Raw genomic sequence first — 56,513 nt, forward strand, 5'->3', positions numbered from 1 at the left:
GACGCGCTCGGCATCCGCATCCGCTGGGTCGGCCGCATGCCGAAGCTGTGGAAGTCCGTCGTCCAGGAGCTCCAGGTCGCCCAGGAGCAGACCAAGGACAACGACAGGATGACGCTGTACTTCTGCGTCAACTACGGCGGCCGGGCCGAGATCGCCGACGCGGCGCAGCGCATCGCCGAGGACGTCGCGGCGGGGAAGCTCGACCCCTCGAAGGTCAACGAGAAGACGTTCGCGAAGTACATCTACTACCCGGACATGCCGGACGTGGACCTCTTCGTGCGCCCCAGCGGCGAGCAGCGGACGTCCAACTACCTGATCTGGCAGAGCGCGTACGCCGAGATGGTCTTCCAGGACGTCCTGTGGCCGGACTTCGACCGCCGTGACCTCTGGAACGCCTGCCTGGAGTTCGCCCGCCGGGACCGGCGTTTCGGCGGCGCCGAGGAGATCACCAAGGACGCCGGGGGGACCACCGAGGGCTGAGCGGGACGGAGGGGCCCCGGTGGGGCCCCTCCGTACGTCAGCTCCGCTCGGCCGCGCAGTCCGCGCAGGTCCCGAAGATCTCCACCGTGTGGGCCACGTTCACGTAGCCGTGCTGCGAGGCGACGGTCTCCGCCCACTGCTCCACGGCGGGACCCTCGACCTCGACGGCCTTGCCGCAGACACGGCAGACCAGGTGGTGATGGTGGTCGCCGGTCGAGCAGCGCCGGTAGACCGCTTCGCCGTCCGTCGTGCGCAGGACGTCCACCTCGCCGGCGTCGGCGAGGGACTGGAGCGTGCGGTAGACCGTGGTCAGCCCGACCGAGTCGCCCCGGTGCTTGAGCACGTCGTGCAGGTCCTGGGCGCTGCGGAACTCGTCGACCTCGTCGAGCGCCGCCGCGACCGCCGCCCGCTGCCGGGTGGACCGGCCGCGTACCGGTGCCGCGTTCGTGCCACTGATCGGCGCCGTCGCCACAGCTGCCTCCTCGTGTCGCCCGTACGTCTGTCGGGCCATTGTGCCAGCCCGGCCCGCCGGCACGGTCACACGCGCACGTCGTCCTGCGCCGGGCGGGCCGCCGGTACCTCAAGGGTGCACCGGTCGTCCTCGCCCGTACGCTCCCTGGCGCGCCTGCGGGCCAGCGGCGCGGCGAGCGCGGTCAGCAGGACGAACGCGGCGATGGCCAGCAGCACGATCGTCGCGCCGGGCGGCACGTCCTGGTAGTACGAGGTCACGGTGCCGGCCAGGGTGACGGCCGTACCGATGACGACGGCCAGGACGAACGTCACCCTGAAGGACTTCGAGATCTGCTGGGCGGCGGCGACGGGCACCACCATCAGCGCGCTGACCAGCAGCAGGCCCACGACCCGCATCGCCACGGTGACCGTGATCGCGGCCGTGACGGCGACCAGCAGGTTGAGCACGCGCACCGGCAGCCCGGTGACCCGGGCGAACTCCTCGTCCTGGCTGACCGCGAACAGCTGCCGCCGCAGCCCCACGGTGACCAGTACGACGAAGGCGGCCAGCGCGACGATCGCGACGACGTCCTCCTCGGAGACCGTCGAGAGGGAGCCGAAGAGGTACGAGGTCAGGTTGGCGTTGGAGCCGGTGTCCGAGAGGTTGATCAGCATCACCCCGCCCGCCATGCCGCCGTAGAAGAGCATGGCCAGGGCGATGTCGCCGCGGGTGCGGCCGTACCAGCGGATGAGCTCCATCACGACCGAGCCGGCGACGGCGACGAGCGTCGCCATCCAGACGGGGCTGGTGGAGAGCAGGAAGCCGAGGCCGACACCGGTCATGGCCACATGGCCGATGCCGTCGCCCATCAGGGCCTGGCGGCGCTGGACCAGGTAGATGCCGATGGCGGGGGCGGTGATGCCGACCAGTACGGCCGCGATCAGGGCCCGCTGCATGAAGGGGGGATTCAGGAATTCCAGCATGATCAGGTCAGCAGTCCCGTCCGGACGGGCTCGGTGGCCGCGTGGGGGTGTACATGGTCGTGGCCGGGAAGTGCGTGCTGTCCCACGGCCTCGGGGGGCGGCCCGTCGTGCATGACGCAGCCGTCGCGCAGGACGATCGCCCGGTCGATCAGGGGCTCCAGGGCGCCGAGCTCATGCAGGACGAGCAGCACCGTCGCCCCGCCCGCGACCTGCTCGCGCAGCGTCGTGGCGAGGATCTCCTGGCTGGCCAGGTCGACGCCCGCCATGGGCTCGTCCATGATCAGCACCTCGGGCTCGGCGACGAGCGCGCGGGCGATCAGCACCCGCTGGTGCTGGCCGCCGGAGAGGGCGCTCACGGAGTCCCTGGCGCGGTCGGAGAGGCCGACGAGCTCGATCGCCCGGTCCACGGCCGCCCGGTCCGCCCTGCCCGGCAGCCTGAACTTCGTACGTGAGAGCCGCCCGGACGCGACGACCTCGCGGATCGTGGCGGGGACGCCTCCGGCCGCCGTGGTGCGCTGCGGCACGTAACCGACGCGGGACCACGTGCGGAAGCGGCGCAGCGGGGTGCCGAAGAGTTCGACGGTGCCGCCGGTGAGGGGCACCTGGCCGATGACGGAGCGTACGGCGGTGGACTTGCCGGAGCCGTTGGCCCCGAGCAGGGCCACGACCTCGCCGCGGTGGACGGTGAGGTCGACGCCGCGCAGCACCGGGCGCGAGCCGAGCGTCGCCGTGGCTCCGCGCATGCTGATCACGGGTTCTGGCGTACTGGGCTCGGGCATGATCGCCTCCGGTGCTGCGACGGGTTCGGGTGTTGCTCGGGTCACTTCGCGCCGAGGGCCTTCTTCAGCGCGGTCAGGTTGGACTCCATGACCTCGAGGTAGTCAGCGCCCGCGGACTTGCCGGTGATTCCCTCCAGCGGGTCCAGGACGGCGGTCTTCAGACCGAGGTCCTTCGCCAGGGTCCTGGCGGTCCTGTCGCTGGCGAGCGTCTCGAAGAACACCGTGGTGGCCCCGGACTCCTCGGCGACGTGGTGGATCTCGTCGATCCGGGCGGGGCTGGGCTCGGCCTCGGGGTCGATGCCGGCGATGCCCTCCTGGGTGAGGCCGTAGCGCTCGGCGAGGTATCCGAAGGCGGAGTGGGTGGTGATGAACGTCTTCGTCGCCGTGTCCTTCAGGCCGCTCTCGTAGGCCTTGTCCAGCTCGTTCAGCCGGGCGACGAGGTTCTCCGTGTTCGTGCGGTAGTCCGCGGCGTTGTCGGGGTCGGCCTTCTCCAGCGACTTCCCGACGCCCGCGGCGACCTCGGCGTACTTCACCGGGTCCAGCCAGATGTGGGGGTCGAGGCCGGCCTCCTCGCCCTCGTGCTCGTGCTCGTGCTCCCCGCCCTCGTCCTCGCCGTGGTCGTGGCCGACCTCGGAGCCGTGGTTCTCCAGGGTGGTCAGCGTGGCCGCGTCCACGGTGTTCTCGACTCCGGCCTGCGCGACGGCGTCGTCGACGGCGGGCTGGACGTTCTTGAGGTAGAGGATGTAGTCGGCGTCGCTCAGGCCGCCGATCTGCCGGGGGGACAGCTCCAGGTCGTGGGGCTCCGCCCCCGGCTTCGTCAGCGAGGTCACGGAGACGTGGGAGCCGCCGATCTCCTCGGCGAGGAACTGCATGGGGTAGAAGGACGCCACCACGGCCAGCTTGCCGTCGCCGCCGCCCTCGCCCGCGTCGGAGGAGGAGCAGGCGGAGAGCGCGGTGAGGCCGAGGGCGACTGCTCCGGCGACGGCGGCGGTGGGTATGAGGCGGCGTACGTTCATGACAGTCATTTTCAACAAAAGTGGAAACGATTGTCAACAAGGCTGATGAGATGCCCGGATCGCAGCGTCGGGCCCGCTATGTGTCCCACCGATTTGATCCGGAGGGTGCGCCCGCCGGTAATCTGAGGTATTCGCCCGCCCGTCTCCTGATCACCACCCCCACCGAGGCGCCGCGCGCCGTCCCTGTCCCGTTTCGCCGTCGTAATGAAGAGAGCACCGTGGCCGCCGACAAGATCGACACCATCGTCAGCCTGAGCAAGCGCCGTGGCTTCGTCTATCCCTGCAGTGAGATCTACGGCGGCCAGCGCGCCGCCTGGGACTACGGGCCGCTGGGCGTCGAGCTGAAGGAGAACCTCAAGCGCCAGTGGTGGCGTTACATGGTCACCGCGCGCGAGGACGTGGTCGGTCTCGACTCGTCGGTCATCCTTGCCCCCGAGGTCTGGGTCGCCTCCGGCCACGTCGCCACTTTCTCGGACCCGCTCACCGAGTGCACCTCCTGTCACAAGCGCTACCGCGCCGACCACCTGGAGGAGGCGTACGAGGAGAAGCACGGCAAGCCGCCCGTGAACGGCCTGGCCGACCTCAACTGCCCCAACTGCGGCAACAAGGGCACCTTCACCGAGCCCAAGGCGTTCTCGGGGCTCCTCTCCACCCACCTCGGCCCGACGCAGGACTCCGGCTCGGTCGCCTACCTGCGCCCCGAGACCGCCCAGGGCATCTTCACCAACTTCGGCCAGGTACTGCAGACCTCGCGCAAGAAGCCGCCGTTCGGCATCGCGCAGATGGGCAAGTCCTTCCGGAACGAGATCACTCCGGGCAACTTCATCTTCCGCACGCGCGAGTTCGAGCAGATGGAGATGGAGTTCTTCGTCAAGCCGGGCGAGGACGAGCAGTGGCAGGAGTACTGGATGGAGCAGCGCTGGAACTGGTACACCGGTCTCGGCATGCGCGAGGAGAACATGCGGTGGTTCGAGCACCCGCAGGAGAAGCTCTCCCACTACTCCAAGCGCACCGCTGACATCGAGTACCGCTTCCGCTTCGGCGGCAGCGAGTGGGGCGAGCTGGAGGGCGTCGCCAACCGCACCGACTACGACCTCAAGGCGCACTCCAAGGCCTCCGGCACGGACCTCGTCTACTTCGACCAGGAGAAGAACGAGCGCTACACGCCGTACGTCATCGAGCCCGCGGCCGGCGTCGGCCGCTCGATGCTGGCGTTCCTCCTCGACGCGTACAGCGAGGACGAGGCCCCCAACGCCAAGGGTGTCATGGAGAAGCGCGCCGTGATGCGCCTCGACCCGCGCCTGGCGCCCGTCAAGGTCGCGGTCCTGCCGCTGTCCCGCAACGCCCAGCTGTCGCCGAAGGCCAAGGGCCTTGCCGCCGACCTGCGGCAGAACTGGAACATCGAGTTCGACGACGCGGGCGCCATCGGCCGCCGCTACCGCCGCCAGGACGAGATCGGTACGCCGTTCTGCGTCACCGTCGACTTCGACACCCTGGACGACAACGCGGTGACCGTGCGCGAGCGCGACACCATGAAGCAGGAGCGCGTCTCGCTGGACCAGATCCAGAGCTACCTCGGCTCCCGCCTGCTGGGCTGCTGACCGCACCCCGTCTTCATAACGAAGCCCCCACGAAGCCCCCGGTTCCGGCACACGGAGCCGGGGGCCTCGTGCAGACTGGCCCCACTCGTCCACAGGGAGGCCCGGGATGCCGTCCATGACCACGAGCAAGGTCAGCAGATGGGACCAGCACGGCCGTGAACACGTCGTCCACGTACGGAAGTCGGGGATGCAGCGGCAGCTGACCTGCGACACCTGCGGATGGCGCAAGGGGGCGCAGTTCCTGCCCTGGCTCAAGGCCGAGGAGCACCTGACCGAGGCGCACCAGGCCACGGTCGACCCGACTGCCTGAGCCCGGAGCGGAGCACGGCCGGAAAAAACCGGATGAGGCGCCCCTCGGACCGGGGTACCTTCTGTGGCATGTATTCGTTCTTCCAGATCTACGAGTGAGCGCGTGACGGGCCCGAACGCCCGTCACCCATCGGATCGATCGACGACACGTCATCCCCACCTCCGCAACTCAGCACCGGGAGAACTCCGTGGCCAAGAGCCGCAACAACCTCCTCGGCGTGGGCGGACAGCGCAAGAAGCTGTCCCGCGCCGAACAGCAGGGCGCCGGCCCGGCGCGCAACGCCGACCGCAAGGCCGCCGAGGACAAGAAGCAGGAGCTGGTGCGCAAGATGCGTGAGCGCGCCGCCGCCGAGGCCGCGCCGGCGCAGGACGCACCGGCCGAGAGCTGACCTCCTCGCACCACCCGTACGACCGCGGGCCCGGATCACCTCGGTGATCCGGGCCCGCGTCCGTCGCGCTCACCGCACCGTGCGGGGGAGCCGCAGGCTCAGCAGGACCGTCAGGACGACGGCCGCCAGCTGCACCAGCAGCGTTACGATCAGCGCGTCCCGCATCCCGTCCGCGGCCAGTGCGAGGAACAGCGTCCCCAGCGTGGCCACGCCGAGGGCCAGGGCGGCCTGCTGTGTCGTCGTCATCACCCCGCCGCCCACGCCGGCCCGGTCGGCCGGCACGTCGGACAGCACGATGCGGAACAGCACGGGCAGTTGCAGCCCCTGCCCCAGCCCGGCGAGCGCGACGCCCGGGAGCAGGCCCGGCAGTCCGAGGTCCGGCCAGCCGCCCCACACGGTCAGCACCAGCACGGTGATGCCCACGCCCTGGATCAGCCCGCCGGCCGTCACGACCCGGCTGCCGAAGCGGCGCACCAGCCGGGGGCCGGCCAGTGAGGCCGCGAAGAAGGCGGCGGCCATCGGGGCCAGCGACAGCCCCGCCGCGGCCGGACCCATCCCCAGGCCCTGCTGGAGGGCGACGGCGATCACGAACATGAAGCCGCCGAAGCCGATGGAGAAGGGCACCACCAGCGCCAGTCCGCGCCGCAGGGAGTCCAGCCGCAGCAGGCTCGGCGGCACCAGCGGTGTCCGCCCCCGGGCGTCGGCCCGCCGCTCAACCCGGTAGAAGGCCACCGCGGCGAACGGGAACAGGCCCAGGGACACCCACGTCCACAGCGGCCAGCCCGCTGCCCGGCCCTCGGTCAGCGGGGCCAGCAGCGTCACCAGGGAGAGGGCCAGCAACAGCGTGCCCGGTACGTCGACGGGGGCCGGCCGGTCCGAGCGGCTCTCCGGCACCGTGCGGGTGGCCAGGAAGAGGCCCACCACCGCCACCGGGACGTTCACGAGGAAGACCGACCGCCAGCCCGCGCTCTCGCCGAACACGGAGGACAGCGGCGCCGCGGAGACCAGGACACCTCCGAGGATCTGGCCGGCGACCATCGAGAGCCCGGCCGTCGCCCCGTACAGGCTCATGGCCCGGGCCCGGCGGTGTCCGGCCGTGGCCGCCTGGATGGTGGCGAGCACCTGCGGCAGCATCAGCGCCGCGGCGGCTCCCTGAGCCACCCTGGCCCCCACGAGGGTCCAGGCGTCGGGGGCCAGTCCGCAGGCGAGGGAGGTGAGGCCGAACCCGGCCATCCCGATGAGGAAGAGCCTGCGCCGTCCGGCCATGTCCCCGAGGCGGCCGCCGAGCACGAGCAGTACGGCGTAAGCGAGGCCGTAGCCCGCCACGACGAGTTCGAGCAGGGCGGGGCCCGCGGCCAGGTCGTGGTCGATGGTGGGCAGCGCGACGTTGACGATGAAGAAGTCGATGAGGGGCAGTGCCGCGCCGAGCAGCACCGTGAACAGCCCGAGCGGGCCGAGCACCGGCGCGGGGTGGTCGTGGCGGGCCACCGGGGTGCCGGTGGCGGGCGTGTTCGTCAGTACGGAGGAATCACTCACGCTTCGACGATGGACCGTCGGCCAGCCTGGTACCAGAGTGTCTTTATCCTGGTACCGGAAGCACCTGGAAACACCTCCCATCCTTCGGCATGCTGGGAGCATGACGACCGTGGCGACAGAGGTATCCGAGCCGGACGTCCGGCGGCACGAGCTCGCCGGCTTCCTCCGCAGCCGTCGCGAGCGGATCACCCCGGAGCAGGTCGGCCTGGCCCGTGGCCGCCGCAGGCGGACCCCCGGCCTGCGGCGCGAGGAGGTCGCCCAGCTCTCGGCCGTCGGTGTCACCTGGTACACGTGGCTGGAGCAGGCCCGTGACATCCACGTCTCGCCCCAGGTCCTCGACTCGCTGGCCCGTGCCCTGCTGCTCGACCCCAGCGAGCGCACCCACCTCTTCGCCCTCGCCGGTTCCGTGGACCCGGCGCCGGGCTCCGACTGCGCGGGCATCACCCCGGCCTTCCAGGAGATGCTCACGCGCCTTGAGCCCTTCCCGGCCTGCGTGCAGAACAGCCGGTACGACATCCTCGCCCACAACCGCACCTACGGGCGGCTGCTGTGCGACCTGGACGCGGTGGCCCCCGAGGACCGCAACTGCATGCTGCTCGCCTACACGAACGAGGACTGGCGCTCCTCCGTCGTCGACCTGCCCGGCGCGCAGCGGCTGATGGCCGCCAAGTTCCGCGCCGCGATGGCGGGGCACCTGGCCGAGCCGGCCTGGAAGGCCCTGCTGGCGCGGCTGGAGGCGGCCTCGCCCGAGTTCGCGGAGATCTGGGCCCGCCACGAGGTCGTCGGCCCCTCCAACCGGACCAAGATCTTCCGTAACTCCCGGGTGGGACTCCTCCGGCTCGACCACACCGATCTCTGGCTGGGGCCCTCGGTGGGCCCGCGCCTGGTGACGTACGTCCCCTCGGACGAGGAGTCCCGGCAGGGTCTGGAGCGACTGCTGGACTCGGCCCTCGCCGAGGAGCCCTCCCGGGCGAAGGAGCCCTCCCGGGCCTGAGGAGCCCTCCCGGGCCTGAGTGCGCGGCTCGGCGAGGCGGTGCGCGTACGGGGCCGGGCGGGCGGCTCCCGCGCCGGGGCGCGCGTACGGGACAATGGGTGCCATGACCATGCTCGCCCCCTCCCTCCCGCTGCTCCGGATCGGCCCGCACACCGTGCAGCCGCCGGTCGTTCTCGCCCCCATGGCCGGCATCACCAACGCGCCCTTCCGCACCCTGTGCCGTGAGTTCTCGGGCGGCAAGGGGCTGTTCGTCAGCGAGATGATCACCACCCGGGCGCTGGTCGAGCGCAACGAGAAGACCATGCAGCTCATCCACTTCGACGCGAGCGAGACTCCGCGCTCCATCCAGCTGTACGGGGTGGATCCGGTGACCGTCGGCAAGGCGGTCCGCATGATCGTGGACGAGGACCTCGCCGACCACATCGACCTCAACTTCGGCTGCCCGGTCCCCAAGGTCACCCGCAAGGGGGGCGGCTCCGCGCTCCCGTACAAGCGGCCCCTGCTCCGCGCGATCCTCCGCGAGACCGTCGCGCAGGCGGGCGACCTCCCGGTCACCATCAAGATGCGCAAGGGTATCGACGACGACCACACCACCTACCTCGACGCGGGCCGCATCGCCGTCGAGGAGGGGATCACGGCCGTCGCCCTGCACGGCAGGACCACCGCCCAGCACTACGGCGGAACGGCGGACTGGGACGCCATCGCGCGCCTCAAGGAGCACGTCCCGGAGATCCCCGTCCTCGGCAACGGCGACATCTGGAGCGCCGACGACGCCCTGCGGATGATGCGGGAGACGGGATGCGACGGCGTCGTCGTCGGACGTGGCTGCCTGGGCCGCCCCTGGCTCTTCGGCGACCTGGTCAGCGCCTTCGAGGGCACGGGTGCGAGGCAGGCGCCCGCCCTGCGGCAGGTCGCGGACGTGATGCTGCGCCACGCGACGCTGCTGGGGGAGTGGATCGGCGACGAGAGCCGCGGCGTGATCGACTTCCGCAAGCACGTGGCCTGGTACCTCAAGGGCTTCGCGGTCGGCTCGGACATGCGCAGGAGGCTCGCGGTCACCTCGTCGCTGGAGGAGCTGGGCGGGCAGCTCCAGGAGCTCGACCTGGACCAGCCCTGGCCGGACGGCGCGGACGGGCCCCGGGGGCGTACCTCCGGGAACAACCGGGTGGCGCTGCCCGACGGCTGGCTCAAGGACCCGTACGACTGCGCGGGTGTGAGCGCCGACGCCGAGCTGGACACGTCGGGCGGCTGAGCGTCGTCCGCCGCGTCGGGGCACCGGGTGCCCCAAAAGAGAGCCCGCTCATCCGAGCGGGATTTTCTTCTGGGATCCGGTGCGAATCGGTGGCTGCGCGTGGCACCGCCCTCCTTGCGGGCGGCAGGCGTCACGATGAGTGACGCATTCGTGGCTCTGTGGTGACCGGGGATCGACCTCCGGAGGTCCGGATGGTGACATCTGAGCGCGAGTGGGGGCGTGATTCTCGCCACGCCTGAGGCGTGCATGGCTCAGATGAGCGCTCTTGAGGATGCTGTACTTCTCAAATGGCGGCACTGGGTGCCAGGCGGGTTTACTTTGATCGATCAAAGCATCCCCTACCCTCCGTGCATGAAGTCGGCCATTCCGTGCACGCTTCGTGGTGATGTCTTCGAGAGGTGAACGAACTGCTTCTCCGCATGTCGTCCGCGGGTCACTTTCGATCTGCTGGCGGACGGGTGGTTGAGACCTCATGACGCGCACGTGGCCGTACCCAGACACCTTCGATCTGGGTATGTTCCTCGCCGTCAGGGCAGCCACCGCGTCCTCGAGGAGTCGAGACCCGTGTCGGAAAACAAAGATCCCCAGAAGTTCGTCTACGACTTCACCGAGGGCAACAAGGATCTGAAAGATCTTCTGGGCGGCAAGGGTGCCAACCTCGCCGAGATGACCAACCTCGGGCTGCCCGTCCCTCCGGGCTTCACCATCACCACCGAGGCCTGCAAGGTCTACCTCGACAGCGGTGACTCGCCGGCCGAGCTGCGTGACGAGGTCAGCGCGCACCTCACCGCGCTCGAGCGGCGCATGGGCAAGGACCTCGGCCAGGCGGACGACCCGCTGCTGGTCTCCGTCCGTTCCGGTGCGAAGTTCTCGATGCCCGGCATGATGGACACGGTCCTCAACATCGGTCTCTCCGACGCCTCGGTCGTCGGCCTCGCCGCGCAGGCCGGTGACGAGCGCTTCGCGTGGGACTCCTACCGCCGTCTCATCCAGATGTTCGGCAAGACGGTGCTCGGAGTCGACGGCGACCTCTTCGAGGAGGCGCTGGAGGCCGCGAAGGAGGCCAAGGGCGTCACGGTCGACGTGGACCTCGACGCGGCCGACCTGAAGAAGCTGGTCAAGCAGTTCAAGAAGATCGTGACCCGGGACGCCGGGCGGGACTTCCCGCAGGACCCGCGCGAGCAGATGGACCTGGCCATAAACGCGGTCTTCGACTCGTGGAACACCGACCGCGCCAAGCTCTACCGCCGCCAGGAGCGCATCCCCGGCGACCTCGGCACGGCCGTCAACATCTGCTCGATGGTCTTCGGCAACCTCGGCCCGGACTCCGGTACGGGCGTCGCGTTCACCCGTGACCCGGCCAGCGGCCACCAGGGCGTGTACGGCGACTACCTCCAGAACGCGCAGGGCGAGGACGTCGTCGCGGGCATCCGCAACACCGTGCCGCTCGCCGAGCTGGAGTCGATCGACAAGACGTCGTACGACCAGCTGATGAAGATCATGGAGACGCTGGAGACCCACTACAAGGATCTCTGCGACATCGAGTTCACCATCGAGCGCGGTCAGCTCTGGATGCTCCAGACCCGGGTCGGCAAGCGCACCGCCGGTGCCGCCTTCCGCATCGCCACCCAGCTCGTCGACCAGGGGCTCATCGACGAGGCCGAGGCGCTCCAGCGGGTCAACGGCGCCCAGCTCGCGCAGCTGATGTTCCCGCGCTTCGACCACGGCGCCGCCAGCGTGCTGCTGGGCCGGGGCATCGCCGCCTCCCCGGGCGCGGCCGTGGGCAAGGCCGTCTTCGACTCGTACACCGCCGTCAAGTGGTCGCGTTCGGGCGAGAAGGTCATCCTCATCCGCCGGGAGACCAACCCCGACGACCTCGACGGCATGATCGCCGCCGAGGGCATCCTGACCTCGCGCGGCGGCAAGACCTCGCACGCCGCCGTCGTCGCCCGCGGCATGGGCAAGACCTGCGTCTGCGGTGCCGAGGAGATCGAGGTCGACACCAAGCGCCGCCGGCTCACGGTCGGCGACACCGTCGTGGAGGAGGGCGACCTCGTCTCCGTCGACGGCTCCACGGGCAAGGTGTACCTCGGCGAGGTGCCCGTCGTCCCGTCCCCGGTCGTCGAGTACTTCGAGGGCCGGATGCACGCGGGCGCCGACGACGCCGACGAGCTCGTCGCCGCCGTGCACCGCATCATGGCGTACGCCGACCGGGTACGCCGGCTGCGCGTACGGGCGAACGCGGACAACGCCGAGGACGCCTCGCGGGCCCGTCGCTTCGGCGCCCAGGGCATCGGGCTGTGCCGCACCGAGCACATGTTCCTCGGCGAGCGCCGCGAGATGGTCGAGAAGCTGATCCTCGCGGACACCGACGACGAGCGTGAGGCGGCGCTGGACGCGCTGCTTCCGCTCCAGAAGGCCGACTTCATCGAGCTGTTCGAGTCGATGGACGGGCTGCCCGTCACCGTACGGCTGCTCGACCCGCCGCTCCACGAGTTCCTGCCCGACATCACCGAGCTCTCCGTGCGGGTGGCGCTCGCCGAGTCCCGCAAGGACGCCAACGAGAACGACCTGCGCCTGCTGCAGGCCGTGCACAAGCTCCACGAGCAGAACCCGATGCTGGGGCTGCGCGGGGTCCGTCTGGGCCTGGTCATCCCGGGTCTGTTCGCCATGCAGGTCCGCGCCATCGCGGAGGCGGCGGCGCAGCGCAAGAACGCCAAGGGCGACCCGCGCGCCGAGATCATGATCCCGCTCGTCGGCACGGTCCAGGAGCTGGAGATCGTCCGCGAGGAGGCCGACCGCGTCATCGCGGAGGTCGAGGCGGCCACGGGCACCGAGCTGAAGCTGTCCATCGGCACGATGATCGAGCTGCCCCGCGCCGCGCTGACCGCCGGTCAGATCGCGGAGGCAGCACAGTTCTTCTCCTTCGGCACCAACGACCTCACGCAGACGGTGTGGGGCTTCTCCCGCGACGACGTGGAGGCCTCGTTCTTCACCGCGTACCTGGAGAAGGGCATCTTCGGGGTGTCGCCGTTCGAGACGATCGACAAGGACGGCGTCGGCGCCCTCGTGCGCAGTGCGGTGGAGGCGGGCCGGGCCACCCGTCCGGACCTCAAGCTCGGCATCTGCGGCGAGCACGGCGGGGACCCGGAGTCGGTGCACTTCTTCCACGAGGTGGGGCTGGACTACGTCTCCTGCTCGCCGTTCCGCATTCCGGTCGCACGACTGGAAGCGGGCCGGGCCGCGGCCGAATCGCGGGGCAGCGACAGCCGCTGACCCGGCGGCCTTCCCGACTCCGGACACCGCCGGCGGATCACCGACCCTCATCGGTCCGACGGCGGATCCGGATTACCAGGAAGCGGCGGCACCCTGTGCGGGGGTGCCGCCGCTTCGTCAATTGAACGGCGAACCATTTACATGGTCGGCTTTTCAACGTTCGGTGAGCAAAGCCGGGGCCCGTCGGCCGGGTGCGGTCCGGGGATCCCCACCCCCGGACCGCACCCGCTTACCCCTGCCGGGTACGGAGCCGCACCGTCGCTCACCGCCGCCGAACGTGCGAGGCCCCCCACGGCCCTCACCCGCTCTTTCGGTGACGCCGGATGCGTACCCGACGTCGTACAGCTTTTCGGGTGGCGTGGATTCGGGCGAGACATTTCAACTGTGGCCGAAACTCCGTGGTGACCTCCTGTGACGCTGTGCATACGCTTCGGTGGGGGGAATTGCGGATGCAACAGGTGGGGGTTCGGTGCTGCGTATCCATGTGTCCGGAGTGGACCTTTCGCGCGTGCGGATGGCCACGAGGCCGGACGCGATGTGGGAGACCGTTCTCAGTCTTCACCGTCTGAGAGACCGGCGGGGTTCCACGGTCTTCGGGAAATGGCGGAAGGAATCCCGCAATCGGTTGAACGGTGAAACGCGTCTGCTCTCCGCGGTCGTTCCGACCCGCGGCTATTTTCCCGACTTCCTGACGCCTTCCGGAGGGGCCGGTGAACCCCTGGGGCTCGACGCCGGAATGGAGGCGCTCCGCGACACTCCCGCGGACCGGATCCGCGAGGAGATCGCGCTGCTGCCCGGTGACGGCCCCTCGACGCGCCGGCCGTCCGGCGGGCACACCTCGACCGGCGCCCTGCCGGAGACACTCGCAGAAGGGCGTACGGAGCCCCTGGGGCGCCTCATCTCCGCCCTGCGTGCCTACCACCGTGCCGCCGTAGAGCCCTACTGGCAGCACATCCGGGCGAGCGTCGAGGCCGACCGGGCCGTCCGGGGCCGCGCCCTGCTGGACGGCGGGGCCGAAGAACTGCTGGCCACCCTTCCACCGGTGATCCGCTGGCGCGCCCCCGTCCTGGAGGCGGACTACCCCGTCGACCGGGACCTCCACCTCGACGGGCGGGGCCTGCTCCTCCAGCCCTCGTTCTTCTGTCGTGGCACCCCCGTCGTCTACCGCGACCCCCGTCTCCCACCGGTCCTCGTCTACCCGGTCACCCACCCCGGCGCGCCGGTCTTCGCGGAGCCCGGACCCTGGCTCGGCCGGCTCGTGGGCCACACCCGCTCCGCGGTCCTGCGGTCCATAGACAACGGCTGCACCACGAGTGAACTGGCCCGCAGGACCGGGGTGTCCCTCGCGTCCGCGAGCCAGCACGCCTGCGTGCTGCGCGAGGCCGGCCTGGTCCGGACCCTGCGCCACGGCAGCTCCGTCCTGCACACGCTCACCCCGCTGGGCGCCGCCCTGCTGAGGGGCGGCGCCCCGCTCCCGGTGCCCTGAGGGCCGGAGCCGGCGGCGCGTTCACCGGGCGGCCGGGTCCAGGAGCGACGTGATCGCCGGCTGGGGCGGCACGGTGATCACCGGCCGCGGATCCCTGTAGGGCGCGAAGGGATCCGCGAGGGGATCGGACGGGTAGGACGGGAAGGACGGCGCGACGAATCCAGGGCCCGGCAGCGTGGGGGAGTCGGTGGAGGTGCCGGAACGACGATCCGGCACGACCACGGTGTGCTGCTGCTTCGGTGCGGGGCGCATGTTCCAGTAGCAGCCCCCTGCGGTGAGTCCCACGACCAGGATGGTCAGAGTGGCCCGGCGGAGTGTCCGGACCAGCTCGCCTCCCTTCTCGGGCAGCTTCCGGGACATCGTGCGCATCGTGTAGGTGAGCTGCGCGTCGCTGTCCAGAGGCTCGTCCTCGTCCACTCCGAGCGAGGCCAGGTACAGGGAAAGACGGGACGTATGCGCGGGTTGTCTCACGGCGTCCGTCACCAGGTCCCGCAGAAGGGGGCGGCGGACCGTGTGCTCGCCGAGCCGGGAGCGCACCAGCACGAGGAGTGCCCGGGCCAGGAGATCCAGTGGCTCGCTGTCGTGCCCGGTCTTCGACAGCCGTGCCTCGACAGCTCGGGCCAGCGTCATCCGCTCGCCCGAGTCCAGCATGAGCAGGACGTGGCGCAGGGTGATCCGCCGGCCCCGCGGTGACAACGACCGGACCGCGTCGAGGAGTGACGTGGTGAGGTGGGCGTCGTGCTGGTCCGCCCACCGGGCGAGCCACTGCTTCCACGGCAGCGTGGCCTTGCGCGTGGAAGCGTAGAGAGGCAGCAGCCGGGCGATGTCCCCGGAGGGGAGGCCGGGGAGCAGAGCGGGGTCGGGCCGGAACGAGGACTGCGGCGCAAGGGTCGCGCTTCCCAGGAGACGCCGTATCCGCTCCGCGAGGCCGGGGTGGGACGAGCCGAACTCCGTGTCCACGGCCGACACGGTCACCACCTCGGTCCGCAGGGCCGGGAGACGGTCCCGGATCCCCGGATTGGAGAGCGCCGCCCCGAAGCCCTTGAAGGGGTCCGTGGGCAGCACCCCGGCAGGAGCCGCTTCCAGGAACACCTGTTGGAAATGCCCCCAGAGCCGCTCGGTCATGGCCTGCCCGACGAGGGCCTCGGCCAGCAGGGGGGCACCGCAGGCCGCCGCAGCCGCCGCGTCCGCCTCCAGCTCCTGGCGTCTGCGTACCGGCTGGACGATCCACCGGAACAGCCGGATGTACGCGCCTGTCAGTGCCCGGGGGAACGCGGTATAGGTGGCGACCAGACCGTTCGCCCCGCCGAACCTCTGGAGCGAGTCACGGGCGACGGTCAGGCTGAGCTCCAGCCGGACGGTGAACGCGCGGACACGGTGGTGGCGCAGGGAGAGATGGGCGCATTCATGGGCCAGGATCATCCTGACCTGGTCGCGGGGGAGAGCGGCCAGCAGCGGGAGGCCCACGGAGAGGACATGGTTACCGTCGGCCAGGCCCAGGTAGCGCGTGTCCTCGTCCGACATCTCCGCGCAGGCCTGCCGGGTGAGCCGGATGTGGACCGGCTCGCGGATCCCGAAGCGGCGCGTCAGTTCGTCCACGAGCGCGTGGAGCGCCGCGGCCTCGCGCGGGCTGGTCGCCACGCCCTGAGCCTCTTGCGTCCCGGTGAGGAAGAGAGACCTGCGGACGGCGTCGAGCAGGGCGTAGACCAGGGGAGCCGTCCCGGCGAAGAAGAGGAACCCGGGGGCGGGGAAGGTGGTCGCCCCCTCGGCGCCGGTGGAGACGAAGACCATCACGATCAGGGCCGCCCAGGCCAGCACCGAGAGGCCGACGCCGGCGTAGAAGCTCAACAGGAGGAGTGCGGCGCAAGCCAGGCGGAGGCGGTGACTCACCGGTGTCCCTCCCCTCGGCCCGCGCTCTGCGCGGCCCGGACCCCCCGGCGCAGCAGGCTGACGGCGGTACGGAGCAGGACGACCAGTTCGTCGCTCGGCGAGAGCGCGGCGAAGCGGTCGCCCGAAGAGACGGGACCGGGCTCCAGCGCCAGGAGCATCCGGAGCTTGGGTCGTGCGTGATGGATGTTCTGATGGACGGCGTTGGTGGTGACGCCCAGGATCTCGGCGATCTCCGCCACGGTGAGTTCGTGCTCACCGAGCAGGGACATCACCTGGCGCTGACGCCGGGGCAGCTTGTCCACCGCCGCCAGGATGTCCAGCACCATCATGTGTTCCTCGACAGGTGAGTCCCCCGGCAGGGGGATCTCCTGCTCGGCCGGCGACTTGAAACTGTGCCACCACCTCCGGCTGCCGGTCAGCTGCCGGATCAGGGCCTTCCTGGTGTAGGCCCTCGGATGGCTGATGTCCGCCCAGCGGATCCGCGCCTCCTCCAGGGCGCACTGCGCGGCGTCCTCTGCGTCCTGGAGGTTGCCGCACAACAGGACGCCCAGGCCCACGAGCGAGGGGCGGAACTCCCTGTAGAACGCGGTGAAGTCGAGCCCGGAGGCGGACCCGCCGTAGTGGAGGTCCCGGTCAGCCACGGCGCTCGCCCCGCTCCGGCCGGACGGCTTCCAGGGCGTCGGACCGCGCGGGAGTGCCCGAGCGCACGGTCAGTTCCGCTCCGTCGGACCGGCGGTCCACGAGCTGTGAGTCGGGACCGCAGCGGCCCATCAGGTCCACCAGCATCCTGCGGTGTGCCTCCTCGGCCGTCCGCACGGCGTTCTGCCGCACCATGTCCCTGGCCAGGTGCAGTGCCCCGGCCGCGACCGCCAGCAACACGGGGAGCAGTGCCTCCGGTGTCATGCCGTCTCCTCGAAGATCCGGCCGCTGCGGATCAGCGGCGCTGGTACGTAGAGGGAGGAGGAGGCGGATCTCTTAGATATGTGCGGTCATTTTTTTTCAAAGGCCCGCCGAGGGCCGCCCCCCACGACCACATTCAGTTTTCACCGGTGGCGTCCGGTCAGGGGGCGGAATGATGAAATGTCCTGCTGGACCGGGCGGTGAGGAGGCGTGGAGGGAACAGCCCCACGCAGGCCGATGAGTTTTACGGCGCCCCGTCGTCTACCTCTCGTAAGCGCTCGCACGGAGCGCCCGGGAGCACCGCAGCGTGCCGGACGGAAGAGTGGATCACCATGCCCCAGCCTCAGATGATCTTCGTGAACCTGCCGGTCAAGGACCTCGGGGTGACGAAGGACTTCTTCGGGAAGCTCGGCTTCGGTTTCAACCCGCAGTTCAGCGACGAGTCGACCGCCTGTCTCGTCATCAGCGACACCATCTTCGCCATGCTCATCAGCGAGCCCCGCTTCAAGGACTTCACCAAGAAGGAGATCGCCGACTCCTCCAGAACGACCGAGGTCCTCATCGCCCTGAGCGCGGAGAGCCGCGAGAAGGTCGACGAGCTGGCCGACGCCGCGCTCGCCAACGGAGGGTCGCCCGCCAACGAGGCCATGGACCAGGGCTTCATGTACGGCCGTTCCTTCCAGGACCCCGACCACCACATCTGGGAGGTCGTCTGGATGGACCCGGCGGCGGTCGGGGGCCAGGGCTGAGCTGCCGGGGAGGCAGCGGGCGCGGGACCGGCGCCGCGACCGCTGCCCCGGGGGTGCGTCAGGAGCGGAAAGGCCCCGTCACCTCGTAGGTGATCCCGCCGGACGAGCTGCCGCTGGTGCCGCGCTGCGAGGAGAAGTACAGCCGCCGCCCGTCGGGGGAGAAGGCCGGGCCGGTGATCTCCGAGCCGGACTGGCCGCTGATCCGCAGGAACGGGGCGACGGTGTCGTCCGGGGTGATGAGGCAGATCTCCATGTTCCCGCCGTCCTCGGCGACGTAGAGGTCGCCGGAGACCGCGCGCGTGACGTTGTCGACGCCGGTCAGCGGGGCGCTGCCGCCCGTGACGAGGGAGTCGTCGTACGCGAGTGAGAGGGACGAGGCGTTCGCGTCGTACGCCCACACCCGGTTGTCGCCCTTGGTGGTGAACCAGCAGGTGCCCGCCGCGTAGAAGCAGCCCTCGCCGCCGTTGAACACCTTGGCGCCGGAGACCTGGTAGCGGGTCTGGGTGGGCGAACCGTCCGGATCGGGGACCGTCGTCCACGTCACGGGGCCCGAGGTGCCGGTGCCCGCCACCAGGACCTGGAGCGTGCCGGACGACAGGTTGCCCCACGTGGTGGGACGGAAGCGGTAGAAGCGGCCGTCCGTCTCGTCCTCGGTCAGGTAGACGTAGCCGTGGTCGGGGTCGGCCGCCGCGGCCTCGTGCTTGAACCGTCCCAGCGCCGGGCGCTGCACGGCGGCGTTCACGCCCCACGGGTCGGTCTCGTACACGAAGCCGCGCGTGACCTCCTCGCAGGAGAGCCAGGTGTTCCACGGGGTCCTGCCGCCGGCACAGTTGTTGTTCGTGCCGGACAGGATCCGGTACGCGGAGGTGACGGTCCCCGAGGAGCTGAAGCGCACCGCGCTCGCCCCGCCGCCGCTGCCCGAGGACACCTCGGCGTTGGAGACGTAGATCCAGCCGCTGCCGTCGGTGAAGGTGGCCCCGCCGTCGGGTGCGCTGTGCCAGGAGTACGAGGTGCCGGGGACGGTCTGTCCGGAACGGGCGATGATCCTGCTGGTGAAGCCGCTCGGCAGCAGGATGCCGTTGCTGTTGGCCGACTGGAGCGGCCCGTAGGGGCCGGTGGCCGGCTGGGCCGGATCCGCGAAGGCGGCACCCCGCCAGAGGGTGCCGCCGAAGGCCGCCGCGGATGAGCCGATCACCGCTGTGCGCAAGAAGGTCCGACGTTCCACGATCACTCCACGGGTGACGTGCTGGCCCACCGGCCCGGTCGGCCCGGCGGGTCGAACGTCAGGACAGTAGAGGCGCCCGGTTGCCGGATCTCCAACGTGTCATGAACGGAGCGGGTTCAGTCGGCGCGGACCGGGAAGACCGGCACGGTGACGTCGTCGTCGTCCAGGCAGGCGCCCGTCTCCAGGTCGAAGCGCTGCTTCAGCAGCGGCGACGCGACGAACGGCCGCCCCCCGGCGGAGCCGACCAGCCCGCGGGAGAGGACGTACGCGCCGGTGAACGGGTCCCGGTTGTCGATCGCGTACGCGCGCCCCGACCGGTCCACGAACAGCGCGACCTGCCGGCCGTCCGGGAGAAGAGCCGCGACGCCGCGCCCCGGGGTCAGCAGCGAGCGGTCGCAGACCGTGAGCCAGCCGTCCCCGTCCGCGAGCTGGATCGAGCGGGTGTCCTGTGCCGTTTCCATCGTCCGGGTCGTCATCAGGAAGAGGTCCCTTCAAGGGTACGGATGGCGAGCACCGGGCCCGCGAGGATGTCCAGGTCGGGCTTGACCTGGTCGCGCTCCGGGACGAACTTGACCGAGGGGTCGGGGGCGTCGGGGGCGTTCACGAAGGTGACGAAGCGGCGCAGCCGCTCCGGATCGTTGATGGTCTCGGCCCACTCGTCGCGGTAGCCGGCGACGTGGTCGGCCATCAGCCGCTCCAGCTCGTCGCTGAGACCCAGCGAGTCGTGGACGACGACGTCACGCACGTGGTCCAGGCCGCCCTCGATGCGGTCGAGCCAGGTCGAGGTGCGCTCCAGACGGTCCGCCGTGCGGATGTAGAACATGAGGAACCGGTCGATGAGACGCACCAGTTCGGCGTCGGAGAGGTCCTGGGCGAGCAGGTCCGCGTGGCGCGGGGTGGCGCCGCCGTTGCCGCCGACGTAGAGGTTCCAGCCCTGCGCCGTGGCGATGATCCCGAAGTCCTTGCCGCGGGCCTCCGCGCACTCCCGGGCGCAGCCCGAGACCGCCGACTTCAGCTTGTGCGGGGAGCGCAGCCCCCGGTAGCGCAGCTCAAGGTCGATGGCCATCTTCACCGAGTCCTGGACGCCGTAGCGGCACCAGGTCTGCCCCACACAGGACTTGACCGTACGCAGCGACTTCCCGTAGGCGTGCCCGGACTCGAAGCCGGCGTCCACCAGCCGGGTCCAGATCAGCGGCAGCTGGTCCACGCGGGCGCCGAAGAGGTCGATCCGCTGCCCGCCGGTGATCTTCGTGTAGAGGCCGAAGTCCCGTGCCACCTCACCGATCACGATCAGCTTCTCCGGGGTGATCTCACCACCGGGGATGCGCGGCACGATCGAGTACGAGCCGTTGCGCTGGAGGTTGGCCAGGAAGTGGTCGTTGGTGTCCTGGAGGGCCGCCTGCTCGCCGTCCAGCACGTAGCCGCTGGCGCCGAGCGTCGGGGCCAGGGAGGCGATGATCGAACCGACCGTCGGCTTGCAGACCTCGCAGCCGTCCCCGCCGCGGGCCGCCTCCCGGCCGTGCGAGTCGAGGAGCGCGGCGTACGTCGTGACGCCCAGGGTGCGGACGATCTCGTACAGCTCGCTGCGGGTGTACTCGAAGCAGCCGCACAGCCCCTGGTCCTCGGGCTGCGGGAGCAGCTGGCCGATGACCTTGACGCAGCTCCCGCAGCCCGTGCCCGCCTTGGTGCACTTCTTCACCTCGGGGAGCGTGGTGTGCTCGCAGATCGCGCCCTTGGTGACGTTGTGGCAGGAGCAGATCACGGCCTCGTCGGGCAGCGAGGACGGGCCGAGGGTGACCGGGCCGCCCGCGCCCGCCGGCAGCACCAGCTGCTCCGGGGCGACCGGGAGGACCGTGCCCGTCATGGGCCGCAGCGTGCCGTACTGGTCGGCGTCGCCCACCAGGACACCGCCGAGCAGCGTGCCGTCCTGGCCGATCACCAGCTTCTTGTAGACGCCCGAGCGGGAATCCGCGTAGACGACGTCGAGGCAGCCCTCGGCCGTGCCGTGCGCGTCACCGAAGGAGGCGACGTCCACACCGAGCAGCTTCAGCTTCGTCGAGAGATCGGCGCCCGTGAAGGAGGCCGCGTCGCCGGCGATCACCTCGGCCACCGCCACCGCCATCTCGTAACCGGGCGCCACCAGCCCGTAGACCCGGCCGTCGGAGGCCAGCGCGCACTCGCCGATCGCGAAGACGTCGCTGTCGGAGGTGCGGCACTCGTCGTCGACGACGATGCCGCCGCGCGGGCCGACCGCCAGACCGCAGTCGCGGGCCAGCTGGTCCCGGGGGCGCACACCCGCCGAGAAGACGACGAGGTCGGTCTCCAGCGAGGAACCGTCGGACAGGGACATGCCGTCGACCCGGCCGTCCTCGCCCGCGGTGACCTCCTGGGTGCCCACACCCGTGTGGACGGTCAGGCCCATGTTCTCGATGGTGCGCAGCAGCGCGGCGCCGCCGCCCTCGTCGACCTGGACCGGCATCAGCCGGGGCGCGAACTCCACGACGTGCGTGTCGAGTCCGAGGCCCTTGAGCGCGCCCGCGGCCTCCAGGCCGAGCAGCCCGCCGCCGACGACCGCGCCGGTCCTCGCGGTCTTCGCGTACTCCTCGATCGCGAGGAGGTCCTCGATGGTGCGGTAGACGAAGCACCCCTCGGCGTCCTTGCCGGGGACCGGAGGGACGAAGGGGTACGAGCCGGTGGCCAGCACCAGCGTGTCGTAGGAGAAGGTCTCCCCGGAGCGCGCGGTCACGGTGCGCGCCTCACGGTCGACGCTCACCGCCGGGTCGCCGACGCGCAGCTCGATGCCGTGGCGCTCCATGAAGCCGGCCTCGACGAGCGAGAGGTCCTCCGGCGTCTTCCCGGAGAAGTACGAGGTCAGCTGCACCCGGTCGTACGCGGGGCGGGGCTCCTCGCAGAGCACGACGACCCTGGCGGTCCCGGCGGTGGCGGTCAGACCGCGGTCGGCGAGCGCTTCCAGGAACCGCTGACCGACCATGCCGTGCCCGACGACCACGATCGTCGGCACGCCTGCGGTGGGGGCGTTCGGGGGAGTGGACACCGGCATCAGAAGCCTCCGTCGTTGGTGAGCAGGTGGAGCAGGGACGTGTCGGCGGGGAGGGGGTCGTCGTCCTGCCAGGTCCGGGCGAGGGTGCCGACCGCGGCGAGGTCGCCGAAGAGCACCCCGCCCGCCAGCCGGTCGCCCCGGACGACGACCGTGCGGTACGCACCACGGGTGGCGTCCGCCAGCCTGACCACGTCGTCGCCGGGCAGCGGACGGGAGTCGCCGAAGGCGGCCAGGTCGAGGCTCCCGGAGGCCCCGGCGGTCACGGCGGAGGGCGAGCGGAGGGTGAGCCGGGTCAGGGCCCGGGTGCCCTCGTAGCGCGCGGGGCGTCCGGCCAGCACCTCGGCCAGCACGTCGGCCTGTTCGAGCGCGGCGCCCGCCAGCCCGTAGACCGTCCCGCCGTGTTCGGCACAGTCGCCCACGGCGTGGATGTACGGATCCGAGGTGCGCAGTTCGTCGTCGACGACGACGCCCTTGCGGACGTCGAGGCCGGCGGCCTGGGCCAGCCCGGTCCGGGGACGGACCCCGCAGGCCAGCACGGTGATCTCGGCCTCCAGCTCGTAGCCGTCGGCGAGTTCCACCGCCCGCACCGCGGGGGTGTCCCCGTCGGTGCAGCGCAGCCCGCGCACCCGGCACTCGGTGTGCACCTCGACGCCGAGGCCCTCCAGGTGACGGCGGAGCATCCCGGCGGCCTCGGCGTCCAGCTGCCGCTCCATGAGGTGCTCGCCCTGCTGGGCCAGCACCACCTGGGCGCCGCACTCGGCCAGCGCGCGGGCGGCCGACACCCCGAGGAGCCCGCCGCCGATGACGACGGCCCGCACGCCGGGGCGTACGGCGGCGCGCAGGGCCAGGCAGTCGTCGAGGGTGCGGAACGGATGCACCCCGTCCGGGAGCAGGTGTCCGAGGCCCCGCAGCGGCGGCAGCACCGGGTTGGAGCCGGTGGCCAGCACCAGGCGCCCGTAGCCGACGACGCTGCCGTCGTCGCAGAGCACCTGGCGCTCCGCCCGGTCGATCCGCACGACACGCACCCCGCGCCGCACCTCGGCGGGCGGCAGTGCGATGACGTCCGGCTCGTACCGGCCGGCGAGCACCTCGGCCAGCAGCACCCGGTTGTACGGTGCGTGGGCCTCCTCGCCGATGACGGTGACACCGGGGACCCGGGCGGCGAGCCGGGCGCCCGCCATCCCGGCACCGATCACCACCACCCGCGCCGCGTTCTCCGTCTGTGTCCTCATGCCCATGAGAGTGCGCGGTGGGTGTTACCCGACCGGATCCCTCCTGTTTCCCTGGAGGAACCTTGCGCTCAGCGCGTCCCGGCACGCCCTGTGAGGGCGAGGACACGGCCGGGTTGGACGGTGTAGGCACCATCTGCTTTAGTCGCGACCATGCCTGAGATCACCCTCACCACCCTGGTCGTCCTCTGCCTGGCCGCCGCCGCGGCGGGCTGGATCGACGCAGTGGTGGGCGGCGGTGGGCTGCTCCTCCTGCCCGCCCTGCTGCTGGGGCTGCCGCACGTCCCGGCCGCGCACGTCCTCGGCACCAACAAGGCCGTCGCCATCGTCGGGACCTCCGGCGCCGCAGTGACCTATGTGCGCAAGGCTCCGGTCCAGGTGGGTACCGCCGTGCGGATCGGCCTCATGGCGCTCGCGGGGTCGATGACCGGCGCCTTCTTCGCCGCGGGGATCAGCAGTGACGTGCTGCGCCCGGTGATCATGGTGGTGCTGCTCGCCGTCGCGGCCTTCGTGATGCTGAGGCCGTCCTTCGGCACCGCCGCGGCCGGCGACACACCGGGCAAGCAGGTCACACGGGCCCGTACGGTCACCGCGATCGTCCTGGTCGGCGGCGGAATCGGCTTCTACGACGGGCTGTTCGGGCCCGGTACCGGCACCTTCCTGGTGCTGGCGCTCACCGCGGTGCTCCACCTGGACCTGGTCACCGCGTCCGCCACCGCCAAGATCGTGAACGTCTGCACCAACGCCGGCGCGCTGGCGATGTTCGCCTACCAGGGGACGGTGCTGTGGCAGCTGGCCGCGCTGATGGCCGTATTCAATCTGGCGGGCGGGATGACCGGGGCGCGGATGGCTCTCAGGAAGGGCAGCGGCTTCGTCCGCGGGGTCCTGCTGGTCGTGGTGTTCTCGCTGGTCGCCAAGCTCGGCTTCGACCAGTGGACGGCCTGATCAGCGGACGTCGGTGAGGTGGGCGTACGCCACCACGTTGCCCTGGTAGCCCGTTTCCCGGGTGAAGCCGCCGCCGCAGGTGATCAGCCGGAGCGAGGCGTGCCGGGTGGCGCCGTAGACCCGCTTGTCGGGGAACGCGTCCTTGTCGTACACCTCGACCGCGTCGACCGAGAAGACGGCGGTGCGGCCGTCCCCGCGGTCGATCTCGACCGCGGTCCCCTTCTTCAGGGACCCGAGGGCGTAGAAGACCGCCGGGCCCTCGGCGGTGTCGACGTGCCCGGCGACTATCGCGGTGCCCCTGGCCCCGGGCGGGGTCCCGTCGGCGTACCAGCCCGCGAGGTTGCGGTTCCCGGCGGGCGGGGAGTCGAGGCCGCCGTCCGCGTCCAGTCCGAGACCCGTCATGGGCGCGTCCACACCGATGCCCGGGATACGGATCCTGACCGGTGCGGAGGAACGCAGCGGCTCGGCGACCGGGGTGCCCGGCCGTACCTCCGGGCCCGCGGCGAAGGCCTCGGCGGTCGACGGCTGAGGGGCGGCGGTCCGCAGGGCCACGCCGTTGTGGACCAGCCAGACCCCGCAGAGCGCGACGATGCCCACCAGCCAGGCCCGGGCCTGAAGTGCCGTCCTGTCCACGTCCCGTCCTCCGCCGCTCGCCCTCAGCGGTACAGGCCGCCCGTGCGGCGGCGGCGCAGCAGCAGGACGCCGCAGAAGGCCGCCGCCCCGACGAGGGCGGCGCCCGCCGCGAGCTGCGCGGTGTCGGGGGCGGTGCTGCCGCCGACACCCGTCCCCACGTGACCGGACGGCCGGCTGGGGCTGGGCGCGGTCGTGGGCCGGTGCCCGGGCGGCACGGGCGGCCTGGCGGAGCCGGGGTCGGCCGTCCCGGGCGGGGTCAGGGGTTCGGGGCGGTTGCCGGACGCCGTACCGGCCCCGGGCGGCTGGAGCGTTGCGGCCTCGTCCCCGGTCCCTGCCTCGTCCGTCTCCGGCCAGGCGGGCGCCGAGACGGCCGCCAGGTCCTCGGCGGGCTCCAGGCCGTCGAGCGGCTCCAGCTCCTCGGCGGACGGGTCCTCCGCGGACGGGTCTCCGGCCGCAGGGTCCCCGGCCGGTTCCGGGTCGGGGGCCGTCGCCGGGTCCACGGGTGCCTCGGGGCCCGCCAGCGCGGCATCGCCGCTGTCGCAGGCCGCCGTGCCGGGCGCAGCCGCATCGTCCGCTCCGCAGTCCGCCGCGCCGGGTGCGGCCGACACGGCGGCGAGCTCCGGTCTGCCGGGGCCGGCCGCATGGGCGGACGGGGCGGCGAGGCCCAGCGCGGCGGCGGTGAGGGCCGCGGCGGCGGTACCGGTCACGAGGCGGGCGGGGCAGCGCATGGGAATCCTCCGGGCAGACGGATGTGTCCTGCCTCCGAGGTAACGGGCCACCCCCGCCGTCCGCATGCTGACGCATGGTCAGCTTTCACCCGTCCGGCCCCGGGAGGCGGGCCCGTCGGCCCGGCCCGGTGCAGGTCGCGGCGGTGCCGGGGCCGTCGGGGCCGGCCGGTGCCGATCGGGTGAGCACCCCCGGCCGTCCGGTGTGATGTGCATCACATGAATGGACTCGGGGCGGCCGGGAACACGCCTCTTATCCCCCCACGGGACGGCAGCCCCCCGCCGGCCCCATGGCAACCGCCCTCTTCGGTCCACCCCCCCCGGGACCGGTGGGGGCGGTGTCATATCCCGCGTCCCTCAGGCCTGGCGTGCGTCACTCCCGTCCGTCGCGGACCAGGTGATGTCCGGCGGGCGCACCCGGGCGCAGCGGGGCTGGCCCCGGTCGTCGCTCAGCCGCAGCCGCGCGGTGAGGTGCCCGGTCCTCGCGGCGGCCTCCAGGACCTCGGGGTCGATGTCGCTCATCATCAGCTTGGCGCGCCGGAACATCGTGAAGCCGCCGGAACCGTCCACGGTGCCCCAGGACAGATAGGCGAAGCGCCCCCCGAGCCGGTTCTGGATGTACGGGCCCGACACCTCGACGCCCTCGGCGGTGGACACCGTGGTGCAGTCCAGGGTCCAGGAGGCGTGCGGGGCGTCGCCCGGATGGATGCCGAGCAGCTCGCCGGGCCGGTCCTTGCGCTGCACGCCGACGTGGATGTTGTCGAAACCGGCGAAGTCGGTGTCGGGACCGCAGGTGCGGCCCGGGAGTCCGGTGGCTTCGATATGGATCTGCATGGCCCCATGGTCCCGCATGCCGGGGAGGTCAGACCCGCTCGCGGGGGGCGTCCTCGTAGACCCGGGCGAGCAGCGTCATCAGCTCCTCGTCGACCTCGAAGGGGGTGTCGTCGATCCGGTGGACCGGTGCGATGCCCTGCGAGTTGCTGACGAACGCCGACCGGTAGGCACCCAGGTCCTCCAGCGTCACTCCGCGCCGCAGTGAGGGCCGGCCCACCCGCGCCAGACCGCTCTCCAGCAGGGCCATGGTGATGCCCGCCAGCGCCGGGGCGTCCGGCCAGACCACCGCGGTGCCGTCCCAGAAGCCGATGTTGGTGACCGCCCCTTCGGTGACCATGCCGCCGGGCGACGTCAGCAGCGCGTCGTCGAAGCCCGCCCGCCGGGCCTGCTGCCCGTAGTAGATCTGGGCGAACTCGCCGGGGCGCTTGATGTGCGGCACGGCGCGCGCGAACGGGACCGACATCAGGCTCCGGGGTGCACCGTCGGGCCGGGCGGGCTCCCGCACCGTCACCATCGTCACGGTCGCCGCGCTCTCCGGCGGCATGTAGGCGTGCACGCGGACCGACGCGTCCTGCCTCCCGGCGCCGTCGAGCGCGTGGCTGATCAGCTCGCGCACCCGCTCCCCGTCGAGGGGCGGTCCGAAGAGTTCCCGGTTCGCGGAGTCCAGCCGGTCCAGATGCAGGGCGAGGCCGCGCACCGTACGGTCTTCCACCTGCATCGCCGTGAAGTGTCCGTAGCCGGCCAGCGCCGGGATCCGCAGATCCTCCTCGGTGGCGGGCCGGCCGTCGAACTCGGCGTACACGTCGGACAGGGGAGTCGTCATGGCTGCCAGCGTAGGTGCCGGTGCGCCGGCGCTTGACCTCAATCGTGGTCGAGGTACGAGGCTGCTCGGCATGGACCTCACCACACCTGACCTTGCCCCGTCCGACGCCCCGCTCAGGGTGGCCGTCATCCTCGGCAGCAACCGCGAGGGCCGCTTCGGGCCCGTCGTCGCCGACTGGTTCCTCGGGCGGGCTGCCGGCCACCCGGACGTCGAGACCGAGCTGATCGACGTCGCCGAGACCGAACCGCCCGCCACCGGCGCCGCCCTGGCGTCCCCGCGGCTGGCCCGCGCCGACGCGTTCGTCGTGCTGACGCCCGAGTACAACCACTCCTACCCGGCCCCCCTGAAGAACCTCATCGACCGGCACTTCGCCGAATGGCAGGCCAAACCCGTCGCGTTCGTCTCGTACGGCGGAATCTCCGGCGGTCTGCGGGCCGTCGAGCACCTGCGTCAGGTCTTCGCCGAGCTGCACGCCGTCACCGTCCGCGACACCGTTTCCTTCCACAACGCCGGTGCCCTCTTCGACGACCGGGGCGTGCCCAAGGACCCGGCACGGATCGACGGGGCCGCCAAGAAGCTGCTCGACCAGCTCGTCTGGTGGGGCCGCGCCCTGCGCGAGGCCAGGGCCCGGCACCCGTACGGCGGCTGACGGAGCGGAGGCCGACAATCGGGGGGTCACGGATGCCGAGACACGAGGAGACCCGAGGAATGACCGAGCCCGCATGGCTGACGGTGCTGACCACGACGGACAGCGAGCAGAAGGCCCAGGCACTGGCCCGGGGCGCGGTCGAGGCACGGCTCGCCGCCTGCGCCCAGATCTCGGCGCCCGTCACCTCCGTGTACCGGTGGGAGGGAGCCGTCGAGTCCGGCCAGGAATGGCAGGTGCTGTTCAAGACGACGGCCCAGCGGTACGACGAGCTGGAGGCGCAGCTCCTCGCGGCACACGACTACGCGACACCGGAGATCATCGCGGTGCCCGTCGTGCGCGGCAGCGACCGCTATCTGGCCTGGGTCTCCGCGGAGACGGCGCCGGTGGCGAGCCTGTGACGGACGGCCGGCTGCCGTTCCTCGTCCACGGGACGCTGCTCCCGGGAGAGGCCGACCACGACCGGTTCCTCCGGGGCCGCACTCGCGACGAGCGGCCGGCCGTGCCGCCTGGCGCCCTCCTCTGCGAGGGCCCCGGCCATCCGTACGCCGTCGACGGCCCGGACACCGTCCACGGCACGCTGGTCACCGCGGCGCCCGGGGCCCACGGGGAACTGCTCCGGCTGCTGGACGACCTGGAGCGGTACCGGGGCCCGGACCACCCGCGCAACCTGTACGACCGGCTGGTCCGCAGCGCCCACCCCCGGTGCGGGCGGCCGACGGCACCGCGCCGGGCGGGGACGGCCGCTCCCCGGATGGGACGGACCCGGCCGGGACGGCCCGGGCCCCTCCCCGACGGGCCCGTGCGCGCCTGGGTCCACCTCGCGGCCGCCCCCGTCGTCCGCTCCCTGCGCACCGGCGGCACGCCTGTGCCGGGCGGTGACGGGCTCAGCCGGCGGCCTCCACCCGCACGGCGCACACCTTGAACTCCGGCATCCGCGACACCGGGTCCAGCGCCGGGTTGGTCAGGGAGTTGGCGCGTCCCTCGCCCGGCCAGTGGAACGGCATGAACACCGTGTCCTGCCGGATCGCCACCGTGATCCGGGCCGGTGCCACGGCCCGCCCGCGCCGTGAGGTGACCGCCACCCGCTCGCCCTCGGCCACCCCGATCCGCTCGGCGAGCCGCGGGTGCAGCTCCACGAACGGCCCCGGCGCGGCGGCGTTCAGTTCGGCGACCCGGCGGGTCTGCGCCCCCGACTGGTACTGGGACACGACCCGCCCGGTCGTGAGCACCACCGGGTACTCCGCGTCCGTCTCCTCCGCCGCGGGCCGGTGCGTGACCGGGACGAACCTGGCCCGCCCGTCGTCCGTAGCGAACCGCTCCAGGAACAGCCGGGGCGTCCCGGCGTGCCCCTCGTCGGGGCAGGGCCAGAAGACCCCGTCCTCCGCCTCGATCCGGGCGTACGTGATGCCCGCGTAGTCGGCGGGGCCGCCCGCCGAGGCCCGCCGCAGCTCGTCGAAGACCTCCTCCGGCTCTGCCGGGAATCCCTTGCCGTGCCCCAGGAGCGACGCGAGCGCGTTCAGCACCTCCAGGTCGCTGCGCACCCCGTCGGGCGGCGTGACCGCCCGCTGCCGCAGCAGCACCCGGCCCTCCAGGTTGGTCGTGGTCCCGCTCTCCTCCGCCCACTGCGTCACCGGCAGCACCACGTCGGCCAGTGCCGCCGTCTCCGACAGCACCACGTCCGCGACCGCCAGGAAGTCCAGCGACCGCAGCCGCTCCTCCACGTGCCCCGCGCGCGGCGCGGACACGACCGGATTCGACCCCATGACCAGCAGCGACCGGACATCCCGCCCCAGCGCGTCCAGCAGCTCGTACGCACTGCGCCCCGGCCCCGGCAGCGAGTCGGGGTCCACGCCCCAGACCGCGGCCACATGGCGCCGCGCCCCGGGGTCGGTGAGCTTGCGGTAGCCGGGCAGCTGGTCCGCCTTCTGGCCGTGCTCCCGGCCGCCCTGGCCGTTGCCCTGACCGGTCAGACAGCCGTAGCCGGAGAGCGGGCGGCCCGCCCGGCCGGTGGCCAGGCAGAAGTTGATCCAGGCCCCCACCGTGTCCGTGCCCTTGGCCTGCTGCTCCGGTCCCCGCGCGGTGAGCACCATCCCGCTCCCCGCGCCGCAGAACATCTCCACGGCCTCGCGCAGCTGCGGCACGGACACCCCGGTGAGGCGTTCCACCAGCTCCGGCCAGTGCGCCATCGCCCCCGCCCTGGCCCCGTCCCAGCCGCTCGTCCGGGTACGGACGAACTCCTCGTCCACCCGCCCGTCCGCCACGACCAGGTGCAGCATGCCGAGCGCGAGGGCCAGGTCCGTGCCCGGCCGGGGCGCCAGGTGCAGATCCGCCTGCTCGGCGGTCCTGGTCCGGCGCGGATCGATCACGATCAGCCGGCCGCCGTTCTCCTTCAGCTCGGTCACGTAGCGCAGTGCGGGGGGCATCGTCTCCGCGAGGTTCGATCCGACCAGGATCACGCACCCGGTCCGGGGGATGTCCTCCAGCGGGAAGGGCAGCCCTCGGTCGAGGCCGAACGCCCGCTGGTGGGCGGCGGCCGCCGACGACATGCAGAAGCGGCCGTTGTAGTCGATCTGCGAGGTGCCGAGCACCACCCGGGCGAACTTCCCGAGGGCGTACGCCTTCTCGTTGGTGAGCCCGCCGCCGCCGAACACGCCCACGGCGTCCGCCCCGTGCTCCGCCCGCGTCCCCCGCAGCCCGTCCGCGATCCGCTCCAGCGCCTCCTCCCAGCTTGCCGGTGCCAGGTCGCCGCCCGCGTCGCGCACGAGGGGACCCGTCAGCCGCGCACCCGCGGCGAGCACGGCGGGCGCGGTGCGCCCCTTGCCGCACAGGGCGCCCCGGTTGACGGGGAAATCGGTGCGCTCCACGACCTCGACCACCCCGCCGTCGGTGACCGGTCGCAGCTTCATCCCGCACTGGAGCGCGCAGTACGGGCAGTGGGTGGACGTCTCGGTGCGGGCCATGCGCCCAGCGTGCGAGGCCGGCATTACGAGCACCGGTGCGTCCGGTTACGCGCCCGGTACGCGCACCTCAGCCCGCCCCGCCCGCCGCGGTGAGGTCGCCCGTGAGCGCCTCCGTCACCCCCGGCTCCCGCGGGCCCAGGAAGTGCGGATCCGGCTCGAACACCGTGTCCAGGAGCGCCTTGCCCGCCGCGAACACCTCCCGTGCCCCGCCGTAGTACCAGGTCACATCGTGTACGTCGTCGGCGCCCACCCCGTACGCGTCGATCCCCGCGGACCGGCAGAGGGCGATCGCCCGACGTATGTGGAAGCCCTGGCTCACCAGGAGAGCCCGGTCGACCCCGAATATCCGCTTCGCCCGCACGCAGGAGTCCCAGGTGTCGAAGCCCGCGTAGTCGCTGACGATCCGTCCGTCCGGCACCCCCCGCCCGGTGAGGTAGGCCCGCATGGCGTCTGGCTCGTCGTACTCCGTGCGGCTGTTGTCCCCGGTGACGAGCACGACCCGCACCTTCCCGGTCCTGTACAGCTCGGCCGCGGTGTCCAGCCGGTGCGCGAGGTACGGCGACGGCCGCCCCTCCCACAGCCCGGCGCCGAACACGACGGCGACCTCCCGGTCCGGGGCGTCGGACGTCGTACGCACCCGGGCGTCCGCCGTGGCGTGCAGCCACGCCGCGGGTGCCAGCGCCACCGCGCATGCCAGCATCAGCGCCTGCACCAGCCGCCGCCGCCCCCGCCGGGTACGCGGCGGCCGCAGCCGCGCGGCGGCCCGCCGCCCCAGGGCTCCGAGCCGCGCGCGGCGCAGCCCCGTCGGTGTCCTCAGCCGCATGCCGCGCCCCCCGCGCTCGTACCGGTGCCTCGTGGAAGGGGACGAACGACGGGGGCGAAAGGTTCGCGGAGCCGCGCGAACGGGTGAACGGGGCGGGTGTGAACAGGTACTGACCTTGTCGTTCATCCACCGGTGCCCAACCGGGATCGGACTTGTTCGGAGTTTCCCCAGTTCACCGGACGTGCGAGAGGCTGGGCCCCGATCCTGTTTTCAGGTGGTCGGGCACGGGCGCCCGCCACGAGGACGCCGACCGGTTCTGGCAGGCATTCCTCCGCCGCTTCGGCGTGGAGCACACCTTCCGGCTCCTCAAGCAGACCCTTGGCTGGACCCGCCCGAAGCTCCGGGACTCCCAGGCCGCCGACCGCTGGACGTGGCTCGTCCTGGCCGCCCACGCCCAACTTCGGCTCGCCCACCCGCTCGCCCAGGATCTGCGCCGACCGTGGGAACGGCCGACGGAACCGAACAGGCTCACCCCCGCCCGCGTCCGCCGCGGGTTCAGGAACCTGCACGCGAAGACCGGCACACCAGCCGGTGCACCGAAACCCACACGGCCCGGCCCCGGCCGCCCGCTCGGCTCCAAGAACCGGCGGCCCGCCACTCGCTGACGTCGGACGGTCCTCGCCACCGGCGAGTCCTGCACCCGGCCACCACACCACAAGAAGGGGACCAAGCCGCGGCGAACCGGATGAACAGCAGGAACGGCAGACTGAGGCCCATGGACTCAGGACTTGCCGCGTTGCTGGGCGCCGCCGTCGGCTCCGCCACCACTCTCGGGGCCGCAATCGTCAACGGCCGTGCTCAGGCACGGTCTCAGCACGCCCAATGGAGCCGCCAGCATCGCCGCGACGCCTACGCCGGCTACCTGAGCGCTCTCCATGACCGCGACATCGCCATGGACGCCGTCCTCGACGCGCTGCGTTCGGAACAACCCGACCTGCCCGGCACCGACGAGAAGATAGGCCGCTTCATCACCCTGGCCCGCGAGGTCCACCGCGCCTGCGAACTCGTCATCCTCGAAGGGCCGGCGTCCGTCGCGGAAGTCGCGGAACGCGTCACCGTCGCCTCCAGCGACCTCTCACACGTCATGCGACGGATGGCCGAGAACGCCCACGCGGGCAACACCACCCGCAAGGCCGAAGACATCGCCCTTGCCGCCGAACGAGAGCGGACCCTCTACAAAGCAGTCAAGGACTTCCGCCTCGCGGCCCGCAGCACCATCGGCACGACCAACTGATCCAGGGACTCCGAGCCCCTCCCCCAGACCGTAGGGCGATCGAGGCGCTGTTCGGCCTGAGACGTCAAACGTCAAGCTGACACCGCGGGCCCCCCGCCGGTGAGGCAGCGGCAAACACCCGTCACCGGTGCGAAACGGCCCGGCAACGTCCGCCCGGCACCATCGGTGCATGACGGAGACGGCACCGGAACACCCTCGTGAGTCCCTGCCCCTCGACAGCACGGCGCACCTTCTGACCCGCATCACCTCGCAGCTCGGAACCCAGCTCAGCCTCGTCTCCCTGAACGGAACCCGAAGGCCCATGCACCGCATCCGCAGATCCGCCCCCACCCTGGTCGCCGTCGCACACGGCAGCCGGGACCCGCAGGCCCTGCGCACCGTCCTGGAGCTCCTGGACCGGGTACGGGAGCTGCGGCCCGGCCTCGACGTCCGGCTCGGCCACATCGAGCTGAACGAACCCCTGCTGCCGGACACCCTGGACGGCATCGGGACGGGCGACGCCGTGCTCGTGCCTCTGCTGCTCGGCCGCGGCCACCACGTCCGCCACGACCTGCCCCGCGCCGCGGCGGCCGCCGGGCACCTCCGCACCCGTGTCGCGGAGCCCCTCGGACCGCACCCGCTGCTCGTCGAGGCCCTGTACGAGCGTCTCGTCGAGGCCGGGTGGCGGGACGAGGACGGCACGCGCCGCGACGCCGGCGTCGTGCTCGCCGCCGCCGGATCGCGCGACCCCGACTCGGACGTAGACGCCCGCCGCACCGCCGCCCTGCTCGGCGAGCGTCTCGGCGGGGTGCCCGTGGTTCCCGCGTACGCCTCGGCCGCCACGCCCACCGTGCAGGCCGCCGTGCGGGCGCTCGCCGCCCGGGGCCGCCACCGTGTCGCCCTCGCCTCGTACTTCACGGCGCCCGGCCGCTTCGCGACCGTCTCGGCCGCAGCCGCACCGGGCATCGCCGCCGCACCGCTCGGCGCGCACCCGGCGGTGGCGCGCCTCCTGCTGCACCGCTACGACCGGGCCGTGGCGGGTCCCGTCCCCGCCGACGCGGCGCTGGCACACCCCCACCTCCTGGCCACCGCCTGACCCCTCCTGTCAGCCCGCCGGTCTAATGTCGGAGGCATGGACGGTACGCACGACCCCAGGGACACGCCCTACGGCACCGCTGACACCGAGCGCTGGGACACCGAGCCCGACAAACGGCCCGGCCGCACGGCGTTCCAGCGGGACCGCGCGCGGGTGCTCCACTCCGCCGCCCTGCGCAGGCTCGCCGGCAAGACCCAGGTCGTCACCCCCGGCACCCGTGGCCACGCCTGGGACGCCAGCCCCCGCACCCGGCTCACCCACTCCCTGGAGTGCGCCCAGGTCGGCCGGGAGCTCGGCGCCGCCCTCGGCTGCGACCCCGACCTCGTGGAAGCGGCCTGCCTCTCCCACGACATGGGCCACCCGCCCTTCGGGCACAACGGCGAACAGGCGCTCAACGACTTCGCGTCGGACTGCGGCGGCTTCGAGGGGAACGCCCAGTCGCTGCGCCTGCTGACCCGCCTCGAACCGAAGCGCTTCGTCCGCGATCCCCGCAGCGGGGAGCTCGTCAGCGTCGGGCTCAACCTCACCCGGGCCGCCCTGGACGCCGCCACCAAGTACCCCTGGCCCCGGGGTGCGCACCCCACGGACCCCGGCTCACCGAAGTTCGGGGTGTACGAGGACGACCTGCCGGTCTTCGCGTGGGCGCGCAAGGGCGCTCCGGAGGACCGGAAGTGCTTCGAGGCCCAGGTCATGGACTGGTCCGACGACGTCGCCTACTCCGTGCACGACTTCGAGGACGGCCTGCACGCCGGGCACATCGACCCGGGCTGTCTCTTCTCCGAGCCCGAGCGCGCGGACATCTGGGACGTCGCCGTCGGGCGGTACGTCCCCGCGGACACCGACCCCCAGGAGCTCGCCGAGGCCCTCGACCGGCTCACCGCCCAGGAGTGGTGGCCGCGCGGCTACGACGGCAGCGCGGTCTCCCAGGCCCGGCTGAAGGACGCGACGAGCCAGCTCATCGGCAGGTTCTGCCTCGCCGCCGAGGCCGCGACCCACGCGGCGTACGGGCGCGGGCGGCTCGGCCGCTACGGAGCCGAGCTGATCGTGCCGCGTGAGGTGCGCAACGAATGCGCCGTCCTCAAGGCCGTCGCGGACCGCTACGTCATGCAGCGCGCCGAGCAGGAGGTCATCCGCGCGGGCCAGCGGGTCGTCATCGCGGAGCTGGCCGCGGCCCTCACGGCCCGCGCGCCGGAGGGCCTCGAACCGCAGTTCCGGGCCCTGTACGAGGCGGCCGGCGACGACCGGGCGCGCAAGCGGGTCCTCGTCGACCAGGTCGCCGCACTCACGGACGCCTCCGCGCGCTCCCTTCACGGAACACTCACGGACGCCCGGCAGACTGGACCATGACGGGGCCACATGCCGGTGGCCGTGACCTGATCGGGGCACACCCTCTTTCGCCATCACGCTGCGTGCGGGACGCTCGCAGGTGGCGGCGCCGCGCAGCACAGTACCGAGGAGGCATCAAGTGGTCGACGCACATCGGACGTTCGTCATCATCGGCGGAGGACTCGCCGGCGCGAAGGCGGCCGAGACACTCCGGGCGGAGGGCTTCAGCGGCCGGGTGATCCTCATCGGCGACGAGCGCGAGCATCCGTACGAACGGCCTCCCCTCTCCAAGGGGTACCTGCTGGGCAAGGACGAACGGGACTCCGTCTTCGTCCACAGGACCGCCTGGTACGCGGGCGCGGACATCGAGCTCCACCTCGGCCAGGTGGTCACCTCCATCGACCGGGCCGGCCGGTCCGTGCAGCTCGGTGACAACACCGTCGTCCACTACGACAAGCTGCTGCTCGCCACCGGAGCCGAGCCCCGCCGCCTCGACGTCCCCGGCACCGACCTGGTCGGCGTCCACCACCTGCGCCGCATCGCCCACTCCGACCGGCTGCGGGGCGTCCTCGCCGCCCTCGGCCGCGACAACGGCCACCTGGTGGTCGCCGGAGCGGGGTGGATCGGCCTGGAGGTCGCCGCGGCGGCCCGCGGCTACGGCGCCGAGGTCACCGTCGTCACCCCCTCCGCGACCCCGCTGCACCACGTCGTCGGCCCGGAGGTCGGCCAGATCTTCACGGAGCTGCACGCCGAGCACGGGGTCCGCTTCCACTTCGGGGCACGCCTCACCGAGATCACCGGAGAGGACGGCCTGGTCCTCGCCGCCCGCACCGACGACGGCGAGGAGCACCCCGCCCACGACGTGCTCGCCGCGATCGGCGCGGCACCGCGCACCTCGCTCGCCGAGGCCGCCGGGCTCACCATGGCGGACCGCTCCCAGGGCGGCGGCGTCGCCGTCGACGCCTCTCTGCGCACCTCCGACCCGCACATCTACGCCGCCGGGGACATCGCCTCCGTGGACCACCCGCTCTTCGGCGCCCGGCTGCGCGTGGAGCACTGGGCGAACGCCCTGAACAGCGGACCCGCCGCCGCCAAGGCCATGCTCGGCCAGGACGTGACGTACGACCGGGTGCCGTACTTCTTCTCCGACCAGTACGACCTCGGCCTGGAGTACTCCGGCTGGGCACCGCCCGGCTCCTACGACCAGGTCGTCATCCGCGGTGACGCGGGGAAGCGTGAGTTCATCGCCTTCTGGCTGAAGGACCGCCGGGTCCTCGCCGGGATGAACGTGAATGTGTGGGACGTCACCGAGAGCATCCAGAAGCTGGTCAAGGCCGCCCGCCCGGTCGACGCGGACGCCCTGGGCGACCCCTCGGTGCCCCTGGATTCCCTGCTCTGAGCGGTGGGGCCGGCCGTCCGGGACCGGGCGGGGGCGCCGCCCGCCGCCGGGGGCCGGCCGGTCCCGGACGACCGGCCCCACCCGTAGACTTCACACGTGGCAGGCAGGATCAATGACGACGACGTGAAGGCGGTCCGGGACGCGGTCCCGATCGACGCCGTCGTGTCCGAGTACCTCCAGCTGCGCAACGCGGGCGGCGGCAACCTCAAGGGTCTCTGCCCGTTCCACGACGAGAAGTCCCCCTCCTTCCAGGTGAGCCCGGGCAAGGGTCTCTTCCACTGCTTCGGCTGCCAGGAGGGCGGCGACACGATTGCCTTCGTGATGAAGATCGATCACCTCACCTTCTCCGAGACGGTCGAGCGGCTCGCCGCCAAGGCAGGCATCACCCTCCGGTACGAGGAGGGCGGCTACAACCCCTCCCACCAGCGCGGGGAGCGCATCCGGCTGGTCGAGGCGCACAAGATCGCCGCGGACTTCTACCGCGAGCAGCTGAACGGCCCGGAAGCCGAGATCGGCCGGAAGTTCCTCGCAGCCCGCGGCTTCGACCAGGACGCCGCAGCCCACTTCGGCGTCGGCTACAGCCCCGCCGGCTGGGACCACCTCACCCGCTTCCTGCGCGGCAAGGGCTTCAGCGACAAGGAGCTCATCAGCTCCGGCCTCTCCCAGGACGGCCGCCGGGGCCCGATCGACCGCTTCCGCGGCCGGCTGATGTGGCCGATCAGCGACACCTCGGGCGAGATCGTCGGCTTCGGCGCCCGCAAGCTGCGCGACGACGACAACGGCCCGAAGTACCTCAACACCCCCGAGACCTCGATCTACAAGAAGTCCCAGGTGCTGTACGGCATCGACCTGGCCAAGAAGGACATCGCCAAGGCGAGCCGCGCCGTCGTCGTCGAGGGCTACACCGACGTCATGGCCTGCCACCTCGCCGGGGTCACCACCGCCATCGCCACCTGTGGCACGGCCTTCGGCAACGACCACATCAAGATCCTCCGACGGCTCCTCATGGACAACGGCAGCGCCCGGGTGATCTTCACCTTCGACGGTGACGCCGCAGGCCAGAAGGCCGCCCTGCGGGCCTTCGAGGACGACCAGAAGTTCGCCGCCGAGACGTACATCGCGATCGCACCGGACAACATGGACCCGTGCGACCTGCGGCTCGCCAAGGGCGACGACGCCGTACGCGACCTGGTCGAACCCCGCACCCCGCTCTTCGAGTTCGCCCTCCGCCAGATCGTCGGCCGGTACGACCTGGAGACCCCCGCCGGCCGCGCCGCGGCGCTCGACGAGGCGGGGCCCGTGGTCGCCCGCATCAAGAACAGCTCCTCGCAGCACGAGGTCGCCGTCCAGCTGGCCGGTCTGCTGGGCATCCTCGACACCCAGTTCGTCGTCAAGCGCGTCGGCCAGCTCGCCCGCTGGGCCCGGGACCGGGGCGAGCGCGGCCCCGCGCAGGGCGGGCCCCCCCGGGGCGGCCCCCCGCAGCACCAGGTCCAGGCACCGAAGGCGCCCGCGGGCCCCGCCCTCAACCTCCGCAGCCCCGCCCACCGCACCGAGCGCGAGCTGCTCAAGCTGGCCCTGCAGAAGCCCGCCCTGGTCTCGCCCGCCTTCGACGCCTACGGCGTCGACGAGTTCACCGCCCCGCCCTACGCGGCGGTCCGCCAGTGCATCGCGGAGGCGGGGGGCGCCGAGCAAGGACTGGCGGAGACCCGCGAGTACCTGGTCAACGTGCTGGACGCGGCCCCCGACAACACGGTGCGCAACCTGGTCACCGAGCTCGCCGTCGAGGTGTTCCACGGCAAGACGATCGACGAGACCTATGCGGGCATGCAGCTCGTCCAGGTCCGCCTGCGTGCCGTGGACCGCAGGATCGACGACGTCCAGGGAAGCCTCGCCCGCCTGGGCAGCAACGTCGCACCGGACCACCTGGCCGCCGCGCAGAACGAGGTCTGGGTCCTCCAGCAGTACGCCCAGTCGCTGCGCAGCCACGGCGCGGACGCCCTCTAGCCCACTCGCGCCCGGACCGGGCGGGATCAGCACCCCGTCACCCTCCGGACGCAAAAAGTCACCGCACGCCCCTCGTGGCGGCGATGTGTCGTACCCCACACTGGAGGGCGGTGCCTGAGTCATCGGAGCGCGGCGGTCCGCCGAGGGCGGACCCATCCCCGCGGTCCGGCAGCGATCACCTGGAGGTCGCCCCCGTGCAGACCCGGACCGTGCCGATCACGACCGAGCATGTCCCGGCGATTCCCGCGCAGAACCGGGTCACACGTCACCCGGAGACGGCGGGCCCGCCCGAGCCGGTGCTGGAGGAACCGGTGGAGCCCCCAGACCTCCCCGAGCCGCGCAGCCGCCCGGAGGCGGGCGGCCCGTCCTCCGACCTCTTCCGCCAGTACTTGCGCGAGATCGGGCGGATACCGCTGCTGAGCGCCGCGGAGGAGGTGGACCTCGCCCGCCGTGTCGAGGCCGGACTCTTCGCCGAGGAACGGCTCGCCCGCACCCCCGACCCGGACTCCCGGCTCGCCTTCGACCTGGACCGCCTGGTGGTCATGGGGCGGATGGCGAAACGCCGGCTCATCGAGGCCAACCTCCGCCTCGTCGTCTCCGTGGCCAAGCGCTACGTCGGCCGGGGGCTGACCATGCTCGACCTCGTCCAGGAGGGGAACCTCGGACTGATCAGGGCGGTCGAGAAGTTCGACTACGCGCGGGGCTACAAGTTCTCCACGTACGCGACGTGGTGGATCCGCCAGGCCATGTCCCGCGCGCTGGCCGACCAGGCCAGGACCATCAGGGTCCCCGTGCACGTCGTCGAGCTGATCAACCGGGTCGTACGCGTCCAGCGCCGCATGCTCCAGGAGCGCGGCTGCGAACCCACCGCCGAGGAGGTCGCCGCCCAGCTCGGCCTCACGCCCGAACGTGTCGGCGAGGTGCTGCGCCTCGCCCAGGAACCCGTCTCCCTGCACGCGCCCGTGGGCGAGGAGGACGACGTCGCCTTCGGCGACCTCATCGAGGACGGCGACGCAGCCTCACCGGTCGAGTCCGCCGCCTTCCTCCTGCTGCGCGAACACCTGGACGCGGTTCTCTCCACGCTCGGGGAGCGGGAGAGGAAGGTCGTCCAGCTGCGTTACGGGCTGGACGACGGGCGCCCCCGCACGCTGGAGGAGATCGGCAGGATCTTCGGCGTGACCCGCGAACGGATCCGCCAGATCGAGTCCAAGACGCTCGACAAGCTGCGGGCCCACGCCTTCGCCGACCAGCTCCGCGGCTACCTGGACTGAGACCGGCCGGCGACCGGGACGCACTCCGGTCACCGGCCGGTCCGGATCAGTCGACCTCGGCCAGTGCCTGCGCGAACTGCGCCGCGTACAGCCGGGCGTACGCCCCCTCGGCCGCCAGCAGCTCGTCGTGCGTGCCCTGCTCGACGATCGAGCCGTTCTCCATCACCAGGATCACGTCGGCGTCCCGGATGGTGGAGAGCCGGTGGGCGATCACGAAACTCGTACGGCCGTGGGCCAGCCGCGCCATCGCCTTCTGGATCAGGACCTCGGTACGGGTGTCCACCGAGCTGGTGGCCTCGTCGAGGACCAGGATCACCGGGTCGGACAGGAACGCCCGCGCGATGGTGATCAGCTGCTTCTCGCCCGCGCTGACCCCCGAGCCCTCGTCGTCGATCACCGTGTCGTAACCGTCGGGCAGCGTACGGACGAAGCGGTCGGCGTGGGCCGCGCGCGCCGCCTCCTCGATCTCCTCCCGGGTCACGTCGCGCGAGGCTCCGTAAGCGATGTTCTCCGCGATCGTCCCGCCGAACAGCCAGGTGTCCTGGAGCACCATGCCTATGCCCGAACGGAGTTCGTCGCGTGTCATCCGCGCCGCGTCGACCCCGTCGAGAGTGATCCGGCCGCCCGTCACCTCGTAGAAGCGCATGAGCAGGTTGACCAGCGTCGTCTTGCCGGCACCCGTCGGCCCCACGATCGCGACCGTGTGGCCGGGCTCCACGCTCAGCGAGAGATCCTCGATGAGGGGCTTCTCCGGGTCGTACCGGAAGGACACGTTCTCCAGGGCGACGCTGCCGCGCAGCTCCTTCGGTCGCTCGGCGGGATCGGGGTCGGGCCCCTGCTCCTCGGCGTCCAGCAGACCGAAGACCCGCTCGGCCGACGCGATGCCGGACTGCACCAGGTTCGCCATCGAGGCGACCTGCGTCAGCGGCATCGAGAACTGCCGTGAGTACTGGATGAACGCCTGCACGTCACCGATGGACAGCGAACCCGACGCCACCCGCAGCCCGCCGACGACCGCGACCAGCACGTAGTTCAGGTTGGACACGAACATCATCAGCGGCTGCATGATCCCGCTGTTGAACTGGGCCTTGAAGCCCGCCTCGTACAGCGCGTCGTTCTGCTCGGCGAAGTCCCTCGCGGACTCCTCCTGCCGCCCGAAGACCTTCACCAGGGTGTGACCGGTGTACATCTCCTCGATGTGGGCGTTGAGCTTGCCCGTGACCTTCCACTGCGCCACGAAGTGCGGCTGCGACCGCTTGCCGACCCGCGCCGCGACGAACACCGACAGCGGGATCGTCACCAGCGCCACCAGGGCGAGCAGCGGGGAGATCCAGAACATCATGACCAGCACGCCGACGATGGTCAGCAGCGAGTTGATGAGCTGGCCCATCGTCTGCTGCATCGTCTGCGAGATGTTGTCGATGTCGTTCGTCGCCCGGCTCAGCACCTCGCCGCGCTGCTGCCGGTCGAAGTACGACAGCGGCAGCCGCGACAGCTTGGTCTGCAGGTCCTCGCGCAGCTGGAAGACGACCCGGTTGATCACCCGGATCGACAGCCGCGTCGACACCAGCATCATCAGCCCCGCGCCGACGTACACGGCCAGCGCCACCAGCAGGACGCTGCCGACCGCGCCGAAGTCGATGCCGTGGCCGGGGGTGAAGTCCACCCCGCCCAGCATGTCGGCGAGCCCGTCGTCTCCCTGTGCGCGCAGGCCGTCGACAGCCTGCTGCTTCGTGGTGCCGTCCGGCATCTGCCGTCCGACGACCCCCGCGAAGATCAGGTCCGTCGCCCCGCCGAGGATCTTCGGCCCCACCACGGAGAGCGCGACGCTCAGCGTCACCGCGCCCAGCATCGCGGACAGCGAGGACTTCTCCTTGCTGAACCGCTTCAGCAGCCGCTTGCCCGACCCCTTGAAGTCCAAGGACCGCTCGGTGGGCCCTGCCATCATCCGTCCGCCCGGCCCTGCCATCAGGCGGCCTCCGCTTCCGTCAGCTGGGAGAGCACGATCTCCCGGTAGGTTTCGTTGCCGTCCATCAGCTCGCGATGCGTGCCCGTCCCGACGACCCTGCCCTCGTCCAGCACGAGGATCCGGTCGGCGTCACGGATCGTGGACACCCGCTGCGCCACGATCACCACGGTCGCTCCCGCGGTCTCGTGGGCCAGGGCGCCGCGCAGCGCGGCGTCCGTCGCGTAGTCCAGAGCCGAGAAGGAGTCGTCGAACAGGTAGATCTCCGGCTTCTGCACCAGCGTCCTCGCGATCGCGAGCCGCTGCCGCTGGCCACCGGAGACATTGGTGCCGCCCTGCGCGATCGGCGCGTCAAGGCCGTGCTCCAGCCGTTCCACGAACTCCTTCGCCTGCGCCACCTCCAGGGCGTGCCACAGCTCCTCGTCGGTCGCGTCCGGATTGCCGTAGCGCAGATTCGTCGCGACCGTGCCCGAGAACAGGTACGGCTTCTGCGGGACCAGGCTCACGGTCTTCGCCAGCAGGACCGGATCCAGCGTCCGCACGTCGGTACCGTCGACGAGCACATCGCCGTCCGTCGCGTCGAACAGCCGGGGCACGAGCCCGAGCAGCGTCGACTTCCCGCTGCCCGTCGACCCGATGATCGCGGTCGTCTCCCCGGGCCGCGCCACCAGATCGACGGAACGCAGCACCGGCTCCTCGGCGCCCGGGTAGCGGAACTCCGCGCCCCGTATCTCCAGGTGGCCGTGTTTCAGCAGCTTCGTGACCGGAGCGGTGGGGGGCACCACGCTCGACTCCGTCCCCAGGACCTCCTGGATGCGCTCGGCGCAGACCTCCGCGCGCGGCACCATGATGAACATGAAGGTCGCCATCATCACCGACATGACGATCTGCATCAGATACGCCAGGAACGCGGTCAGCGCCCCGATCTGCATCCCGCCGCTGTCGATGCGGTGCGCCCCGAACCAGACCACCGCGATGGACGACAGGTTCACCACCGTCATCACGGTCGGGAACATGAGGGCCATCAGCCGGCCCGTCGACAGGGCGACGTCCGTCAGTTCCGTGTTGGCGCCGCGGAAGCGCTCCTCCTCGTAGCCGTCACGGATGAAGGCACGGATCACACGGTTGCCGGTGATCTGCTCACGCAGCACACGGTTCACCGTGTCCAGCCGCACCTGCATCATGCGGAACAGCGGCCGCATCCGCCTCACGATGAGGCTCACCGCGATGCCGAGCACGGGCAGCACGGCCAGCAGCACCGCGGACAGCGGCACGTCCTGGCCGAGCGCCATGATGACGCCGCCGACACACATGATCGGCGCCGAGACCATCAGGGTGAACGCCATCAGGACGAGCATCTGGACCTGCTGCACGTCGTTGGTCGTACGCGTGATCAGCGAAGGAGCCCCGAACCGTCCCACCTCGCGCGCGGAGAACGACTGCACCTGGCCGAAGACCGACGCCCGCACGTCGCGCCCGAGCGCGGAGGCGGTCCGGGCGCCGTAGTAGACGGCCCCGATGTTGCAGACGATCTGGATGACGCTGACCAGGATCATCACCGCGCCGAACTGCAGGATGTAACCCGTGTCCCCCTGCACGACACCGTTGTCGATGATGTCCGCGTTGAGGCTGGGCAGGTAGAGGCTGGCGCAGGTCTGCAGGAGCTGGAGCAGCACCAGCAGGGTGATGGGCTGTCTGTACGGGCCCAGATAGGTCCGCAGGAGTTGTATGAGCACGCGTGTCTCTCGGTCGGCGACGGGCAGAGGCCGATCCATACTCCGGCACCGCGCAGCCCGGCGGCGAACGCTTTTCCTCAAGGCCGGGTCAAATTCCCGGGGCCGCGCTCCTCAGGCGGATCCGCCGAACGCCCCGGGGTGGATCTGGTCCCGGGTCGCGCCGTACTGCTGGCGCACCGCGCGTCCCACCGCGAGCTCGTCGCCGGGCTCCAGCACCTGCGCCGCCGCGCCCCGCCAGGCCGGGGGAGTACGCGGGTCCAGCGTCCCCTGCGAGACCCCGAGGGCCCACGCGGCTTGCCGGGCCGCACCCAGCGCCGCGTACTCGGCGGGCTGCGGCACGACGACCTGGGTGCCGAACAGCGCCGGCGCCAGCGCCTGCACGGCGGGCAGCTCGGCCGCCGCGCCCAGCAGGAACACCCGCCGCACCTCCACACCCCGGTCGCGCAGCACGTCCAGCGCGTCGGCCAGCGAGCAGAGCATCCCCTCGAACGCGGCCCGCGCCAGGTGCTCCGGCTTCATCGACTCGCGCCGCAGCCCGCTCAGCGTCCCGGCGGTGTGCGGCAGGTGCGGGGTGCGCTCACCCTCCAGGTACGGCAGCAGGACGAGCCCGGAGGAGCCGGGCGTCGACTTCAGGGCCAGTGCGGACAACTCCTCCGGGCCGCCGTCGAGGCCCAGCATCTCCGCGGTGCCGCGCAGCGCGCGCACCGCGTTCGACGTGTGGACCACCGGGAGGTGCATCCCGGTCGCGTCGGCGAAGGAGGTGATCATCCCGGTCGGGTCGGCCAGTGCCTCGTGGTGGACGGCCATGACGGAGCCCGAGGCCCCCAGCGACACGACGGCGTCCCCGACGGCGACACCCAGGCCGAAGGCTGCGGCCATCGTCTCGCCGGTGCCCGCCGAGATGAGCAGCCCCTCGGGCGTCGTCCCGGCGGCGTCGGCCGGGCCGAGGACCTCGGGCAGTGCGGCCTGATGGCCGAGCGCGAGCTCCACGAGGTCGGGCCGGTAGGACGCGGAGCCCGCCGACCAGTAACCGGTGCCGGATGCGGCACCGCGGTCCGTCGTCCGCCGGGCGGGCCGGCCGAGGAGCTGCCACACCAGCCAGTCGTGGGGCTGCAGGACGGCGGCCACGCGCTGTGCGTTCTCCGGTTCGGTCCGCACCAGCCAGCGCAGCTTCGCCACCGGCTGCGCGGCCTGCGGCACGGACCCGACGGCCTCGGCCCAGGGCTGCCGCCCCCCGAGCCCGTCGATCAGATCGGCCGCGGCGGCCTGCGCCCGCCGGTCGTTGCCGAGCAGAGCCGGCCGTACGAGGTTGCCCTGCCGGTCCAGCGGCACCAGGCCGTGCTGCTGCGCGGAGACACCGATGGCCTGCACGCCTTCGAGCAGCCCTCCGGAGGCCGCCTCACCGAGTGAGAGCAGCCACGCCTGCGGATCCACCTCGGAGGCTTTGGCCTCGACGGGATGCGCGGCGTACCCCTGCCGCAGCACCTCACCGGTGTCCGTGTCGCAGACGACGATGTGCGTGAAGGCGGATGAACTGTCCAAGCCGGCCACTATGCCCATGGACACGATTCTGCCGCACGCGGGGGCCGTTCCCGTACCGGGCGGTACCCGGTACAGGAACGAGCCTCAGGTGTTGGTCGTGCCCCAGTCGTCGCTGCCGTTGTGGCCGCTGCGCTCACGCAGCGAGCGCACCCGGTCGGAGACGGACACGGGGACCTTGTCCCCGACCTTCTCGCTCACCGAGTGGTACGCCTTGCCGGCGAAGTCCCGGCTGCCGTGCGCGGCGGACTCCGCCGCGTTCCGCACCGCCGGATTCTCGGCCAGCTGCTGCGCGGCCTTCTTCAGCTGCTCGTAGCGCTCGCGCCCGGCTCGCGTGCCGAGCACGTAACCGAGGGCCACTCCGGCGATGAACGTGAGCCGGTACCGCATGGCTGCCACCCTTCCTTCGCTCCGTCTTCGCTCCGTGCGACGTGTGCTGCCCGCCTACCCGCAGACACCCGAGATCACCCCGGGGCATACCGATTGGCGGAGCACCCCCCTGCTTGCGCTAATGTATGTGTCGCAGCGAACGCGCGCCGCTCGGCATCAGCCAGGCAGGTACGATTCGAGGCAACGCAGCAATCCCCTGTAGCTCAATTGGCAGAGCAGCCGGCTGTTAACCGGCAGGTTACTGGTTCGAGTCCAGTCGGGGGAGCGCGATCCCCTGTAGCTCAATTGGCAGAGCATTCGGCTGTTAACCGGAGGGTTACTGGTTCGAGTCCAGTCGGGGGAGCGGAACGGAAGAGGGCCCCCCGGGGCCCTTTTTCGTGTGTCCGCAGGGGCCGTCGCGGGACGCCTCCGGGACTCTTTCGGGGGGATTCCGCATCGCCTGGAACCGGGCAGCACGCTGCACTGTCTTCATGGTCACGCGAAGCCGACCATCGCCAGCAGGAGATCGTATGACCGGCTATGCTGCGGCAGACGGCGCGTACAGGTGTACGCGCCACGCCGTAAAGGGGCGGTAGCTCAGCCGGTTAGAGCAGCGGACTCATAATCCGTCGGCCGTGGGTTCGAGTCCCACCCGCCCCACCAGCGTCCCCAGGCAGAATCGTTTCTGACCTGGGGAAACGCGTTTCCGGGGCGTTTTTGCGTGAGGTGTTCGCCTCACGGCGGTGTGGCGGACGAGGGTCTCCACATGTCGAGGGTGCTTCCTGCGTGACTGCGACCTGGACCTTTCCGGTCTCGGCGCCGCGGGATGGTTGACAGCGGTCCCACGGCCCTCCCGTGAGGGGTCCACCTGCACCGGGCATCCTTACCTGTGGTTCCCCGGCGAAGTGGCCCCGCATGTCTGGTTGCGGCCAGGCCAGGGGCGCGGTGTCCGCGACTGTGGCTTGCGGGTGTCTGTCGGCGATCGGGTCGCGTCCGCCTCGTGCGTGGGGCCCGCTCCTGGCAGCGGTGACCTGGTCGTACCACCGCAGGCACAAGGGCGGCGTCACGGCCGAGTAGGCCCCCCGGGTTGTGGGTCAGGTGTCAGGCCGGACCCGGGCCACGTTCGCCGGGGGGACGCCCCGGCGGCTTGCCCGAAGAGACAGGCCCCGGCATCCGGCGGTCCGGCCGTCCCCGAGCCGAGCACCCACGCACCCCCACCGGGCGGGCCCGCGTGGCTGCCCGGCTATATTGGCCGCCGAACCGGACACGGGGTGCCCCGCGCGGGGCTGAGAACACACCCGTCGAACCTGAACCAGCTCGTACTGGCGGAGGGATGTCTTCATGCCGTTGTCGCATGCCCAGGACGACCGTGCGGTCGCGGGGCGAACAGTCCCGGACCCGCGCTCCGCGTTCGGGGGCCGTATGCCCACCGCCCCCGGTGACCTGCGGATCGAGACGCACGGGATAGCCCCCGTGCCCGAGGACCGACGGTACGGCGGCCCCGCCCGGCTGTTCACCGTCTGGTTCGCCCCCAACCTGACCATGACCGGCGTCTTCACCGGGACCGTGGGCATCGCCCTGGGCCTGGACTTCGCCACCGCGCTCGTCGCCGTCGTGCTCGGCACGCTCGTGGGGGCGGTGCCCACCGCGTACCTCGGCACCTGGGGAAGCCGGACCGGGGTCGGTCAACTGCCCCTCGCGAGACTGGCGTTCGGACGGGGTGTCGTGCTGCCCGGAGCGTTGCAGTGGCTGTCCTCGATCGCCTGGGACGCGCTGATCGGCCTGTTCGGAGGGGATGCACTGGCCCAGCTGTTCGGCTGGCCCTTCTGGCTCGGCGTGCTGGTCATGATGGCCGCCCAGGGTGCGCTCGGCGTGCTGGGGTACGAGGCGATCCACCGGCTCCAGACGGTGATGACGTTCGCCCTCGCCGCGGCCTTCGCCGTGCTGGCCGTCAAGCTGCTGGACGGAGTGCACCCCGCCGCCTCGGGCACCGTGCACGGAGGTGACCGGGCGGGCGCGTTCGTCCTGACGTGCACGATCGCCCTGAGCCTCTCCCTGTCCTGGGCCCCGTACGCGAGCGACTTCAGCCGCTATCTGCCCGCCGCCACCTCCCGGCCGCGCATGTTCTGGTGCACGCTGCTGGGCATCAGCGTCTCCTTCGTGGCGGTCCAGACGCTGGGCCTCTGGGGCGCGTCCGTCTTCACCGACCAGACCGCACGCGGGATCGACACCCTTCTGGGCGGCGGAGCGCTCGGGGCGTTCGGCCTGCTCGCCGTCGCGCTCGCCGCGCTGTGCAGCAACGCCATGAACGACTACAGCGGTTCCCTGGCACTGCAGACGATGGGAGTGCGCCTGCCGCGCCCCGTCGCCGCCGCGCTCGCCGCCGCGCTCGGGTTCCCGCTCGTGCTGTGGATGCACGCGGCCGACACCACGGCGCGCTTCCAGAACGTGCTGCTCCTGGTCGGCTACTGGATCCCCGGCTTCGTCGCGATCGTGGCCGTCGACTGGGTGGTGCGGGTCAGGGCCCGGGCCGGCGCACCGATCGACCTCGCCGCCGAGAGCGCCCTCGTCCGGCCCTGGTGGCCGGCGCCCACCGCCTTCGTGGCCGCCTTCGCGGCGGCGGTGCCGTTCATGAGCACCGGCCTGTACGTGGGACCCGCGGCACAGGCCCTGCACGGAGCGGACCTCGCCTACGGAGTGGCGTTCCTCGTGGCCCTGTCCGTCTACACCCCGCTGCGGCTGCGTCACCGCTCCTGACCCGGCGGTCGCCGGCCCCGGGGTGGAGGCGTCGCGCGGGCGGCGCGCCCTGTCAGGCGTTCTGCCAGAGCTGGGTCCGGTCGCCCGCGTCGCACGTCGCCTTGGTGAATCCTGTGCCGCTCGTCATCGAGAGGCACAGGGAGTCGGCGGCGTTCATCAGCGTGTGGCCGCCCGAGGCACGTGCGCCGATCCGCCAGATCTGGTCGTCGCCCCCGCCGCAGGCCACGACGGCGAGGCCGTAGAAGGTGTTGGACTTGAGGCAGGCGCCGGTGTCGTCGTTGACGAGATGGAAGGCGGTGGCCGACACCGGCTTGTAGGTCCAGGCGAAGTGCCGCTTGGTGCCGTTGGTCGCGGCCTGGCCGCACACCGCGTTGAGAACGGACGAGGAACCCGAGTAGACGTTCTCGGACTCGGCGACGCATCTCCCGATCGAGGCGTTCTTCAGGCGGCCGCTCGTCGACGGCGCGGGGAGGGCGGGCTCCTCCCCGCCGCCCGTACCGCTGCTTCCGGAGGATCCGCCCGGACTCCCCGCGTCCTCAGGCTTTCCACCGGCGGTGCCCGTACCGTCCGCTGCGGTGTCCCCGCCGGCGGAGCCGCCGTCCGGTGCGTCCGCGGACGGTGACTTCTTCCCTGCGGGCGACGCCTCCGGAGGACGGGACGACGGGCTCTTCGCGCTCGGAGAGGGAGTGGCCCCGGCCGTGGCGGAGGGGGCGGTGGACGGCGAGGCCGCCGAGGTGTCCGGGCCGTCGCCGAAGGCGGGGATGTCGTAGGGGGAGAGCGCGACGGTCAGCGTGGTGCCTGTGACCACGACGACGGGAAGCACGAAGAGCATGATCCGCCTGCGGCGTTCGCGGGGCTTCCTGACCGCGGGCCCGTCCGGTTCGGTGCCGGCGACAGGACCGGCGACAGGACCGGCGACCAAGGGGGCGACCGGGGTGGGCGGTGTGGCCGGTGCCCCGTCCTCGTCCTCGTCCTCGTCCGTGTCCAGGGGAGGCTCCGCCGCGAACGCGACCCGTTCGGCGATGCGTTCGGCGACCGCCTGCGGCCAGGGGGTGCGCGGCAGGGGTGTCAGGGGCAGGGTGTGGTCACCGGCCAGGTCGAACAGTTCCTGCACCGTCGGCCGGTCCGCGGGGTCCTTGGCGAGGCACGACGAGACGGCGTCGGCGAGGGCGGGCACCGTCGCGGCCAGCTCACCGATGTCGGGCTGCTCGTGCACGATGCGGTAGAGCAGATCGGGTCCGGACCCGTCCCCGAAGGGCGGGCGGCCGTTCGCTGCGTACGACAGCAGGCTGCCGAGCGCGAAGACGTCCGCCGCACCGGTCAGCTGCTTGCTCGAGACGGCCTGTTCCGGGGCCATGTACGCCGGAGTGCCGATGACCATGCCGGTCCTGGTCAGCCGGCTCTGGTCGACGGCACGGGCGACACCGAAGTCGATGAGCGTCACCCCGTCGGCGGTCAGCATGACGTTGGACGGTTTGAGGTCGCGGTGCACCATCTCCGCCGCGTGGACGGAGCGCAGACCGGCCACCGCGTCGCGCAGCAGCCGCCAGAGGCTTTCGGGCGGCAGCGCCCCGCCGTGCAGCCGGAGGGCCTCGCTCAGGGTGATGCCCGGGATGTACTCGGTCGCGAACCACGGAGGCTGCGCCGTGCGGTCGCTCGCGAGGAGCCGGGCGCTGACCCCGGCGGGCAGCCTCGCCAGATTGTCGAGCTCGTGCCCGAAGTGGCGGAGGAAGTCCTGGTCCTCCGCGAGTGCCGGCAGTACCCGCTTCACCGCGACGTACCGTCCGCCGGACGAGCCGAGATACACCCGGCCCATGCCTCCCGAGCCCAGGACGCCCCGGAGCCTGAAGGCGCCGATGCGCCGCGGATCCCCGGGCGTGAGCGGGGTCGCACCGCTGCCGCGCAGACCAGAATCGTCGTCCGTTCCCCCGTGCATGGTGGAGAGGACAGCGGAGCTGCGGGGGTGTCCTGTGAGCCGCAAAACGCTTACCGAGTACGGCATATGACGAGCCGTCGCATAAGGGTTCGGAGTGCACGGAGAGTGGGGCCGTGAGGCCCGGGAGCGGTCCCGTGCAGCCGTCAGCCGAAGGCCCGGCGGTAGCTCTGCGGGCTGACGCCGGTCGTCCGCTTGAAACGGTCGCGGAAGGCGGTGGGGGAGCCGAAGCCGACCTGGGCGCCGATGCGTTCCACCGTGTGCGGGGTGGACTCCAGCAGGTGCTGGGCCTGGCGGATGCGGGCGCGGTGCAGCCACTGGAGCGGGGTCGTGCCGGTCTGCTCGCGGAAGTGCCGGATCAGCGTCCGGGTGCTGGTACCGGCGTGGGCGGCGATATCGGCGAGGGTGAGTTCGGCGGCGAGGTTCTCCTGGAGCCAGCTGAGGAGCGGCTCCAGGGCGCTGCCCCGAGGCGCGGGCGCGTAGTCGTGGACGATGAACTGGGCCTGGCCTCCCTCGCGTTCCAGTGGCATCACGGACAGTCTGGCCGCGTCGGCGGCGACGGCGGAGCCGTAGTCCTTCCGGATCATGTGCAGGCACAGGTCCAGGCCGGCGGCGGCGCCGGCCGAGGTGAGGATCTGCCCGTTGTCGACGTAGAGGACGTCCGGGTCGACCTCGACCTCCGGGTACGCGTCGGCCAGCAGGCCCGCCGCGATCCAGTGGGTGGTGGCCCGCAGGCCGTCCAGGAGGCCCGTGGCGGCCAGCGGGAAGGTGCCCGAGCAGATGGACGCGATGCGCGTGCCGTTCCGGGCGGCCGCCCGCAGTGCCTCGCAGACGGCGGGGCTGAGCGGGGCTGCGGGGTCGGCGGTGCCGGGGACGATGACCGTGTCCGCGCCCGCGAGCCCGTCCAGGCCCCAGGGTGCGCGGAGCGTGAAGGCCCCGGCATCCGTCTCCCGCTGCTCGGCGCACACACGGATCTGGTAGCCGGGGCGGCCGTCCGGGAGGCGGGTGCGGGTGAAGACCTCGATCGGGGTGGAGAGGTCGAACGGGATCACCTGGTCCAGCGCGAGCACGGCAATGGTGTGCATGGCGTAAAGGTACCCGGGCGACAGTCCTCTGCCCACAGGCCGGTAGGAGTGGAATGCAGAATCCCCGCAGCTCAAAGCGGTGTGAGGAGGTATGGCACTATCTCGTTGATACTTGGCACTCACGCCACTGGGGGGCACTGGTCCCGCCGGTTAGCGTCGGGACCGAACCCGGCGCGGACCGGGCAGCCCCGATCCTGAGGACCCTCCCCATGCACGTCCAGATCGTCCTGTTCGACGGGTTCGACCCCCTCGACGTCATCGCTCCGTACGAGGTGTTCCACGCGGGCGGCGCCGCCTCCGGCGGCCAGGTGAGCGTGGAACTCGTGTCCGCCGAGGGCCCGCGCGAGGTGATCAGCGGCACCGGTTCCCTGGCGCTGCGCGCCACGGCCGCCCTCGACCCCGCGCGAGCCGGTCTGGTCCTCGTGCCCGGCGCCGCGGGACGGGTCGGCGAACCCGGCGAGGTTCCGGAGCACGAGGTGGGCGCCGGGACGTCCACGCAGGACGCACTCATCCCCGTGCTGCTGGGCCGGACCCTGACCACCGCGCTGCCCACGCTGCTGAGGACCGCGGTCGAGGCCCCCGACGTGATCGTCGGCGCGGTGTGCGGCGGCTCGCTCGTCCTGGCCATGGCCGGCCTCCTGGAGGGCCGGCACGCGACCACCCACCATCTGGGCCTGGACGTGCTCGACGCCACGGGTGTCCATGCGGTGCGGGCGCGCGTCGTCGACGACGGCGACGTCGTCACCGGTGCCGGAGTCACCTCCGGGCTCGATCTGGCACTCCACCTCCTGGAGCGCGAGGTGGGCCCGCGGATCGCCCACGCCGTCGAGGAACTGTTCGCCCACGAGCGGCGCGGCATCGTCTGGCGCGACGTGGGCCCGGCCGCCGCCGCCCTCTGAAGCCCCCCTCCCTGCACCCCACCGAAGGACACACGCACATGCCCGTCGAAGGCATCTGGGACCTCTCCGTCTCCACACCCGTCGGCACGATCGAAGCGGTCGTCGAACTCCGCCGTGAGGACGGTGCCCTGACCGGCGTCGCCCAGGGCGCGGGGGAGGAGGTGCCGCTCGGTGACGTCGCCCTCGACGGCGACCGCCTCACCTGGAGGCAGGCCGTCACCAAGCCGCTGCGTCTGAACCTGGCCTTCGCCGTGACCGTCACCGGCGACTCGATGACCGGCACCTCGCGGGCCGGACGCCTGCCCGCCTCCCGGGTCACCGGCCGGCGCCGCACCGCCCCGCAGGCGACGGAGACCCGGCCGTGACGAAGCTCTTCCTCTCCCTGCACGTCCTGGCCGTGGTCCTGGCCATCGGCCCGGTCACCGTCGCCGCGAGCATGTTCCCCAAGGCCCTGCGCGCGGCGCACGGCGGTTCCGGGGACGGCGACGCCCTGACGACGCCGAGGCTGCTGCACCGCATCTGCCGCGTCTACGCGGGCGTCGGCATCGCCGTACCCGTCTTCGGCTTCGCCACGGCCGGCAGTCTCGGCGTCCTCGGCAGTCCCTGGCTGATCACGTCGATCGGTCTGACCGCCGCGGCCGCCGGTCTGCTCGTCCTGCGGATACTCCCTGCCCAGGGAGCCGCCCTCGCCGCGGAACCCGACCGCAGCGCCGCGCCGGCGGCCAGGACGGCGATGCTGACGGGTGTCTTCAACCTGCTGTGGGCCACGGTCACCGTCCTGATGATCGTCCGTCCCGGCTCCACCACAGGAGCGTGACCGTGCCCGTACGCTCCCTGCGCATCGCGGCACACCGAACTCGTCACCCTGGCCGCCATGCTGGCCAATCTGGCCACGGTCCACCTCGGACCGGTCTCCTCCCTGATGGGCCCCACCCACGGCTGCGCCTACCTCTTCGTCGTCGTCGCGGCCTGGCGGTCGGACGGAGCCACGGCCGCCGCCAGGGCCGTCGCGGTCGTCCCCGGCATCGGCGGCCTCCTTGCCTGGCGGAGGCTCGTGGCGTCGGCGCCGCCCCCGGAGGCGGTCCGGCACGACGGCGACAGCGGCGAGAGCCGTCAGCACGACGACGCACCAGGACGGCATCAGGCCGGGCTCCTCGTGGCCGAGGACGGCCCCATCGCTCATGGCTCCCTCTCGCGGACGTCCTCCACGGGGCGCCGTCCATCCCGCGCCCACCCGGGAACCCCGCCGGCGGACCACGGGCCGGCGTGAGCCGGGCCGGACGGTGCCGGGTCCCGCCGGTGGTCCGAGAGGCGCCGGTCCGGCTCCCCGGGCGGGGTCGTTACCATCCCGTGTGACCGAAACAGCCAAACAAGGTGTACCCCGCACACGCATACTCGCCGACCTGACGCCGCTGCGTATCTCCCCCGACTACCGGCGGCTCTGGTTCGGGAACACCGTGTCCTGGATCGGGCAGGGCATGACGGCACTGGCCGTCTCCCTCCAGGTCTACGACATCACCGGGTCCGCCTTCTCCGTAGGGCTGATCGGTCTCTGTTCGCTCATCCCGCTGGTGCTCCTCGGGCTCTACAGCGGGGCCGTCGCCGACACCGTCGACCGGCGCAAGCTGGGGCTGGTCAGCGCCACAGGATCGTTCCTGCTCTCCATGGCGCTGGCGGCCGTCACCTTCGCCGGGGTCCAGCACGTCGGGCTGCTGTACGCGGTCGTCGCCCTCCAGGCCGTGTGCTTCGCGCTCAACTCCCCGGCCCGCAGCTCGATGATCGCCCGGCTGCTCCCGGCCGAACAACTCCCCGCTGCCAACGCGCTCAACGCGATGACCTCCACCACCGGCGGTCTCGCCGGGCCGATGCTCGGCGGCCTGATCGTCGGCTGGTGGGGCTACAAGGCGGCGTACACCGTCGACGCCGTCACCTTCACCGCCTCGCTGTACGCGATGTGGCGGCTGCCGTCGATGCTGCCCGGCCGGGGCGAGGGGGAGAAAGCGGCCAGGAGGGCCTCCGTCCTGGACGGTCTGCGCTTCCTCGGCACCCGGCCCAATCTGCGGATGACCTTCTTCAGCGACCTGAGCGCCATGGTGCTCGCCCACCCGCGCGCCCTGTTCCCCGTGGTCGCCGTGGTCTGGTTCGGAGGCGACGCCAAGACCACCGGGCTGCTCGTCGCCGCCCCCGCGCTGGGCGCGCTGCTGGGCAGCGTGTTCTCCGGGTGGCTGGGCCGGATCCACCGGCACGGGCTCGCCGTCCTGGTCGCCGTGGCCTGCTGGGGCGGAGCCATCGCCCTGTTCGGGCTGACCCGGCAGCTGTGGCCGGGACTGGTCCTGCTCGCGCTCGCCGGCTGTGCGGACTCCATATCGATGGTCTTCCGCAACACCATGCTCCAGGCGGCCGTGCCGGACGAGATGCGCGGCCGGCTCCAGGGCGTGTTCATCGTCGTCGTGGCGGGCGGCCCCCGGCTGGGCGATCTCGTGGCCGGCTCCGTGGCCGACCTGGCCTCCCCGGCCGTGGCGGTGACCGGCGGAGGTCTCGCCTGCGTCCTGGTGGTGTGTCTGCTGGGGCTGCGCTGGCGGGGCTTCGCCCGCTACGACGCGCGCGACCCGCAGCCGTAGCGGCCTCTCCGGCGCGCGCCCCGCGCCCGCGGACGGACCTCCCGGGGTGCTGCCCACAGCGGTGGACGAATCTCCGGGTGCGCGCCCCGCGGACCTCCCGGCGCGCGCCCCGCAGCCGCGGACGAACCTCCCGCCGCGCGAACCGAGTTCGTGGAGCGGAGCGCCCTTCCGTCCATTCCTCGATACGACGCTGTCCGTCATACGGGCAGCGCTTGTCGTCGTGCCCATGGCGCGGCCAGGATGCCCGTATGGCCCCCGCTCTCGTCTCGCGTCGTCACGTGGATCTCCTGCGTGTCTCGACCATGCTCTGTCGGGCCTGCATCTGCCGTCCGTCCTGTTGCTGACGTGACGCCCCGCCGGCCCTGACGCCGGCCTTTCGACGCCCTCGCGTCCCCGATCCGGACCAGATCCGGACCGATCCGGACCAGATCCACCCCGCACACCCCGGCCTGCCGGTGCCCTCGCGCACCCGTACGCCCGCGGTGCGTTCCCCGCTGCCGTCCCCCGAGGATCCGCCATGCCCGAAAACCCGCTCCTGCTCCACTGGTTCCTGCCCACGGGCGGAGACGGCCGCGACCCCGGCGGCGTCACCGCCGTGCAGGGGAGGACCGGTGCCGCCACCCGCAGGCCCGCCGGCATCGGCTATCTCACGCAGGTGGCGCGCGCCGCCGAACAGGCCGGATTCCACTCGCTGCTGACCCCCGTGGGGCTCGGCTGCGTCGACCCCTGGATCCTCACCGCGGCCCTCACCCAGCACACCGACCGCATCGGCTTCCTGGTCGCCTTCCGCTCAGGATTCGCGAGCCCCACCCTGCTGGCCCAGCAGGCCGACGCCTTCAGGCGGTTCGCCGGGGGGAGGCTCCGCCTCAACGTCGTCACCGGCGGGGACCCCCTCGAACAGCGGGCGTACGGCGACCACCTGGCCCATGACCAGCGCTACGCCCGCACCGACGAGGTGATGGCCGTCCTGCGCGACCTCCTCGCGGGCAAGCGCGTCGACCACGCGGGGGAGCACCTGCGCATCGAGGGCGCCCAGCTCCACGAACCCGCCCTCGAGCACCCTGTCTCCCTCTACTTCGGCGGGGCCTCCCCGGCGGCCGAGGCCGTCGCCGCGCGCCGCGCCGACGTACAGCTGCTCTGGGGTGAGCCACCCGCCGCTCTCGCACAGCGCATCGACCGTCTCCGCGCCGCCGCCCCCGCGCTCCGCTTCGGTCTGCGGCTGCACGTCATCAGCCGGGACACCGCCGCCGAGGCCTGGGCCGAGGCGGACCGCATCCTCTCCGGTATCGACCCGGAGGCCG

Annotated in this window: 50 protein-coding genes, 3 tRNA genes, 1 pseudogene and 1 riboswitch (2 of these 55 running past the window's edge); of the genes and pseudogenes, 30 read left to right on the top strand and 24 right to left on the bottom strand. The window is 72.0% G+C overall.

All coding sequences use genetic code 11. The features are described from left to right. Positions 1 to 480, top strand: partial view of an isoprenyl transferase gene (locus tag ACFC51_RS08005; RefSeq protein WP_376368552.1) — the 3' portion only. 354 nt of this gene lie to the left of the window's left edge; 480 of the gene's 834 nt are visible here — the last part of the coding sequence; its start codon lies off the left edge, out of view; the stop codon is at positions 478 to 480. Positions 481 to 517: 37 nt separating this feature from the next. Here the strand turns inward: ACFC51_RS08005 and ACFC51_RS08010 are convergent, their stop codons facing one another. From ACFC51_RS08010 to ACFC51_RS08025, 4 genes are all read right to left on the bottom strand, one after another. Beyond that, a complete protein-coding gene (locus tag ACFC51_RS08010; RefSeq protein WP_329228689.1) occupies positions 518 to 952 on the bottom strand; it encodes a Fur family transcriptional regulator in 435 nt (144 codons plus the stop codon). A 65-nt stretch (positions 953 to 1,017) separates the two neighbouring features. Then, the gene (locus tag ACFC51_RS08015; RefSeq protein ID WP_376528014.1) at positions 1,018 to 1,917 is read right to left on the bottom strand and encodes a metal ABC transporter permease; all 900 of its coding nucleotides are present in this window, start codon (positions 1,915 to 1,917) and stop codon (positions 1,018 to 1,020) included. Beyond that, the gene (locus ACFC51_RS08020) at positions 1,917 to 2,693 is read right to left on the bottom strand and encodes a metal ABC transporter ATP-binding protein (RefSeq protein WP_376368551.1); all 777 of its coding nucleotides are present in this window, start codon (positions 2,691 to 2,693) and stop codon (positions 1,917 to 1,919) included. Before ACFC51_RS08020 ends, ACFC51_RS08015 begins: the two co-directional genes overlap by 1 nt. Before the next feature lie 41 nt (positions 2,694 to 2,734). After that, complete coding sequence (locus ACFC51_RS08025) at positions 2,735 to 3,709, bottom strand: metal ABC transporter substrate-binding protein (RefSeq protein WP_376527555.1); 975 nt, start codon at positions 3,707 to 3,709, stop codon at positions 2,735 to 2,737. Positions 3,710 to 3,927: 218 nt separating this feature from the next. Between ACFC51_RS08025 and ACFC51_RS08030 the strand changes: the two genes are divergently transcribed. From ACFC51_RS08030 to ACFC51_RS08040, 3 genes are all read left to right on the top strand, one after another. Continuing rightward, positions 3,928 to 5,310, top strand: a complete 1,383-nt coding sequence (locus ACFC51_RS08030; protein ID WP_376368549.1) for a glycine--tRNA ligase — start codon at positions 3,928 to 3,930, stop codon at positions 5,308 to 5,310. 106 nt (positions 5,311 to 5,416) lie between these two features. Next, a complete protein-coding gene (locus ACFC51_RS08035; RefSeq protein ID WP_073747065.1) occupies positions 5,417 to 5,620 on the top strand; it encodes a hypothetical protein in 204 nt (67 codons plus the stop codon). 187 nt (positions 5,621 to 5,807) lie between these two features. Next, a complete protein-coding gene (locus tag ACFC51_RS08040) occupies positions 5,808 to 6,008 on the top strand; it encodes a DUF6243 family protein (RefSeq protein WP_376368548.1) in 201 nt (66 codons plus the stop codon). 69 nt (positions 6,009 to 6,077) lie between these two features. On the opposite strand, the gene ACFC51_RS08045 is transcribed toward ACFC51_RS08040, so the two are convergent. Next, on the bottom strand, positions 6,078 to 7,544 hold the full coding sequence (locus ACFC51_RS08045; protein ID WP_376368547.1) for an MFS transporter: 1,467 nt from the start codon (positions 7,542 to 7,544) through the stop codon (positions 6,078 to 6,080). Between the two features lie 100 nt (positions 7,545 to 7,644). Between ACFC51_RS08045 and ACFC51_RS08050 the strand changes: the two genes are divergently transcribed. The 4 genes from ACFC51_RS08050 (at position 7,645) to ACFC51_RS08065 (ending at position 14,552) form a co-directional block, all read left to right on the top strand. Further along, positions 7,645 to 8,538, top strand: a complete 894-nt coding sequence (locus ACFC51_RS08050) for a helix-turn-helix transcriptional regulator (protein WP_376368546.1) — start codon at positions 7,645 to 7,647, stop codon at positions 8,536 to 8,538. Positions 8,539 to 8,641: 103 nt separating this feature from the next. After that, the gene (gene dusB / locus ACFC51_RS08055; protein ID WP_376527558.1) at positions 8,642 to 9,790 is read left to right on the top strand and encodes a tRNA dihydrouridine synthase DusB; all 1,149 of its coding nucleotides are present in this window, start codon (positions 8,642 to 8,644) and stop codon (positions 9,788 to 9,790) included. Between the two features lie 564 nt (positions 9,791 to 10,354). Beyond that, positions 10,355 to 13,066 (top strand): pyruvate, phosphate dikinase, encoded by a 2,712-nt coding sequence (gene ppdK / locus ACFC51_RS08060; protein ID WP_376368544.1) that lies wholly within the window; start codon positions 10,355 to 10,357, stop codon positions 13,064 to 13,066. 469 nt (positions 13,067 to 13,535) lie between these two features. Beyond that, a complete protein-coding gene (locus tag ACFC51_RS08065) occupies positions 13,536 to 14,552 on the top strand; it encodes an ArsR/SmtB family transcription factor (RefSeq protein ID WP_376368543.1) in 1,017 nt (338 codons plus the stop codon). A gap of 21 nt (positions 14,553 to 14,573) precedes the next feature. Here ACFC51_RS08065 and ACFC51_RS08070 read toward each other — a convergent pair whose 3' ends face one another. Genes ACFC51_RS08070 through ACFC51_RS08080 form a run of 3 tightly spaced genes read right to left on the bottom strand, consistent with a single transcriptional unit; the run spans position 14,574 to position 17,345 of the window. Then, positions 14,574 to 16,442, bottom strand: coding sequence for a M48 family metallopeptidase (locus ACFC51_RS08070; RefSeq protein WP_376527561.1), 1,869 nt, complete (start codon positions 16,440 to 16,442; stop codon positions 14,574 to 14,576). Continuing rightward, positions 16,439 to 17,083, bottom strand: coding sequence for an RNA polymerase sigma factor (locus ACFC51_RS08075; RefSeq protein WP_376527564.1), 645 nt, complete (start codon positions 17,081 to 17,083; stop codon positions 16,439 to 16,441). Before ACFC51_RS08075 ends, ACFC51_RS08070 begins: the two co-directional genes overlap by 4 nt. Further along, positions 17,076 to 17,345, bottom strand: a complete 270-nt coding sequence (locus tag ACFC51_RS08080; RefSeq protein WP_376527567.1) for a hypothetical protein — start codon at positions 17,343 to 17,345, stop codon at positions 17,076 to 17,078. Before ACFC51_RS08080 ends, ACFC51_RS08075 begins: the two co-directional genes overlap by 8 nt. Positions 17,346 to 17,674: 329 nt before the next feature. Between ACFC51_RS08080 and ACFC51_RS08085 the strand changes: the two genes are divergently transcribed. Beyond that, positions 17,675 to 18,091, top strand: a complete 417-nt coding sequence (locus tag ACFC51_RS08085; protein WP_376368539.1) for a VOC family protein — start codon at positions 17,675 to 17,677, stop codon at positions 18,089 to 18,091. Between the two features lie 58 nt (positions 18,092 to 18,149). On the opposite strand, the gene ACFC51_RS08090 is transcribed toward ACFC51_RS08085, so the two are convergent. The 4 genes from ACFC51_RS08090 to ACFC51_RS08105 form a co-directional block, all read right to left on the bottom strand. Beyond that, a complete protein-coding gene (locus ACFC51_RS08090) occupies positions 18,150 to 19,316 on the bottom strand; it encodes an alkaline phosphatase PhoX (RefSeq protein WP_376368538.1) in 1,167 nt (388 codons plus the stop codon). 116 nt (positions 19,317 to 19,432) lie between these two features. Beyond that, positions 19,433 to 19,792, bottom strand: coding sequence for a nitrite reductase small subunit NirD (gene nirD / locus ACFC51_RS08095; RefSeq protein WP_376368537.1), 360 nt, complete (start codon positions 19,790 to 19,792; stop codon positions 19,433 to 19,435). Further along, on the bottom strand, positions 19,792 to 22,377 hold the full coding sequence (gene nirB, locus ACFC51_RS08100; protein ID WP_376368536.1) for a nitrite reductase large subunit NirB: 2,586 nt from the start codon (positions 22,375 to 22,377) through the stop codon (positions 19,792 to 19,794). Before nirB ends, nirD begins: the two co-directional genes overlap by 1 nt. Next, positions 22,377 to 23,609 carry an NAD(P)/FAD-dependent oxidoreductase gene (locus ACFC51_RS08105; RefSeq protein WP_376368535.1) on the bottom strand — a complete coding sequence of 411 codons (1,233 nt, stop codon included), beginning with the start codon at positions 23,607 to 23,609 and terminating at the stop codon, positions 22,377 to 22,379. The genes nirB and ACFC51_RS08105 overlap by 1 nt, the downstream gene beginning before the upstream one ends. 150 nt (positions 23,610 to 23,759) lie before the next feature. Here ACFC51_RS08105 and ACFC51_RS08110 point away from each other — a divergent pair, with 150 nt between their 5' ends. Continuing rightward, a complete protein-coding gene (locus ACFC51_RS08110) occupies positions 23,760 to 24,551 on the top strand; it encodes a sulfite exporter TauE/SafE family protein (protein ID WP_376368534.1) in 792 nt (263 codons plus the stop codon). Here ACFC51_RS08110 and ACFC51_RS08115 read toward each other — a convergent pair whose 3' ends face one another. The 4 genes from ACFC51_RS08115 to ACFC51_RS08130 all read right to left on the bottom strand — a co-directional run bounded on the left by ACFC51_RS08115 (position 24,552) and on the right by ACFC51_RS08130 (position 27,566). Then, positions 24,552 to 25,184: a class F sortase gene (locus tag ACFC51_RS08115; protein ID WP_376368533.1), complete on the bottom strand. Its 633-nt coding sequence runs from the start codon at positions 25,182 to 25,184 to the stop codon at positions 24,552 to 24,554. Between the two features lie 23 nt (positions 25,185 to 25,207). Continuing rightward, positions 25,208 to 25,912: a hypothetical protein gene (locus tag ACFC51_RS08120; RefSeq protein ID WP_376527570.1), complete on the bottom strand. Its 705-nt coding sequence runs from the start codon at positions 25,910 to 25,912 to the stop codon at positions 25,208 to 25,210. Between the two features lie 354 nt (positions 25,913 to 26,266). Further along, positions 26,267 to 26,743, bottom strand: coding sequence for a DUF5990 family protein (locus tag ACFC51_RS08125; RefSeq protein WP_376527572.1), 477 nt, complete (start codon positions 26,741 to 26,743; stop codon positions 26,267 to 26,269). Positions 26,744 to 26,771: 28 nt separating this feature from the next. Then, a complete protein-coding gene (locus ACFC51_RS08130) occupies positions 26,772 to 27,566 on the bottom strand; it encodes an aminotransferase class IV (protein ID WP_376368530.1) in 795 nt (264 codons plus the stop codon). A gap of 70 nt (positions 27,567 to 27,636) precedes the next feature. On the opposite strand from ACFC51_RS08130, the gene ACFC51_RS08135 reads away from it, so the two are divergent. Genes ACFC51_RS08135 through ACFC51_RS08145 form a run of 3 tightly spaced genes read left to right on the top strand, consistent with a single transcriptional unit; the run spans position 27,637 to position 29,137 of the window. Then, positions 27,637 to 28,215 (top strand): NADPH-dependent FMN reductase, encoded by a 579-nt coding sequence (locus ACFC51_RS08135; RefSeq protein ID WP_376368529.1) that lies wholly within the window; start codon positions 27,637 to 27,639, stop codon positions 28,213 to 28,215. Positions 28,216 to 28,274: 59 nt separating this feature from the next. Next, positions 28,275 to 28,613, top strand: coding sequence for a divalent-cation tolerance protein CutA (gene cutA, locus ACFC51_RS08140; protein ID WP_376368528.1), 339 nt, complete (start codon positions 28,275 to 28,277; stop codon positions 28,611 to 28,613). Continuing rightward, entirely contained in the window at positions 28,610 to 29,137 is a 528-nt protein-coding gene (locus ACFC51_RS08145; RefSeq protein WP_376527575.1) for a gamma-glutamylcyclotransferase, read from the top strand. Before cutA ends, ACFC51_RS08145 begins: the two co-directional genes overlap by 4 nt. Here the strand turns inward: ACFC51_RS08145 and ACFC51_RS08150 are convergent. Then, on the bottom strand, positions 29,100 to 31,175 hold the full coding sequence (locus ACFC51_RS08150) for a molybdopterin oxidoreductase family protein (RefSeq protein ID WP_376527578.1): 2,076 nt from the start codon (positions 31,173 to 31,175) through the stop codon (positions 29,100 to 29,102). The two genes, ACFC51_RS08145 and ACFC51_RS08150, sit on opposite strands and share 38 nt — an antisense overlap. 67 nt (positions 31,176 to 31,242) lie before the next feature. Further along, on the bottom strand, positions 31,243 to 31,998 hold the full coding sequence (locus ACFC51_RS08155) for a vancomycin high temperature exclusion protein (RefSeq protein WP_376368525.1): 756 nt from the start codon (positions 31,996 to 31,998) through the stop codon (positions 31,243 to 31,245). Between the two features lie 197 nt (positions 31,999 to 32,195). Between ACFC51_RS08155 and ACFC51_RS08160 the strand changes: the two are divergent. The 7 genes and pseudogenes from ACFC51_RS08160 to ACFC51_RS08190 form a co-directional block, all read left to right on the top strand. Further along, positions 32,196 to 32,687, top strand: a pseudogene (locus tag ACFC51_RS08160) (transposase); the annotation flags it as partial. A gap of 26 nt (positions 32,688 to 32,713) precedes the next feature. Next, entirely contained in the window at positions 32,714 to 33,232 is a 519-nt protein-coding gene (locus ACFC51_RS08165) for a proline dehydrogenase (protein WP_376527581.1), read from the top strand. Between the two features lie 169 nt (positions 33,233 to 33,401). Then, positions 33,402 to 34,307, top strand: coding sequence for a sirohydrochlorin chelatase (locus ACFC51_RS08170; RefSeq protein WP_376527583.1), 906 nt, complete (start codon positions 33,402 to 33,404; stop codon positions 34,305 to 34,307). 36 nt (positions 34,308 to 34,343) lie between these two features. After that, positions 34,344 to 35,654, top strand: coding sequence for a deoxyguanosinetriphosphate triphosphohydrolase (locus tag ACFC51_RS08175; protein ID WP_376527586.1), 1,311 nt, complete (start codon positions 34,344 to 34,346; stop codon positions 35,652 to 35,654). Positions 35,655 to 35,772: 118 nt separating this feature from the next. After that, positions 35,773 to 37,032 (top strand): NAD(P)/FAD-dependent oxidoreductase, encoded by a 1,260-nt coding sequence (locus ACFC51_RS08180; protein ID WP_376368522.1) that lies wholly within the window; start codon positions 35,773 to 35,775, stop codon positions 37,030 to 37,032. Positions 37,033 to 37,128: 96 nt separating this feature from the next. Then, positions 37,129 to 39,036 (top strand): DNA primase, encoded by a 1,908-nt coding sequence (dnaG, locus tag ACFC51_RS08185; protein ID WP_376368521.1) that lies wholly within the window; start codon positions 37,129 to 37,131, stop codon positions 39,034 to 39,036. 194 nt (positions 39,037 to 39,230) lie between these two features. Continuing rightward, positions 39,231 to 40,307, top strand: coding sequence for an RNA polymerase sigma factor (locus tag ACFC51_RS08190; protein WP_376527588.1), 1,077 nt, complete (start codon positions 39,231 to 39,233; stop codon positions 40,305 to 40,307). 46 nt (positions 40,308 to 40,353) lie between these two features. Here ACFC51_RS08190 and ACFC51_RS08195 read toward each other — a convergent pair whose 3' ends face one another. The 4 genes from ACFC51_RS08195 to ACFC51_RS08210 form a co-directional block, all read right to left on the bottom strand. Next, positions 40,354 to 42,276 carry an ABC transporter ATP-binding protein gene (locus tag ACFC51_RS08195; protein WP_376527590.1) on the bottom strand — a complete coding sequence of 641 codons (1,923 nt, stop codon included), beginning with the start codon at positions 42,274 to 42,276 and terminating at the stop codon, positions 40,354 to 40,356. Beyond that, positions 42,276 to 44,009 carry an ABC transporter ATP-binding protein gene (locus ACFC51_RS08200; RefSeq protein ID WP_376368518.1) on the bottom strand — a complete coding sequence of 578 codons (1,734 nt, stop codon included), beginning with the start codon at positions 44,007 to 44,009 and terminating at the stop codon, positions 42,276 to 42,278. The genes ACFC51_RS08195 and ACFC51_RS08200 overlap by 1 nt, the downstream gene beginning before the upstream one ends. A 111-nt stretch (positions 44,010 to 44,120) precedes the next feature. Further along, entirely contained in the window at positions 44,121 to 45,569 is a 1,449-nt protein-coding gene (locus ACFC51_RS08205; protein ID WP_376368517.1) for an FGGY family carbohydrate kinase, read from the bottom strand. Between the two features lie 66 nt (positions 45,570 to 45,635). Beyond that, the gene (locus ACFC51_RS08210; protein ID WP_376368607.1) at positions 45,636 to 45,938 is read right to left on the bottom strand and encodes a YtxH domain-containing protein; all 303 of its coding nucleotides are present in this window, start codon (positions 45,936 to 45,938) and stop codon (positions 45,636 to 45,638) included. Positions 45,939 to 46,130: 192 nt separating this feature from the next. Between ACFC51_RS08210 and ACFC51_RS08215 the strand changes: the two genes are divergently transcribed. The 4 genes from ACFC51_RS08215 (at position 46,131) to ACFC51_RS08230 (ending at position 48,674) form a co-directional block, all read left to right on the top strand. Then, positions 46,131 to 46,203: transfer RNA gene (locus ACFC51_RS08215), tRNA-Asn, on the top strand. A gap of 5 nt (positions 46,204 to 46,208) precedes the next feature. Next, positions 46,209 to 46,281 (top strand) — tRNA-Asn (locus ACFC51_RS08220). Between the two features lie 222 nt (positions 46,282 to 46,503). Next, positions 46,504 to 46,580 (top strand) — tRNA-Ile (locus ACFC51_RS08225). A gap of 594 nt (positions 46,581 to 47,174) precedes the next feature. Next, positions 47,175 to 47,268: riboswitch (TPP riboswitch) on the top strand. Next, a complete protein-coding gene (locus tag ACFC51_RS08230; RefSeq protein WP_376527591.1) occupies positions 47,259 to 48,674 on the top strand; it encodes a purine-cytosine permease family protein in 1,416 nt (471 codons plus the stop codon). (Overlaps the previous riboswitch by 10 nt.) Before the next feature lie 52 nt (positions 48,675 to 48,726). Here ACFC51_RS08230 and ACFC51_RS08235 read toward each other — a convergent pair whose 3' ends face one another. Further along, on the bottom strand, positions 48,727 to 50,610 hold the full coding sequence (locus ACFC51_RS08235; protein ID WP_376527593.1) for a protein kinase: 1,884 nt from the start codon (positions 50,608 to 50,610) through the stop codon (positions 48,727 to 48,729). Between the two features lie 143 nt (positions 50,611 to 50,753). Next, positions 50,754 to 51,692 (bottom strand): GlxA family transcriptional regulator, encoded by a 939-nt coding sequence (locus ACFC51_RS08240; protein ID WP_376368514.1) that lies wholly within the window; start codon positions 51,690 to 51,692, stop codon positions 50,754 to 50,756. Positions 51,693 to 51,901: 209 nt separating this feature from the next. Between ACFC51_RS08240 and ACFC51_RS08245 the strand changes: the two genes are divergently transcribed. From ACFC51_RS08245 to ACFC51_RS08270, 6 genes are all read left to right on the top strand, one after another. After that, positions 51,902 to 52,591, top strand: coding sequence for a DJ-1/PfpI family protein (locus ACFC51_RS08245; RefSeq protein ID WP_376368513.1), 690 nt, complete (start codon positions 51,902 to 51,904; stop codon positions 52,589 to 52,591). Between the two features lie 38 nt (positions 52,592 to 52,629). Next, positions 52,630 to 52,956, top strand: coding sequence for a hypothetical protein (locus ACFC51_RS08250; protein ID WP_376527594.1), 327 nt, complete (start codon positions 52,630 to 52,632; stop codon positions 52,954 to 52,956). Continuing rightward, on the top strand, positions 52,953 to 53,408 hold the full coding sequence (locus tag ACFC51_RS08255; protein WP_376368511.1) for a hypothetical protein: 456 nt from the start codon (positions 52,953 to 52,955) through the stop codon (positions 53,406 to 53,408). Before ACFC51_RS08250 ends, ACFC51_RS08255 begins: the two co-directional genes overlap by 4 nt. 57 nt (positions 53,409 to 53,465) lie before the next feature. Beyond that, complete coding sequence (locus tag ACFC51_RS08260) at positions 53,466 to 53,861, top strand: hypothetical protein (protein ID WP_376527596.1); 396 nt, start codon at positions 53,466 to 53,468, stop codon at positions 53,859 to 53,861. 82 nt (positions 53,862 to 53,943) lie between these two features. Continuing rightward, positions 53,944 to 55,212, top strand: coding sequence for an MFS transporter (locus ACFC51_RS08265; protein WP_376368509.1), 1,269 nt, complete (start codon positions 53,944 to 53,946; stop codon positions 55,210 to 55,212). A 517-nt stretch (positions 55,213 to 55,729) separates the two neighbouring features. Continuing rightward, a protein-coding gene (locus tag ACFC51_RS08270) for an LLM class flavin-dependent oxidoreductase (protein ID WP_376527598.1) crosses the window boundary here: on the top strand, positions 55,730 to 56,513 show its 5' portion. The gene runs 320 nt beyond the window's last position; only the first 784 of its 1,104 coding nucleotides appear in the window; it begins with the start codon at positions 55,730 to 55,732; its stop codon lies beyond the right edge, outside the window.

This window comes from Streptomyces sp. NPDC055962 (genome assembly GCF_042270185.1).
In the GTDB taxonomy this organism is placed as follows: domain Bacteria; phylum Actinomycetota; class Actinomycetes; order Streptomycetales; family Streptomycetaceae; genus Streptomyces.

Coding starts and splice junctions, on each gene's coding strand:
- ACFC51_RS08020 (WP_376368551.1), bottom strand. CDS start 2,693: ATGCCCGAGCCCAGTACGCCAGAACCCGTGATCAGCATGCGCGGAGCC.
- ACFC51_RS08025 (WP_376527555.1), bottom strand. CDS start 3,709: ATGAACGTACGCCGCCTCATACCCACCGCCGCCGTCGCCGGAGCAGTC.
- ACFC51_RS08035 (WP_073747065.1), top strand. CDS start 5,417: ATGCCGTCCATGACCACGAGCAAGGTCAGCAGATGGGACCAGCACGGC.
- ACFC51_RS08050 (WP_376368546.1), top strand. CDS start 7,645: ATGACGACCGTGGCGACAGAGGTATCCGAGCCGGACGTCCGGCGGCAC.
- dusB (WP_376527558.1), top strand. CDS start 8,642: ATGACCATGCTCGCCCCCTCCCTCCCGCTGCTCCGGATCGGCCCGCAC.
- ACFC51_RS08080 (WP_376527567.1), bottom strand. CDS start 17,345: ATGACACCGGAGGCACTGCTCCCCGTGTTGCTGGCGGTCGCGGCCGGG.
- ACFC51_RS08085 (WP_376368539.1), top strand. CDS start 17,675: ATGCCCCAGCCTCAGATGATCTTCGTGAACCTGCCGGTCAAGGACCTC.
- nirD (WP_376368537.1), bottom strand. CDS start 19,792: ATGACGACCCGGACGATGGAAACGGCACAGGACACCCGCTCGATCCAG.
- nirB (WP_376368536.1), bottom strand. CDS start 22,377: ATGCCGGTGTCCACTCCCCCGAACGCCCCCACCGCAGGCGTGCCGACG.
- ACFC51_RS08105 (WP_376368535.1), bottom strand. CDS start 23,609: ATGAGGACACAGACGGAGAACGCGGCGCGGGTGGTGGTGATCGGTGCC.
- ACFC51_RS08110 (WP_376368534.1), top strand. CDS start 23,760: ATGCCTGAGATCACCCTCACCACCCTGGTCGTCCTCTGCCTGGCCGCC.
- ACFC51_RS08120 (WP_376527570.1), bottom strand. CDS start 25,912: ATGCGCTGCCCCGCCCGCCTCGTGACCGGTACCGCCGCCGCGGCCCTC.
- ACFC51_RS08125 (WP_376527572.1), bottom strand. CDS start 26,743: ATGCAGATCCATATCGAAGCCACCGGACTCCCGGGCCGCACCTGCGGT.
- ACFC51_RS08130 (WP_376368530.1), bottom strand. CDS start 27,566: ATGACGACTCCCCTGTCCGACGTGTACGCCGAGTTCGACGGCCGGCCC.
- ACFC51_RS08135 (WP_376368529.1), top strand. CDS start 27,637: ATGGACCTCACCACACCTGACCTTGCCCCGTCCGACGCCCCGCTCAGG.
- cutA (WP_376368528.1), top strand. CDS start 28,275: ATGACCGAGCCCGCATGGCTGACGGTGCTGACCACGACGGACAGCGAG.
- ACFC51_RS08150 (WP_376527578.1), bottom strand. CDS start 31,175: ATGGCCCGCACCGAGACGTCCACCCACTGCCCGTACTGCGCGCTCCAG.
- ACFC51_RS08155 (WP_376368525.1), bottom strand. CDS start 31,998: ATGCGGCTGAGGACACCGACGGGGCTGCGCCGCGCGCGGCTCGGAGCC.
- ACFC51_RS08165 (WP_376527581.1), top strand. CDS start 32,714: ATGGACTCAGGACTTGCCGCGTTGCTGGGCGCCGCCGTCGGCTCCGCC.
- ACFC51_RS08170 (WP_376527583.1), top strand. CDS start 33,402: ATGACGGAGACGGCACCGGAACACCCTCGTGAGTCCCTGCCCCTCGAC.
- ACFC51_RS08175 (WP_376527586.1), top strand. CDS start 34,344: ATGGACGGTACGCACGACCCCAGGGACACGCCCTACGGCACCGCTGAC.
- ACFC51_RS08195 (WP_376527590.1), bottom strand. CDS start 42,276: ATGGCAGGGCCGGGCGGACGGATGATGGCAGGGCCCACCGAGCGGTCC.
- ACFC51_RS08205 (WP_376368517.1), bottom strand. CDS start 45,569: ATGGGCATAGTGGCCGGCTTGGACAGTTCATCCGCCTTCACGCACATC.
- ACFC51_RS08210 (WP_376368607.1), bottom strand. CDS start 45,938: ATGCGGTACCGGCTCACGTTCATCGCCGGAGTGGCCCTCGGTTACGTG.
- ACFC51_RS08230 (WP_376527591.1), top strand. CDS start 47,259: ATGCCGTTGTCGCATGCCCAGGACGACCGTGCGGTCGCGGGGCGAACA.
- ACFC51_RS08235 (WP_376527593.1), bottom strand. CDS start 50,610: ATGCACGGGGGAACGGACGACGATTCTGGTCTGCGCGGCAGCGGTGCG.
- ACFC51_RS08240 (WP_376368514.1), bottom strand. CDS start 51,692: ATGCACACCATTGCCGTGCTCGCGCTGGACCAGGTGATCCCGTTCGAC.
- ACFC51_RS08245 (WP_376368513.1), top strand. CDS start 51,902: ATGCACGTCCAGATCGTCCTGTTCGACGGGTTCGACCCCCTCGACGTC.
- ACFC51_RS08250 (WP_376527594.1), top strand. CDS start 52,630: ATGCCCGTCGAAGGCATCTGGGACCTCTCCGTCTCCACACCCGTCGGC.
- ACFC51_RS08260 (WP_376527596.1), top strand. CDS start 53,466: ATGCTGGCCAATCTGGCCACGGTCCACCTCGGACCGGTCTCCTCCCTG.